Below are 56,104 nucleotides of genomic sequence, written 5' to 3'. Positions count from 1 at the left end.
GGACGGCACCGAACCGCGGCGGGGCGTAGTCGTGCAACGCGGCGTCGAGACCGGGCACCTCGATCCGCAGTGAGAGCCGTACCCCGGCGTCGTGCCCCGCGGCGACGTCGTCGGCCCAGGCCCGCTGCTCGGGCAGATGCCGCGGCTGCGCCGTCGCGTACGCCGGGCCGCCCGTGACCAGCGCAGCGGCGGGGGAGCGGGGGAGCGTGTCGGCGACCGCGTCCAGGAAGTCGCGCAGCAGCCGCTGCGGGGCGGGCAGCCGGGGCGGCACGATGTCGTCCACCGGGGTGGCGTGGGCCTCCGGCGGCATGGAGGCGGCCAGTTCGCGGACGAGTTCCGTCTCCCCGGCGGTCAGGGGGCCGACCCGCCAGGCGTCATGATCGCCAGGGGAGAGCCCGGGCAGCAGCAGGCCCCGTGCCAGGAAGTGCAGGGCCAGCACACCTGCCGAGCCCCAGAACGCGGTGGCCCGGTGGGCGAGCGGGTCGGCACGCGCGCGTGTGAGCACGGGGAGGGCGGCGCGCACCGGCAACAGCACCGCGGGCACCCGCACCCGCTCGACCCCGCGCTCGCCGGGCACCGCCACGACCAGGTCGGCGACGGCTTTGAGGCCCGAAGGGGCGGGGAGGGCGCCGTCGGGCCGCCAGAAGGCGAAGCGGCCGGCACGCGCGGGGTCGGCCGGGACGAACACGGCGGGGCAGCGGGCCAGTTCAGACGGCTCGAAGGGGGGCGCCGCGGTGATGCTGTGCACAGCTCTGCCGACTCCTCAAATTTGACTACCGAAGCGAGGTCGCCGAGGTTACCCCACCTCCGCGGTCGACCCCGAACGGTTAGGCTGTGAACTGAGTCACTTCACTTGGTGTTCGATGTGCGGCAGGGATGTCCGGCCTCGGGGTGCTTGAGGGTCGCATATCAGGGACGTCTCAGGGTCGCGGTCCGGAACCGTGGGAAGCACGGGCCCGTTTTCACAGCAGAGAGCGGCAGTGGCCGTGAAGGAGGCGACGCACATGTCGAAGAACGCGAAGATCGCCGCAGGGGGTGTGGCGGTCGGGCTCATCCTGCTGATATGGCTGCCCTGGTGGGTGGCGTTCCTGATCGTGGTGGGCGTTCCCGCCGCCGCGTATCTTGCGCTGGACCCCTCGCAGCGGCGCAGACTGCGCCGGGTGACCCGCAAGGAACTCGGCCGCTGAGGCGCTGACTGCGCGGCGCGTCGGACTTCGCACGCAAGCAGGCCACGTCGCCGCCCGTGGACCGGCCGACGGCACGGTCCGGGGCGGCGACGGCCTCGCTCCGCACGGCCGGGTGCCCGCCCCGGGCCACGGGTTCGGCTCCGCCGCGGGCCCGGCGCGGTGCTTCCCGGCCGCCGCCGCACGACAGATGCCCCCGGCTCAACTGGGGCCGCCGGTCAGGCTGCGGCAGCCGGCTCAACTGGGGCGCACGGCCAGCTTGTCGAGTGCCTCCAGGAGCCCGGGCAGTTCCGGGCCGCGGCCCACCGGCAGCACTTCGCCGGGTTCTTCGTCCAGGAGCACGAACGCGATGTCGTCGGTGCGGGCCACCATCGACCAGCCGGGCCCGTCGGCGCGCAGGGTCCGGGCGTCGCCAGGGGCGAACGACGAGCGGACCCGGCCGAGCGGTGGTGGTGTGTCCACATAGGCGTGGGCCTCGGCCAGGACCCGCCGGATGCCACGGTGGCCCTTGGCCGGCCGCCCCGTGCCCTCCGGGACGGTCTCCGCGGCCTTGTCCTGACCCGCGGTGGGCCCGGAGAAGTCGGCGTCGTCGATCTGTTCCCGCCACAGCGCCCACTGCAGGGCGATCTCGTCGGCGCCCAGCCGCCGCTGGGCCGGGCCCCAGATGCCGGTGTCCGGCGGGGCCAGCGGCGGGCCGTCCGCCACGTCGGGTGCGGGATCGTGCGGCGCCGGCACGCCCGGTGCGGCGACGGCGACCGCGAGCGGCCAGCCCGGCAGGGCCGCGACCACCGTGCGCTCGTCCGGCGACAGGTCGTGCTCCATGCCGCAGTCCCAGGACGCGATCGCGACGGCGACCAGCGAGACGTCGTCGACGGCGACCGTCCAGCGGGCGCCCTCGCCGTCCTGACCGAGCACCAGGCCGTACCCGCCGGCCAGCGGCGCGAGTCCGAGCGCCGCGCAGGCCTCCGGGTAGTCGTCGCCCAGCACGCTCGGAAACTGCGCCGGCGTCAGCAGTACTGCCGTGAGCACGTACAGCGCATCGTCCGCGGCGGCGACGACCTCCTCGTCCGTCCCGGCCATTCCAGCCTCCCCAGTGGTTCGTCCGACGGCGCGCACCCTAGTGCCGGCGGAAGCCGCTTGTCACGACTCCTCTTCCCACCCGGAGCTGCAGTTTTCCGCCTGGACATGGGCGAAACGGCCGTGCGGCCACGGCCGGACGCTCAGGCCGCAGGCAGCCCCAGGAGATCACGGGCCACCGCGCGCGGCGACGCGCCCCGCTCCTGGGCGAGCGCGACGACGGCCCGGCACGCGAGCTCGCTCACGCCGAACGACAGCGCCTCCGGGGACACCCAGGCCGCCGCCTCGTCGATCCCGTCCTGGTCGTCCTCCGCGCGGGCCGACACATAGGCGGCCGCGGCATCGAACAAGTTGTGAGCACGGCGTTCACGAGGTCCGGCGCTCTGCGCGCGTGCGGAACCGCGGAATCCGGCGACGTACGTGCGGATCCTGTCGAACATGCGGACCACCTTCCCTTGTGCTCTCGTCGTGGGGTCGTTCACCTGTTCCCGTCAACGTAGGGTCGCGAGCGCGGCGGCAGAAGGGGGCGGCCCGGTGGCGCAGGAGCACCGCCACCGCGATCCGGCCCGCTCGGGGCGTGCGCGGCGCCGCGCTCACCCCTCCCGGACGGCCAGGGCGAGGAAGCGGGCGTCCTCGTCGACGTACGACGTCATACGCCACCCCGAACCGGACAGCAGCGGCCGGAGGTTGGCTTCGGCGCGCAGGTCGCCCGGGGTGATCCGGCGTCCCTGGCGGGCCGCCAGCGCCGCGCGGCCGATCGGATGGAAGAGGGCCAGCGTGCCGCCCGGCCGCACCACCCGCGCCAGCTCCCGCAGATTCTCGGCGGGGTCGGGGAGATGCGCGATCAGCCCCGCCGCGAACGCGGCGTCGAAGACCCCCGACCGCAGCGGCAGCGCGGCCACGTCAGCGAGCAGCAGCCACCCGTCCGCGTTCCGGCCCGCGCGTACCGCCTCGTCCAGCATCGCCGGGGTCAGGTCGACGCCCACGACCAGCCCCGAGGGACCCACGGCCGCGCGCAACGGCGGCAGGGCGCGGCCGGTGCCGCAGCCCGCGTCGAGCACGCGGTCACCCGGCCGCAGCCCGAGATCGGCGACGGCGTCCGCGTAGGCGGGGCCGTCGTCCGGGAACCTCTTGTCCCAGCCGGCCGCGCGGGCTGTGAAGAACTCCTGCACACGCGTGTGGTCTTCGCTCATGCCCGGCATGATCCCGCAGGGCGCGAAGGATGTCTCAGTGCGCATGTTCGAGCCTGACGCGATCGTTCCATTCCATCTCTGTGTCATATTCCAACACCTTTCGAAACGCGCCCCCATGGTGCGCCCCTGCCCCGGCTAGCGTCCCGGGGCCATGGGACACCTGGACCACGCCGCCTTGGGTTGGCTGACCCCCGTGCTGTCGTACACGATGGCCTGCATCGGATCCGCGCTCGGGCTGCGCTGCACCGTACGCGCGCTCGCCGCCACCGGCCCCTCGCGCCGCAACTGGCTGGTCACCGCGGCCACCGCGATCGGCACCGGCATCTGGACCATGCACTTCGTGGCCATGCTCGGTTTCCGCGTCAGCGGCACCGACATCCGCTACGACGTGCCGCTGACCGTCCTCAGCCTCCTCGTCGCCATGCTCGTCGTCTGCGCCGGGGTGTTCGCCGTCGGCTACGGCCGTGACCGCACCCGGGCCCTCGCCCTCGGCGGGCTCACCACCGGAGTCGGCGTCGCCAGCATGCACTACCTGGGCATGGCGGCGATGCGCCTGCACGGCGGCGTCGACTTCGATCCGGTCCTCGTCGCGCTCTCCGTACTGATCGCCGTGATCGCGGCCACCGTGGCCCTGTGGGCGGGGCTGAACATCAAGTCGCCCGTCGCGGTCACCGTCGCCTCGCTCGTCATGGGGGCGGCCGTCAGCAGCATGCACTACACGGGCATGTTCGCGGTGAGCGTCCACGTCACCCCGTCCGACGCGGTGCTGCCCGGGGCCACGGCGATGCAGTTCATCTTCCCCCTCGCCGTCGGCCTCGGGTCCTATCTGTTCCTCACCTCGGCTTTCGTCGCGCTCTCGCCCACGGCAGGGGAGCGCGAGGCCTCCGCCTCGGCCCAGCGGCCCGTCGAGGGCGCCGCCGCCCGCTAGCCGGACCCGGCACCAGCGCGCCCCGAACCACCACCGAACGAGGAGCCCATGCGCACACCCCGGAGGACCCCAGAGGGCGGTACCCCGGCGCCGTCCCCACCGCCCGTCCGCGGTCGCCGAGCGCACGCCGGACCACCCGCCGACGAAGGCGCGGACGGGTCGGTGGGCACCGTGCCGGAGCCCGCGGCCAGGCGCGCGGGGCGCTGGCGGACACGGCCGCGGACCGTGCGGGCCAAGGTCGTCTGCCTCCTGATGGTCCCCGTCGTCTCCCTGCTCGCGCTGTGGGCCTACGCCACCGTCAGCACCGCGCAGGACGTCTCCCGGCTGCGCCAGTCCCAGCACGTCGACGCCCAGTTGCGGGCCCCGGTCGCGGCGGCCGTGGCCGCCCTGCAGGCCGAACGCGCGGCGGCGGTCCGGTACACGAGCGCCCCGCCGGCCGGGCAGGGCGGCGGCCTCAAGGCACTCGGCGCGCGAACGGACCGGGCCGTGGCCGCACTCCGGCTCGGCGACGACCACACCGTCGCCGACAGCGGAGAACTGCCCACCGACGTCGCACGGCGCCTCGCGGACTTCGTCACCGGAGCCGAACGCCTGCGCACGCTGCGGACGGCGGTGCTCGACGGCCGCGTCGACTGGGACGAGGCGTACGGGCAGTACACCACCACCATCGCCACGGCCTTCGGCGTGGGCGGAGCCCTCGCCGGCATTCAGAGCGACGAGGTCGGCGCCGACGCGCGCGTGCTGCTCGAATTCGCCCACGCGGGCGAGGGACTGGCACAGGAGGACGCGCTGCTCACCGGCGCGCGTCAGGCCGACGGGCTCGACGGCGAGCGGCTGCGGCTGTTCGCCGCGGCGGTCGGCACCCGGCGCGCCTTCACCGAGACGGCCGTCGCGGACCTGCCGGGGGCACAGCACGCCGCCTGGCTCCGCCTCGCCGACAGCGGCGCCTACCGGGCCGTCACGGCCGTCGAGGACAAGGCCCTGGCGAGCCGCCCGGGCGCCCGGACGGCAGACGCGGCCCCCGACACCTGGGAAGCCGCGCACGCGCGCGTGCAAGGCGGCATGCGGTCGATCGAGACGGACACGGGCCGGGCCGTCGCGGGCCGCGCCGACCCGTTCGCGCGCGGTGTGCTCACCCCGGCCGGCGCTGCGGTCCTCTTCGGCCTGCTGGCGGTCGCCGCCTCGCTCGTCATCTCCGTACGCATCGGACGGGGAATCGTCGTGGAACTGGTGAGCCTGCGCAACGACGCCCTGGAGATCGCCCGCCGCAAACTCCCCGCGGCCATGCGCAGGCTGCGCGCCGGGGAAGAGATCGACATCCTGGCCGAAGCGCCACCCGGTCCACCCGCGCAGGACGAGACCGGACAGGTCGCCGAGGCCCTGACCACCGTGCACCGGGCCGCCCTGAGCGCCGCCGTGGAGCGCGCCGAACTCGCCAGCGGCATCTCCGGTGTGTTCGTCAACCTCGCCCGCCGCAGCCAGATCCTGGTGCACCGCCAGCTGAGCCTGCTGGACAGCATGGAGCGCAGGTCCGAGGACCCGAACGAACTGAGCGACCTCTTCCAGCTCGACCACCTCACCACCCGTATGCGGCGCCACGCGGAGAGCCTGATCATCCTCTCCGGAGCCGCTCCCGGACGTGCCTGGCGGATGCCGGTGTCCCTCACGGACGTGGTGCGGGCGGCCGTCTCCGAGATCGAGGACTACGCGCGCGTGGAGGTGCGCAGGCTCCCCGAGACGTCGGTCGTCGGCGCGGCCGTCGCCGACCTGACCCATCTGCTCGCCGAACTGGTCGAGAACGCCGCCCAGTTCTCCCCGCCGCACACGCGCGTGCGCATCACCGGCGAGCCCGTCGGCAACGGCTACGCCGTCGAGATCGAGGACCGCGGCCTGGGCATGGGCAAGGACACCCTCGACGAGGCGAACCGGCGCATCGAGCAGTCCGAGGCGCTCGATCTGTTCGACAGCGACCGGCTCGGCCTGTTCGTCGTCAGCAGGCTCGCGGCGCGCCAGGGCGTCAAAGTCCATCTGCGTCCCTCCCCCTACGGTGGCACCACCGCGGTGGTGCTGCTCCCGACGGGCCTCCTGCACAGCGGTCCCGCAGACGGTGCCGCAGGCTTCACCGCGCAGCCGCGGCAACCGGCGGAACACGCGTACGCTCGCGTGCCCGGTGCCACTCCGCCCCAGGAAGCCGTCGCCACCGCGGTGGACCGGCCCGCTCTCGTCGCCACCGGCCGCGCGGCGCCCGGACCGGTGCCCGAAAACCCGCCTCCCGGAGTCAGGCCGGTGTCCGAAATCCCGCCTCCTGGAGTCAGGCCGGTGCCCGAAAACCCGCCTTCCGGAATCAGACCGGTGCCCGAAGACCCGCCCTCCGGAGCCGGTCCGTCACACGAAGACGCGCCTCCCGGAGCCGGGCCGGCAACCGATCTCACGCGCCCCGGAGTCACGGCCTTGCGACTGCACCGCACGACGGAAACCTCCGAGCCCGCCGAAGACCTCCCGCGCCGGGTGCGGCAGGCGAACCTCGTCCCGCAACTGCGCGGGCAGCGGCCCGAGGAACCGGCTGGGACCTCCGGATCCGACGACGACCGGCGCACCCCCGAACTCGTACGGGACCGCATGACCGCCTACCGCGCCGGATGGACGCGCGGCGGCGGCCGGCCACCCGGCCGTGACGCCGGGCGGGGCCGAGGCACGGGCCGAAACAGCAGCGAAGGAGATCCCGCATGATCCAGGACCCCAACACCGGGGCCGTCCGGCACTCCGGCGAACTCGACTGGCTGCTGGACGACCTGGTGGCACGCGTGGGCGAGGTACGGCACGCCGTGGTGCTCTCGAACGACGGCCTCGCCATCGGCGCCTCCACCGGCCTGGCCCGGGAGGACGCGGAGCACCTGGCCGCCGTGGCGTCGGGCTTCAACAGCCTCGCCAAGGGCGCCGGCCGGCACTTCGGCGCGGGCGGCGTGCGCCAGACCATGGTGGAGATGGACGACGCGTTCCTGTTCGTCGCCGCGGCCGGAGACGGCTCGTGCCTCACCGTCCTCACCGCCGTGACCGCGGACATCGGACTGATCGCCTATGAGATGGCACGGCTCGTCAGACGGGTCGGCGAACACCTCTACACGCCGCCGCGCGCCACCGCCCGGCCGTCGGCCGCCGGATAAGCAGGAAAGACGAGCCGGAAAGGCGAACGGCACAGATGAGTGACGACACGACGGGCGCCGCGCCCGAGCCGGGCGGTCAGTGGTACGACGGCGAGGCCGGTCCCCTGGTCCGCCCGTACGCCATGACCGGTGGCCGCACCACGCCCGGCCCCACCGGAGTGCGGTTCGACATGATCGCCCTGGTCACGCTCGACCCCGGCGCGTCCGCGGCCGACGACGACACACTCGGCCCCGAACACCGGGCACTCATCGACCTGTGCCGCACGGAGACGCAGTCGGTCGCCGAACTCGCCGCGGACACCGACCTTCCCGTGGCGGTGGTGCGAGTGCTGCTCGGCGACCTCCTGGAGCTGGGCCGGGTGTCGGTCAGCCGCCCGGTGCCGCCCGCCCAACTGCCCGACGAACGGATTCTGCGCGAGGTCATCGCCGGATTGCGCGCACTGTAGAGGAAGCGGGACGGCGAGCACCGCAGTGAAGACGCGGAACGGGCCGGGCGCGAGCCGGCCACGACGCTCGCCATCATGTCAAAGCCCTCGGAACGGAGTTGTGGTCGTCATGATGCGCACCAGGCACACGGACGTCGATCGCGGTCGGCGCTCCGGAAGGAAGTGATCATGGTCTCCGAGCACTCCACCACGGTCGACGACCAGGCCGCGCTGGCGCTGAAGATACTCGTCGCCGGCGGATTCGGCGTCGGCAAGACGACGCTGGTCGGCGCGGTCAGCGAGATCCGGCCGCTGCGCACCGAGGAACTGCTGAGCGAAGCCGGCCAGTGGGTGGACGACACCGACGGTGTGGACCGCAAGGTCACCACGACCGTCGCCATGGACTTCGGACGCATCACCATCCGCTCCGGCCTCTCCCTCTACCTGTTCGGCACACCGGGCCAGGACCGCTTCTGGTTCCTGTGGGACGAACTCGCGCAGGGCGCCCTCGGCGCCGTGGTCCTCGCGGACACCCGGCGGTTGACCGACTGCTTCCCGGCGGTCGACTACTTCGAACACCGGCGCATCCCGTTCGTCGTGGCCGTCAACTGCTTCGCGGGGGCCCACGGCCACTCCGCCGAGGACGTGTCCCGCGCCCTCGACCTCGACTCGGGCACGCCCGTGGTCCTGTGCGACGCACGAGAGCGCGACTCCGGCAAGGAGGTGCTGATCCGTCTGGTCGAGTACGCCGGGCGGATGCACACCGCCCGGCTTCTCGACTCCACGGGCTGACGGTACGCCGGGCTGAAAGGGCGTCAGTCCGCGATGTCCCGGACCGCCACCACCTTGTCCACGGCCACGCGGACCAGCAGTTCGCCGGGGACTCCGTTGCGGGCACCGTACTCCTCCGCCCGCTCCTCACCCATGTATCTGGCTCCGATCCTGGTCGCCCACCGCCGGGTCTCGTCGAGATCCTCCGACAGCCGGGCCCGTCCGCCCAGCACGACGAAGTGGAACGGCGGCCGGTCGTCGTCCACGCACAGGGCGACCCGCCCGTCACGGGCCAGGTTGCGCCCCTTCACGGTCTCCTTCCCGGTGTTGAAGACCACCTCGTCCCCGTCCAGCACGAACCAGACCGGGGCCACGTGCGGGCTCCCGTCCGCGCTCACGGTCGACAGCTTGCCGGTGCGGGTGCCGTACGAGACGAACGCCCGCCATTCCTCATCGGTCATCTTCTGTGCCATGCCCCCATCCTCCTTGCCCACGCGACGGTCGTGGGGAAGGCTGGCTGAGGGACCCTCCGGCCAGGGGGAGACATCACACGGGGAGACCGGACATGGCGCAGAACCAGGGGCTCGGCTGGTTACTCGACGACCTGACCGAGCGCGTGGAGCACGTACGACATGCACTGGTCCTGTCGAACGACGGGCTGGTGACGGGGGCGAGCACGGGACTGCGGCGCGAGGACGCGGAACACCTCGCGGCGGTAGCCTCCGGGCTGCACAGCCTCGCCAAGGGGTCGGGACGCCATTTCAGCGCCGGCAACGTACGCCAGACCATGATCGAATATGACGACGCGGTGCTCTTCGTCACCGCCGCCGGCTCCGGCAGCTGCCTGTGTGTGCTCAGCGGTGCCGAGGCGGACATCGGCCAGATCGGCTACGAGATGACCCTGCTCGTCAACCGGGTCGGCGAGCACCTTGGCGTGGACGCCCGACAGCCCGAGCGCGCTCCGACCTCAGAGCACTGACCTGCGCGTTTGTTCTGCCCCGTGGAGTTATCCACAGGCCCGCCACGGCATCCGCCCGAACGGCTAACGTCGTGGGTCACGGCGCACGCACCCAGCGTGAGCACCGACTCCACGGGGGAGTACCACCATGCCGGTCGGCACTGTCGCACCAACTCACCACCCCACCCTTGCCCCGAGCCGCGCCGCACGCGAACTGGGCCTCAAACGCGGCGAGTTCGAACTCGCCGCGCATCTCGGGCGTATCCGGACCGTGCCGGACCCGGACGGCGCGGGCCGACGCGTCCCACGAGCGGAGATCGACCGGCTGCGCGCCACGGAGGGCTTCCCCGAGGCCCTTCGCCAGAGCGTCGCGACCGTGGGTACGACGGCGGGCGCGGCCATTGTCGATGTGCCGGCCGGCCGGTTCACCCGTCTCGCCCGCCTGGGCCTGATGACGCCCGTGAAGTTCTACGTCAACCGCTATCGCGCGGTGGTCTGGCTCTATCTGGCCGAAGAACTACGGGAGTTCGCGGCCGACGGCAAGAGCGCCGCGCTGCTGACCGGCCGGATGCCCGAGGGGCTGCGCGACCAGCTCGCGGCGGGCCTGGATCTGCGTGCCCGCAACTGGCGCGGACGCCATCTGGGCTTCCTGCTGCGGCAGGCCGACGATCCATGGGAGCGCGCCGGGGCCGTGGCCGCCTTCCTCGACCCCACCCACCTCGCGGACCTCGTCCCGGACCCCCACGAGCGCTCCCATCTGCACCGCTTCCGCCCGGGGCCGCCCGCCCACGGCACCCCGGAATCGCCCGCCGCACACCTCGCGGAGAAGATCATGACGGCGGAACACCCCGACGAGATCGGTTGGCTGAGGAACGACCTGGCCCGCGCGGTGGACGAGGCACGCGCCCACCGGCCCGCACCCCGACCCGCGGCCCCGCCCGTCCGACACCCGCCGCGCCTCATCTCGTCGACGGCCCGCAACAGGCCCTCCACGCCCCGCTGCGACCCACCCGCGGCCAGGACAGCCGAGCGGCCCCGCGGACTGCTGGGCCGACTGCGCGGCAGAGGACCACGGCCCGCGCGGGCGTGAGGGATTCGGCCGCCGCGACTACAAGGCCCTGAACAGACCCTCCTGGACGACCGACACGAGCAGCCGCCCCTCCAGGTCGTAGATGCGTCCGCGGGCGAGCCCCCTGCCGCCGGTCGCGATCGGCGACTCCTGGTCGTACAGGAACCACTCGTCCGCGCGGAAGGGACGGTGGAACCACATGGCGTGGTCCAGAGAGGCCAGATCGAAGGCGCGCGGACCCCACAACGGTTCGACGGGAATGCGGACCGCGTCCAGCAGGGTCATGTCGCTGGCGTAGGTGAGCGCGCAGGTGTGCACCAGCGGATCGTCGCCCAGCGGGCCCACCGCGCGCATCCACACCGCGCTGCGCGGCTCCGCGTCCCTGATCTCCTCGGCGCTCCAGCGCAGCCGGTCCACATAACGGATGTCGAAGGGCTGATGGCGCGCCATCCGCTCCAACTGATCCGGCAGGGCGCCGAGATGCTCGCGGATCTCCTCGGCGACCGTCGGCAGCTCCTTCGGATCCGGCACCTTACGGGCCGGCGGCAGCTGATGCTCGAACGGTCCTTCCTCAGGCTTGTGAAAGGAAGCGGTCAGATTGAAGATGGTGCGCCCCTCTTGCACCGCGGTGACCCGCCGGGTGGTGAACGACCGGCCGTCCCGGACGCGCTCCACTTGGTACACGATCGGCACGCCCGGCCTGCCGGGGCGCAGGAAGTACGCGTGCAGCGAGTGCACCGGTCGGTCACCGTCCGTGGTACGCCCGGCGGCGACCAGTGCCTGGCCGGCGACCTGGCCGCCGAAGACCCGCTGCAAGGACTCCTGCGGGCTGCGGCCACGGAAGATGTTGACCTCGATCTGCTCCAGGTCGAGCAGGTCGACGAGCCTTTCGGCCGGGTTCGTCATGGGTGGGACTCTCCGGAGTTCACAGCTGGCCGACGGCGGTGACGCGGACGACCGCGCGGCCCTCGGCGTCGGAAGCGGTGAGATCGACCTCCGCGCTGATGCCCCAGTCGTGATCGCCGTTCGGGTCGTCGAAGATCTGACGGACGCGCCACAGGCCGTTGCTCGGCTCCTCCTGGATGACGAGCAGCTTGGGGCCGCGCGCGTCGGGGCCGGTGCCCAGGTCCTCGTACTCGTCCCAGTACTTGTCCATCGCCTCGCCCCAGGCCTCCGCGTCCCAGCCGGCCTCCGCGTCCATCTCGCCCAGCTCGTCCACCTGGTCGAGGGCGGCGAGTTCCACGCGGCGGAACATCGCGTTGCGGACCAGGACCCGGAAGGCGCGCGCGTTGGCGGTGACCGGCTTCACCTCGTCGGCCTTCTCCTGGGCCTCCTCCGCGGTCATCACCGCCGGGTTGGCCAACTGCTCCCACTCGTCCAGCAGGCTGGAGTCGACCTGGCGGACCATCTCGCCGAGCCAGGCGATCAAATCCTCCAGGTCCTCCGACTTCAGATCGTCCGGGACGGTGTGGTCCAGGGCCTTGTAGGCGCCCGCCAGGTAGCGCAGCACGATGCCCTCGGTGCGCGCCAGCTCGTAGAAGGACACCAACTCCGTGAAGGACAGCGCCCGTTCGTACATGTCACGGACGACCGACTTCGGCGACAGCGGATGGTCGCCGACCCACGGATGGCTCTTGCGGTAGGTGTTGTACGCGTGGAAGAGCAGCTCTTCCAGGGGCTTGGGGTATGTGACGTCCTGGAGGCGCTCCATGCGCTCCTCGTACTCGACGCCGTCCGCCTTCATCGCGGCGACCGCCTCGCCGCGCGCCTTGTTCTGCTGCGCGGCCAGGATCTGCCGCGGATCGTCCAGCGTGGACTCCACGACGGACACCATGTCCAGCGCGTACGACGGCGACTCGGGGTCCAGCAGCTCGAACGCGGCGAGCGCGAACGTGGACAGCGGCTGGTTGAGCGCGAAGTCCTGCTGGAGATCGACGGTGAGCCGGACGATGCGGCCCTCGGCGTCCGGTTTGTCGAGCTTCTCGACGATTCCGCCGTCCAGCAGCGAGCGGTAGATGGCGATCGCCCGCCGGATGTGCCGCAGCTGCTGCTTGCGCGGCTCGTGGTTGTCCTCCAGCAGATGCCGCATCGCATCGAACGCGTTGCCGGGCCGGGCGATCACCGACAGCAGCATCGTGTGCGTCACCCGGAAGCGGGAGGTCAGCGGTTCCGGCTCGGAGGCGATGAGCTTCTCGAAGGTGGTCTCCGTCCAGCCGACGAAACCCTCCGGCGCCTTCTTGCGGACCACCTTGCGGCGCTTCTTCGGATCGTCGCCCGCCTTGGCGAGGGCCTTCTCGTTCTCGATGACGTGCTCCGGCGCCTGCGCCACGACCAGACCGGCGGTGTCAAAGCCGGCCCGCCCGGCCCGGCCCGCGATCTGGTGGAACTCACGGGCCCGCAGGGTGCGGACGCGACTGCCGTCGTACTTCGTCAGCGCCGTGAACAGCACCGTCCGGATGGGCACGTTGACGCCCACGCCGAGCGTGTCCGTGCCGCAGATGACCTTCAGCAGACCGGCCTGGGCGAGCTTCTCCACCAGCCGCCGGTACTTGGGCAGCATGCCGGCGTGGTGCACGCCGATGCCGTGGCGGACGTAACGGGAGAGGTTGCGGCCGAACTTGGTGGTGAAGCGGAAGTTGCCGATCAGCTCCGCGATCCGGTCCTTCTCCTCGCGGGAGGACATGTTGATGCTCATCAGCGCCTGCGCCCGCTCCACGGCCTGCGCCTGCGTGAAGTGGACGATGTAGACCGGTGCCTGCCGTGTCTCCAGAAGGTCGGTGAGGGTCTCCGTCAGCGGGGTCAGCCGGTATTCGTAGGACAGGGGCACGGGGCGGGTCGCCGAGCGGACCACGGAGGTGGGTCGGCCGGTGCGCCGGGTCAGGTCCTTCTCGAAGAAGGACACGTCACCGAGCGTGGCCGACATCAGGACGAACTGCGCCTGGGGCAGTTCGAGCAGCGGGATCTGCCAGGCCCAGCCGCGGTCGCCCTCCGCGTAGAAGTGGAACTCGTCCATGACGACCTGGCCGACGTCCGCGTTCCTGCCGTCACGCAGCGCGATGGACGCCAGCACCTCGGCGGTGCAGCAGATCACGGGGGCGTCGGCGTTGACGGAGGCGTCGCCGGTCAGCATCCCGACGTTCTCGGTGCCGAAGAGCTTGCACAGCTCGAAGAACTTCTCCGACACAAGGGCCTTGATCGGGGCCGTGTAGAAGGTGACCTCGTCCCGGGCGAGCGCGGCGAAGTGCGCGCCCGCTGCGATCATGCTCTTTCCGGATCCGGTGGGCGTCGACACGATCACGTTCGCGCCGGAGACCACCTCGATCAGCGCCTCCTCCTGATGGGGGTAGAGCGTGAGACCACGATCCTGCGCCCACGACTCGAAGGCTTCGTAGAGGGCATCGGGGTCGGCGGTCGGCGGCAGCTGATCGATGAGGGTCACGCACCCATCTTGCCTGGCCTCCCGGCCGATGCGGGAATCGGCTGCGAGCAGGAAGATCGCTACCGCTACGCTGTGTCGCCGACGGAGCGTCAAAGCACCCGGTCAACTGGACAGCGGCGCAAGAGGAATGGGGCGGGCAACGGCCATGATGGGACCAGCACACTCACTGTCGGGGGCCGCGGCCTGGCTCGGCGTCGGGGCGGCCGCCGCCGCAGCCGGGCACGCGATGCCCTGGCCGGTCCTCCTCGTGGGCGCCCTGATCTGTGCCGGTGCCGCGCTCGCTCCGGACCTCGATCACAAGGCGGCCACCATCTCACGCGCCTTCGGACCGCTGTCGCGCTGGCTGTGCGAGATCGTGGACAAGCTCTCCTCCGCCGTCTACAAGGCCACCAGGATGAAGGGCGACCCGCGCCGCTCCGGCGGGCACCGGACACTGACGCACACCTGGCTGTGGGCCGTGCTGATCGGCGCGGGCACCTCCTTCCTGGCGATCACCGGCGGCCGTTGGGCGGTGCTGGCGATCCTGTTCGTGCACATGGTGCTGGCGATCGAGGGACTGCTGTGGCGGGCGGCCCGCGGGTCCAGCAGCGACATCCTCGTGTGGCTGCTGGCCGCGACCAGTGCGTGGATCCTCGCGGGCGTCCTGGACGAACCGGGCAACGGCGCCGACTGGCTGTTCACCGAGCCCGGCCGGCAGTATCTGTGGCTGGGGCTGCCCATCGTGCTGGGGGCGCTGGTGCACGACATCGGGGACGCGCTGACCGTCTCCGGATGCCCGATACTGTGGCCGATCCCGGTGGGCCGCAAGCGCTGGTACCCGCTGGGCACGCCGAAGCCCCTGCGGTTCCGGGCGGGCAGCTGGGTGGAGCTGAAGGTGCTGATGCCGGTGTTCATGCTGCTCGGCGGGGTGGGCTGCGCGGCGGCGCTCAATGTGATCTGAGCGACGGCCGCGATCTGAGCGAGGGACGTGGGCCGGGGCGTGGTCCCGGCGGGCCTGCCGGCGCCCTGACACAGTGGCCGGCGCGTCCACCGAAGCCGTGGGCAGGCCGGTCCCGCGGCCGGGGATCAGGTCGCCGGGCCGCCGGCGGTGTCCCGGTCGGCTCCGCCGTACCGGCGCTCGAAGCGGGCCACCCGGCCCTCCGAGTCGACCGTGCGCGCCTTGCCCGTGTAGAAGGGGTGACTCTCCGAGGAGATCTCCACATCCACCACCGGGTAGGTCTGCCCGTCGTCCCAGTCGATGGTCTGGTCGCTGGTGGCGGTGGACCGGGTCAGGAAGGCGTAGCCGGCGGCGCGGTCGCGGAAGACCACAGGGTGGTAGTCGGGGTGCTTGTCCTGCTGCATGGCGGCTCCTCGCACGGGGCGGTCGGCGGATGGGGGAGGTCGGATTCAGGTGGGCAGGGAGTCCTCGTCCACGATGTGCACCGCGGCCTCCTCGGCCGAGGCGCCGGCGCCGTCGATACCCACATCGGTGGCGACGAGGGCGCTCTCCTCGTCCTCGTGGGCTCCCTCGTCGGGCGCGACGAGACGACCGGAACGAAGATCGCCGACCTCGTTGTCGAGCGGTTCGCCGTCGGTGCCCTGGCAGTCGCCGATGCCGTCACCGTCGGGCACGTCGAGATCGGGCAGCTCCTCCGCGAGGCGCTGGTCCAGGGACTCGCCCCGGTGGCCCTCCGACGCCGTCACACCGGTGTGCTCCACCGCCCAGGGCCGCTCCGGAGGCGACCAACCACGGTCGAGCGGATCTTCGACACCGTCGTTGACCAGTGTGTCCTCCGCGTCGAGCAGCCCCGAGTCCTCCTGGATCTCGGATCCGTCCGGCTGGTAGACGTCGTCCCCCCATCCGTCGGAGCTGTTCACGGGTACCTCCAGATGGTGGGCGTGGCCCCGTCCCACCGCGGTCGGCGGCGGTCCGCCGGCCCGCGGGGCACAGGTCTCACCCAGCTCGAACCCGATGGTTCCCGGGCATCCCCCGAACCGGTGCCGTTCTCCAGACTTCCACTCCGCTTCGGGACCGCGCAACGCCACGGCCCCAGCCCCGCGGTCCCGTGCGGCGACCGGCCTGCCGCCGTCCGGGTCGCCGCCGGGACGCCGAGGCCGGCCGCCGAACCGGACGGCCACGCCCCGGTGCCGCTCGCTCCGCCGCCCGAGCACAAGCGCCGCTCGGCCGGGCCGTCGGTCGCGCTGCTCGGCTCGGCCGGGCCGTCGGTCGCGGCGCCCCGCGCAACCGTTCCGCCGGTGTCACCTGTGCCGTCCCTGTCACCCGTGCCGCCCGCGTCGCTCCTGCCGCCTGTGCCGTCCCTGTCACCCGTGCCGCCCGCGTCGCTCCTGCCGCCCGTGCCGTCCGTGTCACCCGTGCCAGGATCGCCACAGCGCCGCGTACGCCCCGTCGGCGGCGACCAGTTCGTCGTGGCCGCCCAGCTCGCTGATGCGGCCGTTCTCCACGACGGCGATGACGTCGGCGTCGTGGGCGGTGTGCAGACGGTGGGCGATGGCGACCACGGTGCGGCCGTCCAGGACGCGGGCCAGGGAACGTTCGAGGTGGCGGGCCGCACGTGGGTCGAGGAGCGAGGTCGCCTCGTCGAGGACCAGGGTGTGCGGATCGGCCAGCACCAGCCGGGCCAGGGCGATCTGCTGGGCCTGGGCGGGGGTCAGCGTCAGCCCACCCGAGCCGACCTCGGCGTCCAGCCCGTCGTCCAGGGCCCGTGCCCAGCCGTCCGCGTCGACCGCGCCCAGCGCCGCCCACAGCTGCGCGTCCTCGGCGTCGGCGCGGGCGAGCAGCAGGTTGTCGCGCAGCGTTCCCACGAAGACGTGGTGCTCCTGGTTGACGAGGGCGACGTGCGAGCGGACCCGCTCGGCGGTCATCCGGGACAGCTCCGCGCCGCCCAGGGTGATCCGTCCGTCGCGGGGCGCGTAGATGCCGGCGAGCAATCTGCCCAGCGTGGACTTGCCCGCGCCCGACGGGCCGACCAGGGCAAGCCGGGTGCCCGGCGCGACCGAGAGGGACACCTCGCGCAGGACGTCGACGCCCTCGCGGTAGCCGAAGTGCACGCGGTCCGCGTGCACGTTCCGCCCGTCGGGGGCGAGCGCGGCATCCCCGGCGTCCGGCTCGATGTCCCGCACCCCGACCAGCCGCGCCAGGGACACCTGGGCGACCTGCACCTCGTCGTACCAGCGCAGGATCAGATTGACCGGGTCGACGAGCATCTGCGCGACGAGCGCGCCCGTCGTCAGCTGGCCCACGCCGATCCAGCCCTGCAGCACGAAGACACCGCCCGCCATCAGGACCGAACCGAGGACCACCACATGGGTGAGGCTGACGACCGGGAAGAGCACCGAGCGCAGCCAGAGGGTGTAGCGCTCCCAGGCCGTCCACTCCTTGATCCGGCGTTCCGACAGGGCGATGCGCCGGTCGCCGAGGCGATGGGCCTCGACGGTGCGGCCGGCGTCCACGGTCTCGGCGAGCGCGGCGGCCACGGCGGCGTAACCGGCGGCCTCCGAACGGTAGCCGGACGGGGCACGCTTGAAGTACCAGCGGCAGCCGATCACCAGCAGCGGCACGGCGAGCAGCACGGCCGCGGCCAGCGGCGGCGCCGTGACGACCAGGCCGCCGAGCAGCAGCACCACCCAGACGACACCGATCGTCAGCTGTGGCACGGCCTCGCGCATGGCGTTGGACAGCCGGTCGATGTCCGTGGTGATACGGGACAGCAGGTCGCCCGTGCCGGCGCGTTCCAGGACGCCCGGCGGCAGCCCGACCGACCGGACGAGGAAGTCCTCGCGCAGGTCGGCCAGCATCCGCTCGCCGAGCATCGCGCCGCGCAGCCGCACCTCGCGCACGAACACGGCCTGCACAGCGAGCGCGAGCACGAACAGCCCAGCGGTCAGGCCCAGATGAAGCTCCCGGGCCCCGTCGGAGACCCGTTCCACGAGTCCGCCGAGCAGGTAGGGGCCCGCCATGGAGGAGACCACGGCCATCGTGTTGACGGTCATGAGGACGAGGAAGGCACGGCGGTGCCGCCGGAACAGCTCCGCCACGTAGGCGCGCACGGTCGCGGTGGCACCGACGGGCAGGGTGGTGGCCGTCGTCGGGGCCGCCGGGTCGTACGCCGGTGGCGCAACGCCGATCATGCGCTCTCCTCGATCTGTTCCAGCGGGCCGTGCGGGTCGGTCTCGTCGTCCAGTGGGCCGCGCAGGGCGGCCCGCTCGTGCCGGGAACCGTGTACGGCCGTCCCGTCCTCGGGCTCCCGGGTCACGACGGCCCGGTACCGGGGCTCGGTGCGTACCAGTTCGCGGTGCACGCCGACCGCTACCACCTCCTCGGCCTGCACCAGCGCGACCCGGTCCGCGCGGTCCAGGAGGAGAGGTGACGAGGTGAACACCACCGTCGTGCGCCCCGTCCGCAGCTCACGCACGCCCTGTGCGATCCGTGCCTCGGTGTGCGAATCGACGGCGGAGGTCGGCTCGTCCAGCACGAGTACCTCGGGGTCGGTGACCAGGGAACGGGCCAGGGCGAGCCGTTGGCGCTGGCCGCCCGACAGCGACCGTCCCCGTTCCGTGATCCGGGCGTCCATGGGATCCGCGGCGTCCAGGGACCCCTCGACGAGCGCTTCCAGTACGTCACCGCACTGCGCCGCCGTGAGCGCCGCCTCGGCGTGGACACCGGCGGAGGCCGGCACGTCGAGAAGGTCGCGGAGCGTGCCGGACAGCAGGACCGGGTCCTTGTCCTGGACGAGGACGGCGGTGCGGGCGGTGTCGAGGGGGAGTTCGTCGAGCGGTACGCCGCCGAGCAGCACCGACGGGCCCGGCTCGGCCGGATGTCCGCCCAGCCGTTCGGCGAGCCGCCCCGCAGCGTCCGGGTCCCCGCACACCACGGCGGTGAGCCGGCCCGCGGGTGCGAGCAGACCGGTGGCCGGGTCGTACAGATCACCGCTCGGCACGTCGGCCGCGCGTGAGCCGCCGGCGTCCGTGGTCCGCTCCAGGGACAGTACGCGGGCCGCGCGCTGGGCCGAGGGGCGCGAGAAGGAGTACGCCATCGCGATCTCCTCGAAGTGCCGCAGCGGATAGGTGAGGACCATCACCGCGCTGTAGACGGTGACCAGTTCGCCGACCTCGATCCGGCCCTGCCGGGCGAGGTGGATGCCGTGCCAGACGACCGCGATCAGCAGCAGGCCCGGCAGCAGCACCTGGATCGCCGAGATCAGGGCCCACATCCGGGCGCTGCGCACGGCGGCGTGCCGTACTTCCTGGGAGGCGCGGCGGTAGCGGTCGAGGAACAGTTCCTCGCCGCCGATGCCGCGCAGCACGCGCAGTCCGGCGACGGTGTCGGAGGCCAGCTCCGTGGCCCGGCCCGCCTTCGTGCGCTGGACGTCGGCGCGCCGGGTCGCCCGGGGCAGCAGCGGCAGCGCGGCGAGGGCCAGCACGGGCAGGCCGACCGCCACGACGACGCCGAGAGCCGGCTGGTAGACGAGCAGGCCCACGCAGACCACGACGACGGTCAGGGCGGCGGCGGTGAAGCGGGAGACGGCCTCGACGAACCAGCCGATCTTCTCGACGTCGCCGGTCGAGACGGCCACCACCTCACCGGCCGCGACCCGCCGGGTAAGCCCCGAACCGAGTTGCGCGGCCTTGCGGGCCAGCAGTTGCTGGACGCGGGCGGCGGCGGTGATCCAGTTGGTGACGGCAGCGCGGTGCAGGAAGGCGTCGCCGACCGCGATGCCGATGCCGCAGATCACCATCAGGACGCCGGTCAGGGCGAGCCGGCTGCCCGAGCGGTCCACGACGGCCTGGACGGCGAGCCCGACACAGAACGGAAGCGAGGAGACGGACACGAAATGCAGCAGGCCCCAGGCCAGCGACGTGAGTTGGCCGCCCAGTTGATTGCGCCCCAGCCACCACAGGAATCGGGGTCCCGAACGTGCGTCCGGCACACCCGGGTCGGGATACGGAAGGTCTTGAATCTGCATGACGTCCCAGTGGCTTGTGTCAGGGAGGAAGCGGACAGAGGTGATGGCGAAGAGGCGGTAGCAAACCGTGCAAGGTTCGCGTCGGAGGGTGGTGAAAATCAATGGGTTTTCCACGGCGGTGCCCGGAATCGCCGGGGCCCGAGGTGCCGGGCGGAATCGCCGGGACGGCCGACTCCCCGTAGAACATCGGTCGGTCGGGCTCGGGGTGCCGCTGGACCGACGGCGAGACGATGGACGGCCGCCTCGGCGCCACCTGGACGGTCGAGGAGTCCGTCACGGTCCATGGGGCGGCACGAACCGGACCGCGCGCACGGACCGGACCTAGACGGTGAACGGCGTGACGACGACCGGCGTGGACGACCGGCTGCGCACGGTCATGGCGTTCGGCGTTCGGCGTTCGGCGACCGGGTGTCGGTGGTACAGACCGGGGACGGCCGGCGCACCGCGTGGCCGCGGCTCGACGACACCTACACCCGGCGACGCGACCTACACGCTGAACGTGCCCCGTGACCAGCGGCACGCGGTCGACAGGGCGGGCGGGCACTACCGGTTGTACGGCTCGCAGAGCTGCTACGACCGGTCACTGACGACCGACCGGCCGTCCAGGGAGTGCTCACCGAGGACGTCGACCGCTGCTGGGCGGGGCCAGGTGCCCCCGAGCCGCGGCAGCCGCGCCGGCCCCGGTGCAGCGGCACCCGCTCCGGCGTTCCGTGCCCCGGGGCTCGCGCAGGTACCGGGTCGCTCAGCAGCGTTCGTTGAGCGCCCCGTCGATCAGGGTGTCCAGGAGCCCGCCGAGCAGTTCGCGCTGCTCGGCGGAGAGCGGCGCGAGGATCTCCGCGGCCGCCGCCCGGCGCGCGTCGCGCAGTTCCGCGAGCGTCACGCGCCCGTCGTCGGTCAGCTCGATCCGGGTCACCCGGCGGTTCGTCGGGTCCGGCACCCGGCGCACCTTGCCGCTCGCCTCCAGCCCGTCGACCAGTGTGGTCACCGCGCGCGGCACCACTTCCAGGCGCGCAGCGAGGTCGGCCATGCGCGGCGGCGAGCCGTAGTGCGCCAGGGTGCGCAGCAGCCGGGACTGCGCCGGGGTGACGCCGAGATCCCGGCGCTCCAGATGGCGCTTCTGGATGCGGTGGACCCGGCGGGTGAGGCGCAGCAGCTGCTCGGCGAGGAGGCCCTCGGGGTCGGGGGTGGTCATGGCGGGAACAATATCAGGACGGCGTTCATTGTGAGTGAGGGTAACAATGAGCTATGATCCTCCAGTCGTCGTCGGCCGGTCTGCGTGCCGACGTCACCTCACCTCCGTAGGAGCCCATGCATCCCGAACACAACCCCACCTGGACGCCGACCGCCGGTGCGCAGGGACAGCCCCGGCAGGTGCGCCGCATCCTGGCCCTCTTCCGCCCCTACCGCGGGCGACTCGCGATCGTCGGCGTGCTGGTCGGCGCCTCGTCGCTGGTGTCCGTCGCCACGCCGTTCCTGCTGAGGGAGACCCTGGACGTCGCCATTCCGCAGGGCCGCACCGGCCTGCTGAGCCTGCTCGCGCTCGGCATGATCCTCAGCGCCGTCCTCAACAGCGTCTTCGGCGTGCTGCAGACCCTGATCTCGACGACCGTCGGCCAGCGCGTCATGCACGACCTGCGTACCGCCGTCTACGGCCGCCTCCAGCGCATGTCGCTCGCCTTCTTCACCCGGACCCGCACCGGCGAGGTGCAGTCCCGCATCGCCAACGACATCGGTGGCATGCAGGCCACCGTCACCTCCACCGCGACCTCCCTGGTCTCCAACCTGACCGGCGTGGTCGCCACGATCGTCGCGATGATCGCCCTCGACTGGCGGCTGACCGTCGTCTCACTGGTCCTGCTGCCGGTGTTCGTGTGGATCGGCCGCCGCGTCGGCAACGAACGCAAGCGGATCACCACCCAGCGCCAAAAGCAGATGGCCGCCATGGCCGCCACCGTCACCGAGTCCCTGTCCGTCAGCGGCATTCTGCTGGGCCGCACGATGGGCCGCGCCGACTCGCTCACCCGGTCCTTCGCCGAGGAGTCCGAGCAACTGGTCGACCTGGAGGTGCGGTCCAACATGGCCGGCCGCTGGCGCATGGCCGTGATCACCATCGTCATGGCCGCGATGCCGGCCGTCATCTACTGGGCCGCGGGGATGACGCTCCAACTGGGCGGTCCCCAGGCGTCCATCGGCACCATCGTCGCCTTCGTCTCGCTCCAGCAGGGCCTGTTCCGCCCGGCCGTGAGCCTGCTGGCGACCGGTGTGCAGATCCAGACCTCGCTCGCCCTCTTCCAGCGCATCTTCGAATACCTCGACCTGCCGATCGACATCACCGAGCGCGACGAGCCCGTCCATCTGGACCGGGTCAAGGGCGAGGTCCGGTTCGAGGACGTGGAGTTCCGGTACGACGCCGAGAGTGCCCCCGTGCTGGCCGACATCGACATCACCGTCCCCGCGGGCGGCAGCCTGGCGATCGTCGGCCCGACCGGCGCGGGCAAGTCCACGCTCGGCTACCTGGTGCCCCGGCTGTACGACGTCACCGGGGGCCGGGTCACCCTGGACGGCGTCGACGTGCGTGACCTCGACTTCGACACCCTCGCCCGCACGGTCGGCGTCGTCTCGCAGGAGACGTACCTCTTCCACGCCTCGGTCGCCGACAACCTCCGCTTCGCCAAGCCGGACGCCACCGACGAGGAACTGCACACCGCGGCGAAGGCGGCCCAGATCCACGACCACATCGCGGCGCTGCCCGACGGCTACGACACGATCGTCGGCGAGCGCGGCCACCGCTTCTCCGGCGGGGAGAAGCAGCGGCTTGCCATCGCCCGCACCATCCTGCGCGATCCACCGGTCCTGATCCTCGACGAGGCGACCAGCGCCCTGGACACCCGTACCGAGCACGCGGTTCAGGAGGCCATCGACGCCCTGTCCGCCAACCGGACGACGCTCACCATCGCGCACCGCCTCTCCACCGTCCGCGGGGCCGACCAGATCGTGGTCCTCGACTCCGGGCGGGTGGCCGAACGGGGCACGCACGAGGACCTGTTGGGGCTGGGCGGGCGGTATGCGGCCCTGGTCCGCCGGGACGCGCAACTGGAACCGACAAGCTGAAGATATGCCAGGTTTGCGGAGGTATGCGGGTTAACGTGCCCGCATGCAGATGAACACTCCGCCACGGAGCACGATTCGACTCACGCGCCGGGGCAAGCTCGTCCTCCTTGTGACCGGCGTCGTCGTGGCCGGCACCGCCGTGGCGGTGCCGCTGCTGACCCTGGGCGAGGAGCGGCGGTCCGGCAGCCTGGTCATCCCGGAGGGCTGGCGCGCGAGTCAGGTCTACGAAGCCGTCGACAAGGCGCTCGCCCTGCCCGCGGGCAGCACCGCGAAGTCCATCGACAAGGCCGGACTCAAGCTGCCCCATGACGCCGACGGCAACCCGGAGGGCTACCTCTTCCCGGCGACGTACCGCGTCGACAAGGACAGCACGCCCCAGACGCTGCTGCAACGAATGATCGACACCGCGAACGACAAGTTCGACGTCGCCCCCGTGGCGGCCGGTGCCCAGCGCAACGCGATGAACGTCTACCAGGCGGTCACCATCGCGAGCATCGTGCAGGCCGAGGCCGCCTCCAGGACCGACATGGGGAAGGTCGCCCGGGTCGTCCTCAACCGGCTGGAGCGCGGTATGCCGTTGCAGATGGACTCCACCCTCAACTACGCGCTGCGCCGGCACGCCGTCCGCACCAGCATGGACGACACCCGGATCGACAGCCCCTACAACTCCTACCAGCGCATGGGCCTGCCGCCGACACCGATCGACAACCCGGGCGAGGACGCGATGCGCGCCACGCTCAACCCGACACCGGGCAGCTGGCTGTACTTCGTCACCGTCAAGCCGGGCGACACCCGTTTCACCGACGACTACGCGGAGCACCAGCGCAACGTCGCGGAGTTCAACGCGCTCCAGCAGAAGAAGAGCGAGACGCCACACAGTCCGAGCGCGACGGCATCGCGGTCTGGGGCCTAGCTAGGCCCTGTCGTCGATCTCCCGCCCGCCCTTCGGGCGAACGACGCGGGTTCGACGACAGGACCCAGCAGTCCCCGGGGTGAGCCGACGCGACGTCACGCGGCGAGCGGCTGTGCGGCCAGCAACTCCCTGATGTCCCGTACGGCGGCGCGCCCCGCCCGGTTGGCGCCGATGGTGCTCGCCGACGGGCCGTAGCCGACCAGGTGGATCCGCGGATCGGCGACCACACGGGTCCCCTCGGCCCGGATCCCGCCGCCCGGCGCGCGCAGCCGCAGCGGCGCCAGATGGTCGAGGGCGGCCCGGAACCCGGTCGCCCACAGGATCACGTCGGCCTCCATGTGCCGCTCCCCGCCGAGCCCGGGGGACTCCAGCCACTGGACCCCGTCCGGGGTGATCCGGTCGAACATCGGCCGCCGGTCCAGGACACCGTCCCGCAGCCCCCGCCGGATGGCGTCGTTGAGCGGCAGACCGGTGACCGAGACCACACTCCGGGGCGGCAGCCCCTGCCGCACCCGCTCCTCGACCAGGGCCACCGCGGCCCGGCCCGCACCCTCGTCGAACAGACCCTCCCGGAAGACCGGTGGCCGGCGGGTGACCCAGGTGGTGGCCGCCGCGTACGGGGCGATCTCCAAGAGGTGCTGAGTGCCGGACGCGCCGCCGCCCACCACGACCACCCGCTGCCCGGCGAACTCCTCGGGCCCCGCGTACTGCGCGGTGTGCAACTGCCGTCCGCGGAAGGTCTCCTGCCCCGGGTAGCGCGGCCAGAACGGCCGGTCCCAGGTGCCGGTGGCGTTGATCAGGGCGCGCGTGGACCAGGTGCCGTCCGAGGTCTCCACGAGCAGCCGCCCGTCCGTACCCTCACGCACCGCGCGGACGTCCACCGGCCGCCGCACCCGCAGGTCGAACGCCCGCTCGTAGGCGTCGAAGTAGGCGCCGATGACCTCCGCCGACGGTCGTGCCGGATCGGCGTCGGTCAGCTCCATGCCCGGCAGCGAGTGCATCCCGTGCACCTTGCCGTACGTCAGCGACGGCCAGCGGAACTGCCAGGCGCCGCCCGGCGCGGGGGAGCGGTCGAGGACCACGAAGTCACGGTCCGGCTCGAAGCCGGTGCGCCGCAGGTGATAGGCGCTGGACAGACCGGCCTGGCCAGCGCCCGTGACGACAACCTCGACCTCGCGCTCGTTGTTCACGTCCCTGCCAACAGCACCGTGGCCGCGGATCTTCCCGCGCGCCGGCGCGCGGGAGGGCGCCTGCGCTGCGGACCGCGGACCGCGGACCGCGCGCCGCGAGCCGTGCCGGCGGGTTCAAGACTCGTGCGCGAGATGAGCTTCAATCCGGTGGAGGCGTGCGCGATCCGCTGTTCCGAGGTGACGAGTTGCGGATCGACGGCGACCGGGACCCGGGTGGAGTCGGTGCGCCGCACCGAGGCCGGCGCCACCTCGTAGGGCAGCCCGGTGTCTTCGCCCACTCTTCCTCGTGAGGCGCCGCCACAGGCGGTGAGCAGCAGGGCGAGGGGCAGGAACAGCGCGGCGGGGGACGGGGCGACATCGCGTGGCGGGTCCGATCGTGTCCGAACGGAGCGCGGCGGCCTCGGAAGGAATCCGGGCCGCGGCGGCGGGGGCGCGGTCGGCTTCTGGGCGGGGCCGGGCTGTCGCGCGGAGGTCAGGCGGCTTCGGGGCCGGTGCCGAAGCCGAGCCGCTCCAGCAGGCCGGCGCGCAGTTCCGCGAACCGGGGGTCGGCGATGCCTCGCGGCCGACCGAGATCGATCCGCTGCTCGTGCGCGATGACGCCGCCGTCCATGACGAGCACGCGGTCGGCGAGCAGCACGGCCTCCTCGACGTCAGGGGTGACCAGCAGTACGGCGCAGCCACGGCGCTGCCACACTTCCCCGACCAGCCGCTGGGCCTTGATACGGCTGAGCGCGTCCAGCGCGCCGAACGGCTCGTCGAGCAGCAGCAGATCCGGTTCGCGTATCAGGGCGCGGGCCAGCGAGGTGCGCTGGGCCCCGCCGCCGGACAGTGCCTTCGGCCAGGCGGCGGCCCGGTGGCCCAGCCCGATCTCGTCCAACGCCCGTTCCGTGACCGACCGCCCGGCCTTGCCCGGCAGCGCGAGCAGCACATTGCGCCACACCCGCTTCCACGGCATCGGCCGGGGCGCCGCGAAGACGACCGCCCGGCGCCTCGGCACCAGGACGGTGCCCTCGATGTCGCGGTCGAGTCCGGCGAGGATGCGCAGCAGCGTGGACTTGCCGCAGCCGCCGTGCCCGAGCAGCGCGACGAACTCGCCCGGCCGGACGTCGAGATACAGATCGTCGAGCACGGCACGGCCGTCGAAGCGTCGGGTGAGTCCGGCGACATGGACCGCCTGGGCGGTCACCGGCCGGTGAACGTCGGTCGCCATTGCAGCAGCAGCCTTTCGGTTTTCGAGGGAGCGGACGACGAAGCCGGCCGGCAGGCCGATGGACGGCATGGACGATCAGACAGACCACGATCACATCGGTGCGCAGGACGTCCCGTGCCCGCACCCTCAGGAAGCCGAAGCCGAAGCCGAAGCCGAAGCCGAAGCCGAAGCCGAAGCCGAAGCCGAAGCCGAAGCCGAAGCCGGAGTCCGCGTCGACCTGCCCGGCGACGACCAGCGCCGACCGGCGACGCCGAGGCGGTAGCGCAGCCCGGTGCCGAGGGCAGCGAACCGTCGGCGACGAGATCGCCGCCGCCCTGCGCGATCCGGCCCGGCGATGCCAGCGCGCGGGACGTCAACCCGCCGTCGGCGATGAGGAGTTGCCACAGCGCGAGCAGCAGTACGGGGCCGGTGGTGCGGCGCAGCCAGCGGGTCATGGGTGCTCCACGGGCAGAAGATGCGGTGAGGGGTGCGCCTCAGCGCCGCCGCGTCAGGACCGGGCCGACCGCGCGGGCGGGAGTGCGGAGCGCGGATGAACGCGCGGGAGCGAGTGGCGTCAGCGGCCGCGGCGACACGCGGCGGAGGCCACCCGCAGCAGGTCGATGTGACCGCGCGTGGTGAGCAGGGCTGAACGCTGCATGCGGGCGACCGTAGCCAGCCGGGGGCGCGGCGGTCAACGGCGTCTCGGGGAGCGGACCCCGCATACCGGCGGCAGGCGACGTTCGGAAACCGGCCCCATGCGCGAGGATGGTGACATGTCAGATGCCTTCACCACGCGCGTGCTGAACGTCGCCACCGGCTCCCGGGAGCGGGTCATCGACCTCACCGGTGACTGCGAGGCCTTCCTGCGGGAGACGGCGGCCGGCCGCGACGGTCTGCTCAACATCTTCGTCCCGCACGCCACCGCGGGGATCGCCGTCATCGAGACCGGCGCCGGCAGCGACGACGACCTGCTGGCGGCCCTGCACACCCTGCTGCCCGCGGACGACCGCTGGCAGCACCGCCACGGCAGCCCCGGCCACGGCCGCGACCACGTACTCCCCGCGATCGTCCCCCCGCACACGACCCTGCCGGTGCTGCGCGGCCGCCTGGAACTCGGCACATGGCAGTCCGTGTGCCTGGTGGACACCAACCGCGACAACCCGAACCGGCAGGTCCGGCTGAGTTTTCTGGGTGGATGATCCGGGGCGGACGGTGGCGTTGTCGGGCTCCGGGGCAGTACAGCTAGCGGCTCGGGTTCGTCAGTGATGCCCGGTCCCGGGCCGTGCGTACCGCCAGGGACAGTGAGGCGGCATCGTACGCGCCGTGGTGGCGCCGGCCGTTGACGAAGAACGTCGGCGTGCCCGAGACCCCGCTCAGATCGGCAGACTCCACGTCCTCGGCGACCCGTTCCGCGCCGGCCCGCGCCCTCAGGTCGCGGCGGAACGCCGTCATGTCGAGCCCGGTCCGCTCGGCGTGCTCCAGGAGGTCCGTCACCCGCAGGCTCCCCTGGTGGCTGATCAGGACGTCGTGCAGCTCCCAGTAGCGGCCCTGCGACGCGGCGGCCTCCACGGCCTCCGCGGCGAGCTGCGCGTCGGGGTGGACATCCGTCAGCGGCAGATGCCGCCAGACGTAGCGCAGGTCGTCGCCGAACTCGGCCAGCAACGCGCGCACCACCGGCTCCGCCCGTCCGCAGTACGGGCATGCGTAGTCGCCGTACTCGACCAGGGTCACCGGAGCGTCGAACGGGCCGCGCACATGATCGCGCGCCGCGTCGACGGGATCGCTCAGATCGACGAGCGGTTGCCCCTCGCCCAGCAGGGCCCGGGTCCGCCGACGCGCGGGCAGCAGGGCGACGGCCCGCGTCAGCACCCAGGAGATCAGGCAGGACAGCACGACGGCCGCCAGAATGCCGGCCTTCGCCTGTTCCAGCCGCTGCCCGTGGAAGGCGAGCGTGGCGATCAGCAGCGCCACCGTGAAGCCCACCCCGGCGAGGCTGCCGCCCACGGCGACCGCGCCCCAGCCCACCGCCGGGCGCAGCCGGCCCCGGCTCACCCGGGCCGCCACCCAGGTGGCGCCGAGGACGCCCGCCGGCTTGCCCAGGACGTAGCCGCACACGATGCCCAGCGTGACGGGCGAGGCGAACGCCGCCGCGATCCGGTCCGCGCTGATCGTCAGGCCCGCGTTGGCCAGCGCGAACAGCGGCACGATGACATGGCTCGTCCACGGGTGGACCATCCGCTGCAACCGCTCGTTGGGCGAGAGCGCGGAGGCCAGACCGCGGCGCAGGGTACGTTCCAGTTCCGGCGTCGGCTGCTCCCGAAAGCCCCGGAACAACCGGGTGACCCGCTCCAGGGCGTGCCGCTCGGCCGGACGGGCGTACGTCAGCAGCCCCATGGCCAGGCCGCTCACCACCGGGTCCACGCCCGACCGCAGCAGCGCGCCCCACAGGGCCACCCCCAAGGCCGCGTCCACCCCGGTGAGCCGGACCCCGGCCGCGCGCAGCACGAGAAGCAGGGCGAGGATGCCGAGCGCGAGACCCAGCGCCAGGAGGCGGACCGTGCCGCTGTAGGCGAGGGCGATGACGACCAGCGCCACCAGGTCGTCGGTGACCGCGACGGTGAGCAGGAAGACACGCAGGCCGCCCGGCAGCCGGGAACCGAGCACGGCTAGCATGCCGAGGGCGAAGGCCGTGTCGGTGGACATGGCGGCGCCCCAGCCGTGCGCCGAGTCCAGTCCGGCGTTGAAGCCGAGGTAGATCGCGACCGGTACGAGCATGCCGCTGACCCCGGCGACCACCGAGAGCACCAGGCGGCGCCGCTCGCGCAGTTCCCCGACATCGACCTCGCGGCGGGCTTCCAGACCCACGACGAAGAAGAACAGCGTCATCAGACCGCTGTTCACCCACTCGCGCAGCTCCAGCGACACACCGGCCGAACCGATCGTCAGCGACATGTCCGTCCGCCACCACGACGCATAGCCGCCCGGGGAGACATTGGCCCAGACGAGGGCCGCGATCACCGCGCCGAGCAGCACGGCGGCGCTGCCGGTCTCGGTCCGCAGGAAGGCGCGCAGCGGGCTGCGCGGACCCGCGCCGCACGCGGTCTGTCCGGTCATGGGCGCGGCCCCGGACGGTGCGGGACCGGTCGGCTCTGGCGGCACCTCGTGCACCCGCATCCGATCAGTCGACGAAGACCCCGGCCGGGCCGATGGGCGAGGATCCGGCCGGGCGGGGGCGGCCGTCCTCCAGGACGGGCACGCGGCGCCGGCGGGCCGGGACGGAGCCGGATGCCCTCGGACGCGTGCCAGTTTGTCGCGTGCGTGCCAGTTTAGTGAGGGGGCGCCGCGTGGCCGGAAATCGACGGCGGCCTTCTCCTTGCGGGTGGGCAGAAGTTGCGTCGCTGTGCAACTCTGGAGGTGCCGGAAGCCCGGAGGGCCGGGTGCCCGTCGACCGAGGAGGAGGTGAGCGACATGGATCGCAGCAGCAGTAGTCCGGGCCGCGCAAGGCCCCGCAGCCCCATGTCCCCCCGCTCCTCGGGCACCCGGTAGCCTCCCGCCCCGCACGGCGGCTGCCATGCCCTCGACCTGCCCCGCCGCGACGGGGAAGGGGAGGTACCCATGGCGAACCCGACCACCTCCGACTTCGCCCTCCGCCTCGCCGTCGGCGTCGTCTCCTGCGCGGTGTCCGGTATCGGCTTCCTCGGCGCCGGGAGCGTTTGTGGTCTCGACACGGCCGCCACACGGCGGTGTTCGGCCGCCGCCGGTCGGCCGGGGCCGTACCTCTGCGTGAGGCCGAGCCAGCGCGGGCTACCGGTGCGGCGCGACGGCGAGGACACCAGCGCTGTGCACGCCCGCGCCCGCCGCAGCGGGCGCCCCCGCCTCCGCTTCGCTGTGCGCGCCCGCCTCCGCCGCACTGCGCACGCCCGCGTCGGCCGCGGCGGTGACCTCGCCCGCCGCCTGGAACGGCTCATCGTCCGGCTCTTCCCGGAGTCCGGAGTGCGGGACCTGTACCGGCACCCGGACCATGGCTCGCTCGGCACGGAAGGGAAGGCGACGGCGGCATGAACGACCTCGACACCCAGAGCGCACGACGCACCGTCCGCCGCGCCGCCCGGCGCCTCGCGGAGGACGCCCCCAAGCTCGTCGTCGGCTCCGCGGACGCGTACCGGACCGGCCTCGCCACCCGCGCCGCCGACCTGCGCCGGGCCGTGCTCGCGGCCTGGCTCACCGGCGTGCCCGAGCACGTCATAGCCGCCGACGGCGGCCTGTCCTCGGCCGTCGTGCACGAGTGGATCTGCGCCGGGAGCCCGCCCGCGGAACCCGCCGACGGACCGGGGTGAGGCGCGACGTCCCACCCGGGCCGAAGTGCCGGTGTCAGGAGGCGGCCCGGCACGCCGATGCCGGCATGGCCGGGGTGGCCGAGGCGGCTGAGGTGGCTGAGGTGGCCGACGCGGGCGCCCGGCCCGGGGATGGTCCCGGCCCGGGGACGGGGTCCGGTCCGGGAGACGGGGCCGGGTCCGGGCCGGCGGGCGATCTTGGTAGCCTGACCGGGCCAGTCGTGCCACATCCGAGGCCAGGGAATCCGGTGCGAATCCGGAACTGACGCGCAGCGGTGAGGGGGACGGGCAGGGCACACCAAGCCACTGGGAGGGGTTCGGACCGGCCGCGAGGCCGGTGCGGGGCCGTACCGGGAAGGCGCCCCGTCCGGACGAACTCGAGTCCGAAGACCTGCTGGCACCTCCGCGCCCGCGCGCGGAGGACGTCCGTAGGCCAGGCTCCGCGTACGAGCCCCGACACCCGAGGCATGCCCGTGCTCCGTTCCACGTTCCGTCCCACCCTGCTCCTGCTCACCCCCGCGCTGCTGCTGACCGCGTGCGGCGGCGCCGGCCGCTCCGCCCCGGACTCCGGCCGCTCCGCCGCCGGTTACCCCCGCACGATCGACAACTGCGGCCATCCGGTCACCCTGACGTCGGCCCCCGAACACGCCGTCTCCCTCAACCAGGGCAGCACCGAGATCCTGCTCTCCCTCGGCCTCGGGAACCGTCTCGCCGGCACCGCCACCTGGACCGACCCGGTGATGAAGGGCCTGGAGAAGGCCAACGCGTCCGTGCCCCGGCTCGCCGAGAACAACCCCTCCTTCGAGAAGGTGCTCGACGCCGAACCCGACTTCGTCACCGCCTCGTTCGTCTCGACCCTCGGCCAGGGCGGCGTCGCCACCCGCGAACAGTTCGAGAAGCTGGGCGTGCCCACGTACGTCTCCCCGTCCGACTGCGCCGCCGGCAAGGACAACGCCAGCGGCGGCGACGGCTCCCGCAGCGCCCCGCTCACCCTCGACACCGTGTACGGCGAGATACGCGACCTGGCCCGCGCGTTCGGCGTCGACGAACGCGGAGACCGGCTGATCGCACGCCTCAAGGAGCGGGTGCGGGCGGCCACCGACGGCCTCGACGCCTCCGGCGTCTCCCTCATGTACTGGTTCGCCAACTCCCAGTCGCCCTATCTGGCCGGCTGCTGCGGCGCCCCCGGCGTCATCACCCGGGCCGTCGGCGCCCGGAACGTGTTCGCCGACACCCACGACGAGTGGCCCCAGATCAACTGGGAGACCGTCGCCGACCGCGACCCGGACGTCATCGTGCTCGGCGACCTGACCCGCAGGTCCCAGACGGCCGAGACCGCCAAGGCCAAGATCCGTTTCCTGGAGACCGACCCCGCCACCCGCAATCTCACCGCCGTCAGGAAGAAGCGGTACATCCTGCTCAGCGGGCAGGCCATGAACCCCTCCATCCGCACGGTCGAGGGGATCGAACGGGTCGCCGCCGGACTGCGTCACCTCGGGCTCGCCAAGTGAACCTCCGCGCCTCGCTGTTGACCGCCGGCGGGCTGCTGGCGGTGACCGCTTCGGTGGCGTTCGCCGTGACCATCGGCCCCGCCGACATCTCCACGGCCGACGTCTGGGCCTGCGTCGCCGCCCATCTCGGCTTCGGCGACAGCACGTTGGCGCCGCTGCGGGACGGCATCGTATGGAACCTGCGCATGCCCCGCACCCTGCTGGCCGGCCTCTGCGGCGCGGGCCTCGCGGTGTGCGGAGCGGTCATGCAGTCCCTGCTGCGCAATCCGCTCGCCGACCCGTTCGTGCTCGGGGTGTCCTCCGGGGCGTCCACCGGCGCGGTCGCCGTGGTCGTGCTCGGGGTCGGCGGGGGAGCGGTGTCCCTGTCGGCGGGCGCGTTCGCCGGCGCCCTGCTGTCCTTCGGGCTCGTCCTCGTACTCGGCCACACCCTGGGCGGCGGCCCCGACCGGGTGGTGCTCTCCGGCGTGGCGGCCATGCAACTGTTCTCCGCGCTCACCTCGTTCACCGTCCTGACGTCGGCGGACGCGGAGACCACCCGAGGTGTGCTGTTCTGGCTGCTCGGCTCGCTGACCGGCGCCGGCTGGGGCGAGGTGCTGCTGTGCGCCGTCGTGCTCGCCGGCGTTCTCCTGGTCTGCCTCGGACACGCCCGCACCCTGGACGCGTTCGCGTTCGGTGAGGACGCCGCGGCGGCGCTCGGTGTGCGCGTCGCCCGCACCCGGCTGGTCCTGCTGTGCGCGACCGCGCTGCTGACCGCGACACTCGTCAGCTGCACCGGGGCGATCGGCTTCGTCGGCCTGGTGCTGCCGCACGCGGCCCGCGCGCTCACCGGTTCCGGCCACGCCCGGCTGCTGCCGGTCACGGCACTGGCCGGAGCCGTCTTCCTGGTGTGGGCGGACACGGTCGCCCGTACCGTCATCGATCCCCAGGAGGTGCCGGTGGGCGTGGTGACGTCGCTGATCGGCGTACCGGCGTTCGTGGCGGTCCTGTACCGCGGACGGAGGCGGACATGACCGGGCAGGACCGCACGGCCGACCGGGACGGCCCGCCCGGTCTGCGCGCGGAGCGCGTCGCGCGCCGTGTCGACGGCCGGATCATTGTCGACGGCGTCACCCTCGCCCCCCGCCTTGGGGAGACGATCGGCCTGCTCGGCCCCAACGGCAGCGGTAAGTCGACTCTGTTGAGACTGCTCGCCGGAGTGCTCGCGCCCACCTCGGGAGTCATCACCCTGGACGGCCGCCCGCTGGCCCGGGTCGGCCGTCGGGCCACCGCGCGGCGCGTCGCCACCGTCGAACAGCACGCGCACACCCAGACCGAGCTGACCGTCCGGGACGTCGTCGCCCTGGGCCGCATCCCGCACCGGCGGGCCTGGGCCGCGGCCGGTGCCGAGGACGCGCGCGCGGTCGCTGACGCACTGGCCCGCACCGGGCTGACCGAGCGGGCCGACCAGTTCTGGCACACCCTGTCCGGCGGCGAGCGCCAGCGCGCGCACATCGCCCGCGCCCTCGCCCAGCAACCCCGCGAACTGCTGCTGGACGAACCCACCAACCACCTCGACATCCAGCACCAGTTGGACCTGCTGGACCTTGTCGCCGGCCTGCCGGTCACCACCGTGATCGCGCTGCACGACCTGAATCTCGCCGCGATGTACTGCGACCGGCTGCTCGTCCTGCAAGACGGCCGGGCGGTCGCGGAAGGCATCCCGTCCACCGTTCTCACGCCCGCCCTCATCGAGCGGGTCTACGGTGTCCGGGCCGAGGTCACCCAGCACCCCGGCCACCCGGTGATCCGCTTTCTGCGCCGGACGGCCCGCGCTGCGGACGGGCCCGCCTGACCGGATCCGGCACCGATGGCGGTGTGCCCTGATCACATGGGGTGGATCGAGTGGGTGACGGGGACAGGATTCGTACCCAGGGGCGACGACCGGCCGGCGTACGCGGAGACGGCCGAGGTGAGCGGCTGTCCCGTGGGGCACGGTCCGCTCGCGGTGGCCCGGCCCACGCTCGGAGACCTGCTGGCCGATGACGACGCTTCCTAGGGTCCGGGCCGCTCGTCCGCTCCCGCGGCCGGGTCGTCGGGCGCCTTGAGGGACAGTACGACGGCGCTGAGCCGGCCGTCCGGAGTGCTGTAGTCGACGGTGTCCCCGGCGCGATGCCCCAGCAGGGCCCGGCCGAGCGGGCTGTCGGCGGTGACCAGCCGCTGGTCGGAGGGCGCGGCCACCTCGCCGATCCGCAGGGTCTGCGCCGTGCCGTCCGCGAACCGCACCGTGACGGTACTGCCCACGCCCACCACACCGGGCGGGGGCGGGCCGGCGACGGCCGCGGTGCGCAACCGCTCGGCGATCCGGGAGATCCGGTCGTCGAGCCGGGCGAGTTCGGTGGCCCGCTGCAACTCGTCGGCCTGGTCCGCGGTGTCCCCCGTCCCGCCGTCGCTGTGCAGCGACGACGCGACCGCCTCCCGCTCGGAGCGCAGGTCGGCCAGCTCCCGCTCCAGCGTCCGACGGGATTCGGTGCCGATCGGCTCGGGTCCACCGGTCATAACGGCATGATGCGCTCCGCGGTACCCGTCCGCCACCGGCGGGCCCCGACCCGCTCGGCGCATTGCGCTCTCCCCGGGCTCGGCGACTCACCGTGACACGGCACGCGGGCAGCCGGGTGCCGCGGCGTCGTGGCTCAGCGCGCGGTTCCCCACGCCTCTTTGGGCGCCGGCACAGCCATGTGCCATTCCGCCCGGGCCGGGCGCTCGCCGTGACACGGCACGACGGCAGCCGAGGACGGCCGGTAAGTCCGGGGAACTCGCAGGTCACGAGCGCCTGCCAGGGGCCGGAGTCGGAGCCGGGGCGGGAACGGGGACCCCGCACGGCCGGGGCTTTCCCGGGCGCCCTAGAACGGGGTGAGGGTCACCCGGATTCCCGTCGGCGCCGGGTCCTCGATGTACGAGGCGAAGCCGGCCACGTCGTCGAAGGCGAAGCCGTACGCCCTGCCGTCCCGGGTCGCCGCGTGCAGCGCCTTGGCGTAGTGGTTGGTGACACCGGCCCGGTAGAACGCCGACGCGTCGGTGGTCGGCTGTGCCGCCGCCGCGACGAGCGTCGACCGGTTGAAACCGGCGCCGAGGACGGCGGCCACCGGACCGGTCGTGCCGTCGTTGGGCGCGGCGAGGGCACCGTCGCAGAACAGCACGTCCCGGGTGGACGGCCGGTCGAAGGCGACCGGCGCGGGCCCGTCGAAGGTCAGTTTCCCGCCGCGCACCCGGCCGGTGGTCGCGGAGGTTTCTCGGCCGGTCGTGCAGGGACGTGGCGTGCGGCTGCTTGGCCGCCGGGCCGCTCGTGCGGGGTGAGGTCCGCTGTGCCGTGCCGTCGGGCCGTCAGGCTGTGGCGGTCTGCCGTGCCCGCGGCTCCCGTGGTTCCCGCCGCCCCGGCGGACGGGGCGGACGGGCCGTGGGGCCGGGGGGCGTCCGCAGGTCTCGGTTTTCGTGTTCGTCGGTCCGGGCCGGTGGTGGTCGGGCGACTGTGGTGCGGCTCGGGTGCAGGGGCGAGGTCGGCGACGGTGGTGGCGCGGCCGGTGTCCTGGGTGCCCTGTGGGCTACGAGGACCTGCTCGTGGGCGGCCCGGCGGAACGGCCGGGGCGGTGTGGACCGTGGTGACGCGATCAGGCGCGGGCGTCGGGCCGGTGGTCGGCGGGGGATGAGGGGGGGGTTCCTGGCCGGGGTGCGCGGTGCGTCGTCGTGTGAGGGGGGTACGGGGACCGGCCCGGGGGCGGTGGCCGAAAACGAGTGGGTGAGGCGGGGTGCGTGGGAAGGTCCGTGCAGCTCCTGGTGGACTTCGACGCCCGCTGCACATCCGGCCTTCTTGGTCAAACCACCACCCCGATCCCGGCCGTTCATCAGAGCTTTGCAGACTCCGCACGTCCCAAGTGTGTACATCCCTGTTCCAGCGGGAGTTGAAAATGGGCCACGGCCACAGACATGACCAGGGTCATCACCACCATCACCACCACGGCAGCGACGAGCCCACGTCCCTGCCGCCCGCCCTCGACATGTCGGTTCCCGACGCCGAATTGACGCCCAGTCAGTTGTCGCGGCGCTCCATGCTCCGCCGCACCGGCCTGCTGGGCGCGGGCCTGGCGGCCGGCAGCGTACTCACCGGCGCGGGCCAGGCGGCCGCGTCACCGGCCGCGGCGCCCTCGTCGCACGGCTCGCGTTCGAAGGGCTACCTGTGGCTCGCCGGTGACCACCACATCCACACCCAGCACAGCTCCGACGCCAAGTACCGCGTCATCGACCACGTCCGCCAGGCCAACGCGCACGGCCTCGACTGGATGGTGATCACCGACCACGGCAGCGAGACGCACGCCAAGATCGGTGTGGAGAAGGTCAACCCGGACATCGTCGACGCCCGTGACAAGATCGACGACACCCTGGTCTTCCAGGGCCTGGAGTGGAACATCCCGGCCGCCGAGCACGGCACCGTCTTCGTCCACCCGGGCAAGAACGAGGTCGCCGTGCTGAAGGAGTTCGAGAACTCCTTCGACGGCGAAGTGAAGGCGGCCACCGGTAACACCCCGGCCAACGAGGCGCTGGCCATCGCCGGCCTCAACTTCCTCGCCGACCAGGTGCGCCGCCGCAAGGTCAAGGACGTCCTCTTCCTGGCCAACCACCCGGCCCGCAAGGGCCTCGACTCCCCGCACGAGATCCGCGGCTGGCGCGACGCTCAGCCCAGGATCGCCGTCGGCATGGAGGGCGCCCCCGGCCACCAGGCCGCCGGCATACCCGCCCCGAACGGACCGGGAGAAGGCCGGGGCTACTACGACAACAGCCCCGGCGCCAACTCGTTCCCCGGCTACCCGCTGGAGAGCTACCGCACCTGGGGCGGCTTCGACTGGATGACCGCCACCGTCGGCGGCCTGTGGGACAGCCTGCTCGCCGAGGGCAAGCCCTGGTGGATCACCGCCAACTCCGACTCCCACGAGGTCTACGCCGACACCTCCGTACGCGGCCCGAACAGCGACTTCGACGCCAACGGCCGCCACGCGGACCCCGTCTACGGCGGCGGGCTGAACCTGGCCGACGGCGACTTCTGGCCCGGCCAGTACTCCCGTACTCACGTCGGCGCCTCGTCGTTCTCGTACCAGGCGGTCATGGACGGCATCCGGGCCGGCCGGGTCTGGGTCGACCACGGCGGACTGATCAGCGGCCTGAACGCCCAGGTGCGCTCCGGGTCCAGGGCGGTCACGCTCGGCGGCTCGCTGGTCGTGCGCCGCGGCAGCCAGGTCGACCTGGTCATCGAGATCAGCCTGGCCAACGGCCCCAACTGGTCCCAGTTCGTGCCGAAGCTGGCCCGCGTGGACGTCATCCAGGGCGCCGTCACAGGCCGGGTCGCGGACAAGGACGTCTTCGCCACCCCGGACACCAAGGTCGTGAAGTCCTTCGAGGTGAACAAGTCGACCGGCTCCGTCCGGCTGACCTACTCCCTCGGCCGGGTGGACAAGCCGCTGTACGTGCGGCTGCGCGGCACCGACGGCAACCGCTCCGCCGTCGGCCTGAACGGCACCGCCGTGGACCCGGCGGGCCCCGCCCTGGACGTCGTCGGCGACGCCGACCCGTGGAAGGACCTGTGGTTCTACTCCAACCCGATGTGGGTCCTGCCCGCATGACGGCACCCCACCATGTGTCCGGCGTCCACTCCGTCATCGGGGTGGACGCCGGCACGGCGAGCCTGCGCGAGGCCGACCACCTCGTGCACCGCCTCACGGACGACCTCCGGCTCCCGGAAGGCACCGTCGCCTGCACCCATCTGATCCGCAGCGCCGAGCGCCGCGGGACGACGGTCTCGTTCGCGCTGCCGGACGCCGCGGCGGCCCGGGCGGCATGGCAGCGCCTGACGGAACGCGCCGACCCGGACCCGGGCCTGGGCGCCGTGCTCGGCGACCTGACGCACGGCTCGGCCGCATCGGCCCGTACGGCGGCCCCGGGCGCCGCGGAACACGCCCGTCGCAGTGGCGGGCGGGCCGTGCTCTACCCCGGCGCGGACCGGCTCACCGGCACCGTCGTCCTGGCGGAACTGCTGGCCACGACCGCCGTCGAACGGGTCGTCGTGGTCGGCGCGCCCTTTGCCGACGGGCCCGACCCCGGGACCTCGGTGCTCACCCGGGACCATGTGCGACCCGAGTGGCGCGACGGCCTGCTGACCCTCGCCCTCGTCCCGGCGGTCGGCGGGACACTCGCACCCTTCGAGGTGCCCAACCCCACGCCCTGCTGCGCCGACCACGGCTGACGCTCCCGAGTGACGCCTGACGCCCGTGACCCCTGGCCCGTGAGCCCTCGCCCCTTGCCCCTTGCCCCTTGCCCCTCGCCCCTGGCCGGGGGGCCGTGACCTGCGGGCCGTGGCGTGTGACCCGTGAACCGTGACGCGTGACCCATGGGCCGTGGCCCGTGACTCGCGGCCCGTGGGCCGGGTCGGCCGCCTGGCCACCGGCCGGCGGCTGCGCCGCCGTCACGCGGGGCGGCGCCTCCCCGCAGGCGTGCCGCCCCCGCTGGCCCCGGTCCGCGGGAGCAGACCCAACTGCTGGGCGCGGAGCACGGTGCCGACCCGGTCGCGGGTGCCGAGCTTCCGGTAGATCTTCTCGATGTGCTTGTGCACCGTACGGTCGGAGATACCGAGGCGACGGCCGATCGCCGCGGCCGTCAGGGCGTCGGCGAGAAGCAGCAGCACGGTCGTCTCGCGCGGCGTCAGCGCACTGTCCGCCGCCCGCTCGTCGGGGGACACGGCTCCGGGCAGCAGCCGCCGCCACTGCTCAAGCAGCTGCCGCTGCCGGTCCACGGCGGCCAACAGCGGCTGTGCGCGCCGGGCGAGCAGGATGTCGTCGTCGGTGAAGTCCGTACCGGAACGGTAGACGATGCACCCGGTGATCGGGGTGGTCGCCTGTGGCAGCGGCACCGCAAGCGCATGGTCCGCGTCCAGGGTCCGGCCGAGCAGCCGGGCCGTCGCGCCGGCCGGCCAGGCCGGGCCCGCCAACCGCCGTGCGGTGACCGGCTCCCGGCCGGTTCCGGTCAGATAGTGGGAGGCGAACGGCCGTCCCCTCCTGAGCAGCCCCAGATCCGCGGCCCCGAGCCGGGCGAACTGCGCCGCGGTGTCGCCGGCCAGGCCGACCGTTCCGCTGCCCGCGCTCCAGTCGTCCAGCTTGAAGATCACCGCGTCGCCGCCGCACAGGCCCGGCAGGGCGTCGGCCAGCAGCGGCCACAGCCGCCCGGGGTCGCGTTCGTGGAGGGCCGCCACGGCCACGGACGCGATGCGCTCATAGGCCGCCTCCGGTGATCGTGCCACGTGTTCCTCTCACTCGGTCGTATACGCAGTTGTACCCATATCCGTGCGCCACCTGCCTGACCGAGACTTCAACCGAGCAGCATCACATGTCTGGATGTGCTCAGTGCGTGCGGGCCGCCGAGACGGGGGAGCGGCGGCCCGCACCCCAGGCCGCGGCGCACAACGCCCGGTCCACCTCCTCGGTGTACCGGGCGGCGGCCAGCCAGCGGCGGGCGAACCGGTCCCGGTCGGCCGGCAACAGGCGGCCGAAGGGATCGCGGGCGCGGTCCGCCGCGGCCGAGTGCAGGGCGTCGACGAGGTCGGCGGCCGTCGCGAGGCCATGCCGGCGCAGCCGGCTGCGGTCCGCCGTGTCACCGCCGGAAAAGGCCAGCACGCGCCGCCCGCCGGACGCCGCCTGCTGGATCCGGCGGCGCAGCAGATACAGCGGGGCCTCGTCGGGTGCGGGCCGGGGTGCGCCGGCCGCTGGCGGCGGGCCGGTGGGCAGATCCGAGCGCAGCAGACGGTCCAGGCCCACGTCCACCCGTGTGTCCGGATCCGTCGGACGGCTCGCGGCGAGCAGCAGGGCACGGGGGTGCGCGGCCGGGGTGAGCCGGGCGACGATCCGCAGCCTGCTGCCGCACGCGGCGGCCAGCAGACGGAGGTTGTCGCGGTCGGGGAGCGCCGGGTGGTCGTGGGCGGCGGCCAGCCGCAGCGTCAGCCCGCCGCACTCCGCCAACAGGGCCTCGCCCGTCGTCTCGCGCACCGTGCCGACGAGCGTGACGTCCAGGAACAGCAGGTCATGGCCGTCGTCCAGCGCCCGGTCCACCTGGTCCGCGACGGGCACGGCCCACAGCCCGGCGAGGGGCGGCTCGCTCCAGGCGGCACCGGAAGCACGCACCGCCCGTACCGCCGAGCCCGCACCGAGCCGGCCGGTCGGGGAGACGGTCGCACCGGACACCGCGAGCCCGGCCCGGGCCAGCGCGCGGTGCGTCAGAGCGGTGTCCCCGATGCGTACGGTCCGGTCGGCGGCGCCCATCGCCCGGCCGGCGCCGCCGGGCGCCACGTCGGACACCGAGTAGAGGCGCCCCTGGGCGTCCGCGGTCCAGGTGACGGCGCCCGCGTACCCGGTCGCCGTGAGCACCGGTTCGGAGAAGACGCCGTACAGGCGCAGCGAGCCGTCCGGCGTGTACGGCTGGCGTACGGTGCCGCGCAGGGCGGCCAGCTCCGCGCCCGTGGCGTGCGGGACGAGATGCGCGACGGTCAGCACCTCGTGCAGCGCGGCGACCAGGTCGGCGAGGCGGTACGCCGGGTCGGCGGAGCGGGCCGCGCGTACCGCGGTGACCACGGACAGTGCCGCGGTGGCGGCCCTGGGCAGTCCCGCGAGCCGTGCGGTGTGCGCCGCGCGCAGCAACTCCGCCTGGAGCACGGCTCCGGCGCCGTCCGCGCCCGCCTCCAGCACGGCGGCGGTGGCGTGCCGCAGATCCTGGGCGGCGGCCCGCTGACCGGGCGTGGCCGTCTCGGGCCCGGCCGTCTCGGACCCGGCCGGCCCGGCCGGCCCGGCCGTCACCGCGCCGTCTTCGCAGGACGGCGCCGGACCGGCGCCGACGGTGGCGTCCCCGGCGGGGGTCGATTCCGCAGCGGCCCTCGCCCCCGGTGCCCCGGGCGTCCCCGTTCCCGGCTGCCCGCAAGCCCCCGGTTCCTCGGCGGTTTCTTCCTCCCCGGTGGCCTCGGGTGCGGCGACCGGGGCCGCGCAGGCCGCGGCGGCGCGATGCAGGCAGTCGGGGGCCAGCAGACAGCCGCAGCGGACGGCGTCCGCGCTCGTCACCGTGCCGCCCGGGGCGTGGAGTTCGAGGTCGGTCGTGTCGTCGACGGCGATGCGTACCGTGTCCCCGTCGCGGACGACGGGCCGGCCCGCCAGCTTGGTGACGCCCGCGTCCAGCCGCTTGCGCAGCCGCGGGGTCAGCGCCCCGACGAGTTCGGCGGTCACGGACGGCGCGACCGGGGGAAGCCCCTGGTTCATGCGATCTTCTCCCCTACCCAGCGGGCGAGTTCGAGCGGACTGAGGGCGGCGACCGGCATCCCCGCGGCGACCAGCTGTCCCGCCACACCGGTGGAGTAACGCGGACGGCCCGAGTCGTCGAGGCTCGCGCAGCCCAGGACCTGGCACCCGGCACCGACCAGGGCGCGGACCTCGGCGAGCAGCCCGCCGAGCGGGTAGCCCTCCTCGAAGTCGCTGACCACCACGACCAGGGTGCGGGACGGCACGGTGACCAGCTCGCGCGCGTGCCGCAGCCCGGCGGCGATGTGGGTGCCGCCGCCCACGCTGACCTCCAGCAGCAGGGACAGCGGGTCGGCCACGTGATCGGTGAGGTCGATGACCTCCGTGGAGAACGCCAGGAAGTGCGTGGACAGCGTCGGGACCCCGGCAAGCACCGACGCGGTCAGGGCGGCCCACACGGTGGACGCCTCCATGGACCCCGACACGTCGGTGACGAGGATCAGACGCCAGTCGGCGGCGCGCCGGGCCCGGCTGCGGAAGACGGGGTGCTCCGGCACGATCCGCACCGTGCCGTCCGGACCGCGCCGCGCGGTCGCCAGATTGGCCCGGAGCGTGCGGGGCAGGTCGAGCCCGCCGCCGGGCCGCCGCCCGGGACGCGGCAGCGCCGTGCCGTGCAGTGCGGGCCGCAGCCGCGTGGCCAGCTCCCGGGTCAGCGCCTCGACCAGGCGCCGTACGAGCGGACGCAGCGCGGCCAGCCGGGACTCGGGCAGCCCGCCCGCGTGCCGGAGCACGGAGCGCAGCAGATCCACGGAGGGCCGCACGCTGTCCGCGTCCAGCTCGCCGACCACATCCTGCCGGCCCGCCGCGGCGGCGGCCGCCAGCACCTCCTCACGGATGCCCGGACCGAACAGGGCCGCCAGTTCCTCGGACCACTCCCGCACCCCGGGATACGGCGCCTCCCGGCCGCCCCGGCCCGTGCCGGCCGGGCCGCCCCGGCTGCCCTCGCCGCGTCCGGCGCCGTACAACTCGTCCAGCGCGGTCGCCAGCGGTGCCGCAGACGCGGGCAGCCGGTCGCTGCGGCGGCCCAGCACCAGCCGCCAGCGGTCCACGGGGGTGAGGTGTCTGCCGTCCTCGGGGGCGCCGCCGCCGGCCCGTACGGGCGCGGACTCCTCGTCCGGAAAGTCCGCGGGCGGCGGCAGCAGCCCCAGCGCGCCCAGCGCCGCACGGGCCGCGAGGTCCGCCGTCGTCCATGTGGCCAGCGCGACCGGGTCGACGCCGGCGGTGTCCCCCAGACGGCTGGTGCCGAGCCGCTCCTCCACGGTGCCGAGGAGCCGGTCGCGGGCTGCCGGGCTGAGCGTGTCGAAGCCGCCGCGAAGCGCCGGGAGCCGGTCGGTGAAGTCCCGGTCGGACAGCTCCGACACCCCATCGAGCAGGGGCTCCAGGGCGGGGGCCGCGGACTCCAGGAGCGGGCCCGCCGCGGTGAGCAGCCCGGCGAGCCGGGCGGTGAGGGCCGACCGGGAGTCGGGGTCGCGGGCCCCGTCGACCCAGGAGGCGACGCGGGCACCGAGGGCACGGGGGTCCTCGTGCCCGAGCAGCACCCGTACGGCCCCGGCGGCACCGCGCATCAGCGGGGAGCCGCCGGCCGCCAGCCGGGCCAGTGCGTCGGTCAGCCGTATGCCGCCCAGCACGTCTGCGCGATGGGCGAGTTCGAGCAGGGCGCGAGCGTCAGCGGGATCCTCGGAGCCGGTGAGTCCGTCCACCTGACGTACCGCGGCGGCCGTGAGCAGTTCGGCCGCGGCCCGCGCCCGCCCGGTCCGTTCCGCAGTGGCGTCGAGACCGGGTACATGGCCGGCCCGCAGCCGGTCCGACAGGGCCAGTCCGGCGAGGAGTTCGGGCAGCGTCCCGGACTGCGGCAGCACGGCGGCGGTGTCGGCGAGCCGCTCGTCGGTGAGCCCGGACAGACCGCACTCCGCCGCTTGCGTCAGCCCGGTGAGGGTCTGCGCGGCCGTGGGCCCGCCCTCGTCCCGCTCCGCCCGCCGCCGCTCGCGCAGCACGCCCTCGGCGGCCTGGGCGGGCGTGACCCCGCGGGCCCCGGCCGCCGTCAGCATCGCCGCGGTGGCGGGGGTCCAGCGCACCTCCCAGCGGGAGGTCAGCGCCTCGGCCCCGCCCGTGCCGACGACCTCCTTGGCCTCCGCGTACGGCACGCCGCACACCGTCAGCCGGCGCAGCAGGAGTTCCCGCCTGCGGTCGAGTTCGGAACGGAGCGGATCGAGCCGGAGGTCCCGGGCGCCGCCCGGCCCGTCGGCACCGGGGCCGGGCAGTCCCAGGTCCGCCAGCTCCGCCTCCACCGCCGGGCCGAGGCCGCTGCGCGGTGCGCCGGGCGCGGGCCGGCCGGTGCGGGCGCCGACGAGCACCTTCTCCATCGCCCGGGCCACGGCCCGTCCCCGCCCGTACGGCTCGCCCTGCGCGAGCACCGTCTGCACCGCCTCGACCAGCTCGCCCCGGCCGGCCGCGGGCAGCCCGCGCAGCCGCGCGAGGTCACCGGCGAGCCGGCTGATCTCGCGCGCGTCGGCGGGACCCGACGGATGTCCGAGGGCCCGCAGCTGCGCGCAGATCCGTACGGCCGCCCGGGTCAGGGCGTCCGTCAGCGCGGCCGGGTCGCCCGCCGCGCCGAGGACCAGGTGCTGCCACTCCGGGTCACGGATCCCCGCGGGATAGCCGGAACGCTCGTCGAGGAGCGCGTAGGTGTAGGGGATGAGCGAAGTCGTCCAGACGGGGCGCGCCGGGTCCGCGGACCCCGGCCCGCGGCCGTCCGCCGGGCTTCCCCCGTCCGCCGGCGGCTGTTCCGGCGCGGTGACCGGGGCGGGCAGTGCCGGAGCGTGGAAGGCGCCCACGACCACGGCGGCCCGCTCACCCCCGGCGGTGGCGGCGGCCAGACACGCGCGCATCCACCGCTCGCGCCGCAGATCCAGCTCCGGGACACCACCCGAGGCCGTCGCGTCCGCGCGCAGCGCCCACCCCGCGAGCAGCGCCGCCCGTCGCAGCGCCTCCGGCGGCGAACCCGGTGCGGCGGCCTCCACGAGCCGGTCCCAGAGATCGTCACCGGGACGGCCGGTGAGCCGCGAGCGCAGCGCCCCGGAGAGACCGGGCGCCCCCGGCTCCGGCGCGGGCCCGCATCCGTCGGCCCTGTCGGCCCTGTCGGCCTCCGCGCCTCCGTCGGCGTCCGGACCGATGGTGGCGTCCGCCCGCGGGTGCCGCAGCGTCCGGTTCACGCTCCACGCCCGGTCCGCGAGCGGCAGATCGCAGGCTACGACCGGTACGGCGTGCCGCGTCGCCCAGCGGATCGCCGCGAGCTCGGGCGAGAAGTCGGCGAACGGATAGAACGCCGGACCACCGCCCCCGGCGGCCGGTGCGGCAGCGAGGGCGACCGGGGCCCGTGTCTCCTCGTGGGCGAGCCAGGGCAGCCAGTCCTGCAGTTCCGCGGGCAGCTCGACGAGCAGCACGTCCGGCCGCGCCGCGGCCAGCAGCGCGGGCACGGCCGCGGCCAGCGACGGCGCATGATGCCGTACGCCGATGAGGTAGGGCGCCGCCGGATCGGTGAGGGCGGCGACGGCTTCTTCGGGGGAGGCGGTGGCGAGGGGCACGGCGGGGGAGGCGCTGGCGAAGGGCACGGCCGTCAGCCCTCCAGCACGGTGCGCAGGTCCCACAGGGTGCGCCAGGTCGCCGACCCCTGCTCGGCCCGGCGCCGGACCGGACCGTCCCAGTACCCGCGCAGCCGGGCCGCGTCCGCCGGGTCGTCCTTGCGCACGACCCCCAGGAGGTGCCCCGGCAGCAGCCCGAGCACATCGCGGTCCCCGGGGAAGTACGCGGCGGCGAGCCCCAGCGCACCGGCCACGGCCACCGCCTCCGCGGTGCTCATCACGGTGGACGGCCGCTCGACCTCCCAGCCCTCCGCCGACCGCCCCTCCCGCAGGTCCCGGAACGCGGTGACCAGGGCCTCCAGCACGGCGTCGTCGACCTGGAAGGGCGCACCCGCACGTTCCACCGACGCCCGGGCCTGGCCGCGCACCAGCGCGGTCTCCGTGTCGAGGTCCTCGATGGGGCCCACGGTCTCGAAGTTGAAGCGGCGCTTGAGCGCGGCGGACATCTCGGAGACGCCCTTGTCGCGCAGGTTGGCGGTGGCGATCAGATTGAACCCGGGCGCGGCGTGCGCCAGGGCGTCGTCGCTGCCCGCCAGTTCGGGCACCGCGATACGCCGCTCCGACAGCAGCGACACCAGGGAGTCCTGCACCTCGGGCAGGCAGCGGGTGACCTCCTCGACGCGGGCGATACCGCCGCGGCTCATCGCGGTCAGCACGGGGGAGGGCACCAGCGCCGCCCGGCTGGGCCCCTGTGCCAGCAACAGGGCGTAGTTCCAGCCGTACTTGAGCTGGTCCTCGGTGGTACCCGCGGTGCCCTGCACCACCAGCCCACTGGTCCCGCACACGGCGGCCGACAGCAGTTCGGAGAGCATCGACTTGGCGGTGCCGGGCTCGCCGACCAGCAGCAGGCCGCGCTCCCCGGCGAGGGTGACGACGCACCGTTCCACCAGGGCCCGGTCGCCGACGAACTTGCCCTCCACCACCAGCCGGCGCGGCGTCCCGTCCGGCACGTCGGCGTCGTCGGGCAGCCGCAGCGCCCGGCCGTCGCTGCCCATGACGAAGGTGACGGCGGCACGCGGGGTGAGCCGCCACGCGGGCGGTCGCGGCCCGCTGTCGTACGCGGCGAGGAAGGCCAGTTCGGCGGCGTGACGCTCCTCGGGCGGGACGATCTGCCGTGTGGGGTCGGGGGCGAGGGCGGTGGTCATCGGCACAGTCCTTCGGGGTGGTGCGGACGTCGGTCGTTCTCGGCCCGGGGCACCGGGCGCCGCACGGCGGCGCCCGGTCCCTCGGGGCGTTCGTCGGCGGGGCCGGCCGACGAGGGCGGGGTCATCGGCGGCGCCCCCTGCGGGTGGCCCGCGTGGTGAGCTCCTCGTACGCCGGCGCGTCGCCCGCCCGCACCCGCTGCCAGGCGCGGGCGAACAGCTCGGGCACCGGCAGCAGCGGAACGGCGCGCAGATGGCCGGGTATCGGGTAGAGCCCTTCCTTCCAGGTCTCCACCGGCAGCGCCGGGGACTTGAGGTCGTGCCAGCCGCAGGGCAGGAACAGGGTGCGCCCGGCGCGCGGCCGTTTGGCCGTCACGACCAGGTCGGTCGCGGCCAGTTCGGCGCGGGCCTTCTTCGTCCGGGCAGGCTTCCAGCCGGTCCAGCGGGCGCAGTTGCGGTCCGTCGGATCGGGCAGGGCCAGCAACTGGAGGTAGAGCGCCGCCGCGTCCTCGCTCAGGCCGTGCGCGGCGGCGACCTCGGCGACCAGCGCGGGCGCGCCCACGGCCGGGTCCTGGGCGTATCCCGCGGGGCCCGTGGCACCGGCGGCGAGCGCCCGGCCAAGCTCCTCGCCCAGGACGGCCCGCAGCGCCCGCAGTCCGCCGCCGCGGCCCTGGCCCACCAGCCCCGCGACGAGACCGAAGACGGCGTCGTCCGGTCCGGTGAGCCCGGCCGGGCGGACCAGCACGGTCTCGGCGCTCTGGTACCAGGGGCGCAGCACGAGCGCGTCGCCGATCCGGGTGAAGCCCTGCGCGTCGGCGCCCGCCCGTTCGGGAAGGCCGTACGCCTTGCGCAGTTCGGCCGAGGTCGATCCGCCCTTCTCGGTCCACTGCACGTCGAGGTCGAGGAGGAGTTCCGGGTCGGCGACGCGCCGGCGCAGGGCGGCCAGGCCGTCCGGCAGGGCGGCGCGCAACGGATGCCCGTACGGCAGGCCGTAGGCGAGCGCGGCGAGCGCGTCGACGGCCCGGGTGAGGTCGTAGCGGCCGGGGAGGGCCGCGGGGTCGTCCGCGGTCAGGTTGCCGTCCTTGTCGGGCCGCTGGACCGTGGTGCGGCTCAGCCACGGCGTCCGGCCGGGGTTCAGGACGGCCTCGGCGGCGCCGACGGACATGCCGGGGAGGTCGCCGGCCACCTCCTCGGGCAGGCGGACGAGTGAGCCGTGACGCTCGGCCCACACCCGGGCCGCGGCCTGTGTGTCGGGTCCGACCGTCCACAGGTCGGCGGGGTCCGCGGGCAGCAGGGCCCCGACCAGCGCCGCCGCCTCCGGCTGCCCGAGGGCGCCCAGCATGCTGTCGGCCAGGTCCTTCTGCCGCGACTTGAGCCCGAGGGCGGCCAGCGCCTCGGCGCCGGGCCGCTGCGGCCGGCCGGCCAGCAGCACGGCGGCCTGGAGCGGGCCGAGACCCTCGCCTGTCGCGGCGGTGAGCGCGGTCGGCGCGTCGGGCTGCCACGGTGCGGCGCCCTTGTCCCGGATCAGGGCGGTGACGGCGGCGAGCCGTTCGGCGGACAGGTCCGAGGCGTGCCGCCTCTCCTTGTCCAGCAGGAAGTGGGCGACCGCGCCGAACCCGCCGGACGGGTCGTGGTCCAGGGCCAGCCAGTTGACGCGCTCGTGCTGGGAGTCGACGCTCTGGCAGCCCAGCACCACCACGGTGCGGGCGCCGCGGCGCAGCACCTGGCCGACGCGCTGCTGCTTGTCGTGCGGCTCGCTCAGCACGACCTCGCGGAGCACACCGGCAGGGTCCGCGAGCGGTCCTTCGGTGATCGCCTCCAGGAGCAGGAGCAGCGCCTCCCGTTCCGCGTCCGGCAGGGCGGGCGAGGCGGCACGGTAGGCGAGCGGGCGCAGCGCGGCCAGCACGGACGGCCACACCATGCCGTTGCCGGGCACGGTGTACGCCTCGCTGTGCCAGCCGTCGGTCAGGGCGGCGAGCCGTTCCCGGTCGGGCAGCGGCCTGCCGTCGGCGGGCCGCCCGGACAGCACGTGGTTCACCGCCCGGATCTGGCGCAGCACGCTCCACTGCGACCCGCCCCACCAGCCGTTCAGCGGCGCGAGCCCGTCGGTGGCCTCGTGCAGAGTGCGGTCCTCGCCGTGCCGGGGGCGGTAGTCGGCGAACATGCCCTCGGTCCGGTTGCGGGGCTCACGCGGCCCTTCCTGCGGGGGCGTTGCGAAGACGGCGGCGGACTCGGTGAGGCGCAGCGCCGTGCGGACCAGGGCGGCCACGCCGGTCAGCAGCCGCGGGTCGGTGAGCTGCGGCAGGGCAGGAGCCAGGGCCCCGAGGACGACCTCGTCCGCGGCCGGCACGGCGGCCCTGGCGGCCTGGTCCCCGGCCTGGTCCAGTGCCTTCTGCCGCCCGGCCAGCGCGGTCGCCGCGCGGTCGAGCAGCTCGGCCGCCAGGCCGTCGGTCAGGGCGCGCAGCACCGCCGAGCCCCGCTCGTCGCGGGGACGCAGCGCGTGCCAGAAGGCGACGGGCGGCACGAACGGGGTGCCGGCGGCGAACTCCCCGCCCTGTTCGTGCTGGGTGACCCGGCCGAGTTCACCGCCCGGGGAGGTGTCGTCGGCCGCGAACAGGCCGATCTTGAGCTGCGACTGCACGGCGACCGGCTCGGCCCCGCCGGGCAGCCGCAGCGCGCCCAGCGGGATGCCCGCGGTGCGGCCGTCGCGGTCCGCCCGCAGGGCGACCGTCCGCCCGTCCGGTGTCCCGGCGGTCGTCAGGGCCTCGGCGCCCTGTCCCTCGGTACGGACCCAGCGGCCGAGCACGGTGCCGTCCGTGCCGAACGGGCTGTGTTCCAGGCCGGGTTGCAGCGGCAGCACCTCGCAGGAGGCGGGCCGCAGGGCCGCCTCCTCCCGGATGCCCGAGCGCAGCAGGGCGGGCAGGGACGACCGCCCGTGGGTGCCCGTGGCCGGGTCGTATTCGAGCCAGACGGTCTGCCGCTCCTGCCGGCCCTGCCGCCAGTAGGAGGTGCCGTCCCCGAGGACGGGGCGGCCGGGCGGCAGGACGGTGTCCCCGGCGTGCAGGGTGCGCCCGCCGGTGGCGCGGCCGCCTCCGGGCAGCGGAAGGGAAGGGCCGGCGATGTCGTGGCCGGACCACCAGGTGGGGATCTGTTCACCGCCGAGGGTGAACACCTCGGCGGGGCGGGCGGACCAGTAGCCGTACTGCTTGCTGCTCTTGCGCCACATCACGAGCAACTCGCCGTCCACGTACCGGAACCGGGGGCGCTGCCAGCGGTCCAGCTCGGCGGGCAGCCGCAGGTCGTGCTCCAGCAGGATCTCCTCGGGACCGACCACGACCGCCTTGTGCCGGCGGGCCAGGATCAGCGCCGGCCAGGCCTCGTGCACGGTCAGCGTGTTGTCCTCGCCCTTTTTGGTCTCGGTGTCCAGCAGCCGCAGGGCGTCCTCCAGGGCGGGCCAGCCCAGTTCGTCCAGGATGCCGGCGCGCAGCGTCCTTGCGAGCAGGGGCGCGACCTGGTGCCCGGCGACCCGCGCGACGGCGGCGGAGCCCACCTCGGCGGCCACCGTGCGGAAGGGGCGCATCCGGTCGAGTTCGGCGCGGGCAGCGGGCAGGCCCACCGCGCGCGTGTACCGCTCGGCGGCCTCGTCCAGCCACTCGCGCAGCACCTCGCCCAGCACCGGGTGGGCGGCGGTGTGGCGCAGCACCTCGTCCGCCGTCCGGCCGTTGCCCAGGGCGCCGACGGCCTGGTGCAGCAGGCGGCGCAACCGCGGATCCGCGGCAACGGCCACCAGGTCGCGCCGGCCCGGCGCGTCGTCGGAGAACCAGCCGTCCAGCGCCAGGTTCACGGCCACCTCGGGGCCGGGCAGAGCCAGCGGCACGCCCTCGGCCACGCACAGGTCCAGCAGATCGAGGTCGGCGCCGGCGTGCCAGCGGCCGGTGAACAGATCGACCGGACGGCCGGCCGCGCGCAGCCGAGGCGCCATCCGCCGCACGAGCGCGAGCGTGGCGGGGGAGCGGCGGGAGATGCTGCCACCGTGTTTACGGAAGGCCGCCCAACGGCTCAGCCAGTCCGCCGGGTCGACCTCGTCGGCCGTGTCTGCGGCGGCGGGGTCTGCGGTGTCGCCGGTGTCTGTCGTGTCGCCGGTGTCTGTCGTGCCGGCCGTGTCGTCCTCACCGGTCAGGAGCCGGTCCGCGCCGCTCTCGGTGAGCAGGGAAAGCCAGAACTCGTCGTCCTCGACGGAGCGGCCCAGCCCCGACGGCATGATCTCCAGCAGCCGGGCCCGGACGGCCGGCTGCTGTGCGGCGAGGACCGCGAGCGTGGCGCGACAGGCGGTCCAGAAGGACGCCGGGGCCCGGACGGCGGCGGGAGAGGCGATCAGGTCGGCGACCAGGGCGCACTCCTCGGTGACCCGGGGCAGTCCGGCCGCCGCGATGAGCCCGCGGGCGTCCTGCGGCAGCGAGGCGTACGGCGGCATGCCGGCCGCGCACCGCTCCACCGTCAGCTGCCGGAACTGCGCCCACGCCGCGGCGGGTTCGAGCCGGCGGGCGAGGTCCTTCACATGCTCCTTGAGGGCCTTGACGGTGAGCGCGCCGGCGAACGCGAACTCCAGGAAGACGGCGCGCTGCCGCTCCTCGTCCACGGTGAGCGCGTGCACCCGCTCGGCCTCGCGGGCCTTGCCGAAGAAGGCCGCGGCGTACGTCGTGTTCTCCTGCTCCAGGAAGACCCGGGCCGCCTGCTCGTGGAAGGTGGGCAGGAAGTGCGGCACGGTCCGGCCGAGCCGGTCGGCGAGCGCCTCGAAGCCCTCCTTCGCGGCGCCCGGCCGGGACTTGGCCTGGCGGGCGAGCCGCTCCACGTCCTTGACCAGGGCCAGCGCGTGGTGTCCGTTGGCCGGGTCGTTGACCAGCGCCCAGGCGGGGAAGCCGAGCGTCTCCCGGCGCACCTGCCCGACCTCGGGCGTCTCGGGCTCGCGGACCAGGCCGAGGAACTCCAGCGCGAGATCCTCGGCCTCACCGAGGGTGCCCGGCACCAGCCGGACGACGCGCCGCTCGCCCAGGGCCGGGTGGCCGTAGGCGCGCACGGTCAGGACGTCGGCGTCCTCGCGCCCGGTGCTGCCCGGCGGCAGGACGGCGCCCGCCTCCAGCAGCGCGGCCGTGGTGGTGTCGTCGTACGTCGTGGCCGTCATGCCGCCCGCTCCTCGTCCTCGATGTCCCGCCCGGCGTACAGCGCGGCTGCCATCCGCATGCCCTCGGACCAGGCGACCGGACCCACCTGACGTAGCTTCAGCGCCCGCCCCGCGGGGTCGGCCCACTGGAGCGGACCGGTCTCCGTCTCCTCGTAGCCGTCGTAGTCGCCGACCCAGACCCGGGCCTCGCTGCCGCGGCCCTCCTCCAGCACGGGGCAGACCGCGTGTCCCGCGCGCACCCGGTAGCCGAGCTGGGTGGCCCGGCCGTGCAGGAAGCGCAGCTCCTTGTAGGCGCCGCCCGCGTAGTCCGCGACCTCCGTGCCCTCGGCGTCGAGCGCCACCGGGCGGTGCCACACCTCGCGGAAGAGCTGCTGGACGCGCTGCTCGACGCCGAGTTCGACGGCGAACTCCCGCAGCTCCTCCAGGTCGGCGAGCAGGACGGGGTGCGGGATGCGGACGAGTTCGGGCGTGGTGCGCACGGTGTCGCCGTCGAGGTCGACGAGACCGAGCCCGCGCTCGGGGTCGGCGTCCCGCAGGAAGCCGGCCACCTGCCCGTCGGCTCCCATGACGACGACGTCGCGCAGCGCGGACTGCCAGGCCGGGTCGGGCCACACCCGGCCGAGGACGGCGAGCGGCACCGGCAGCGAGCGCACCATCCACCGCTCCACGTCGGCCAGGCACCGCTGTTCGTGCCGCTCCAGCCAATCGGCGAGCTGCCGCAGTCCGACGACCGCGGGATCGTCCGCGAGCTTGGCCGGGACCGACTTCAGCTGCCGTCCGGCAGCGTTGCGGCACACCACCTTCCCGCCGTCGAGGGCGACCTCGTAGTCGCCCGCCGTCACCCACCCCATGTGTGCCTCCCCGCACCGCAGTGATCAAGTGATGGGAACTGTAGGACGAGCCACTGACAACGCCCCCCACGCCTGTGGGATGCGGCCGGGAGAAGGGCCACGTCCACCTCGTCGGCAACGGCCGCGCCAACGCCGGCCTCGGCGACAGTGACATGCTGCGGGCCGTCGTGGGCGAGCCGAAGCCGCCGCCCGGCAACGAGGCCGACACCGACGGCAACCGGCACTTCTACGGCTTCGAGTGCGTCAACCTCGGCGACGGCAAGGACCCGTGGCCCAAGGCGCAGAACGACGCCATCGCACGGGTCGCCGCCGCCCTCTGCCGGCACTACGGCTGGAGCGAGCGCTCGGTGATCGGCCACAAGGAGTGGCAGCCGGGCAAGCAGGATCCGCGCGGCTTCACCATGGACGGGATGCGCGGGCGCATCGCCGCCCGCCCGGCCGGACAGGGCGGCGGGGGCGGCACGGGCTGCGGGGAGCCGCACCAGCCGAAGCCGGCGCCCAAACCGTCGTAGGCACCCTTCCCGGGCAGCGCCTTCTTCCACACGGAGCGGAAGGCGGCGGTGATCACCTCGATGGGCCGCCGGCTCGTCGCCGAGGGGCGCGGCCACTACGAGCGGGGGCCGGGCCCGCAGTGGACCGAGGCGGACCGCACGTCCTACGCGGCCTGGCAGCGCAAGCTGGGCTTCAAGGGCAAGGACGCGGACGGCATCCCCGGCAGGTCAGCTGGGACGAGCTGAAGGTGCCGTCGGACGGCTGAACCGGCCCGCGCCGGGCGGGGCGCTCAGCCCTGCCCGGCCTGCTCCTTGCGCAGTTCCTTCAGCCGTGCCGCCTCCTTGCGGACCCCGGCCTGGGTGGCGCGCTCCCGCTCCAGCCACTCGGGCCGCTCCTGCTTCAGCGACTCGATCTGCTCGGTGGTGAGCGCCTCGGTCACCCCGCCGCGGGCGAGACCCGCGATGGACACGCCCAGCTTCGCCGCGACCACCGGACGCGGATGCGGGCCGTCGCGTCGCAGCTCGCGCAGCCACTCGGGCGGTTCGGCCTGGAGCCGGTCGAGTTCGGCACGCGTGACGACACCCTCCTGGAACGGTGCGGGGGTGGCGGGGAGGTACACACCCAGCTTCTTCGCCGCGGTCGCGGGCTTCATCGTCTGGGGGTTCTGCTGCGACTTCATGAGGCCAGGGTATCGCCGGGTACGGGGGCGCCGGCCGCGGCCGGTAGGCTTGGCCCGGTGACAGGCCCGCAGGAGACACCGCCGTTCCGGCTCGCGTACGTCCCCGGAGCGACGCCCGCCAAGTGGGCGCGGATCTGGCACGAGCGCCTGCCCGGCATCCCGCTCGCCCTCGTCCAGGTACCGGCCGCCGAGGCGGCCGATGTGCTGCGGACCGGCGCGGCCGACGCGGGGCTCGTCCGGCTACCGGTCGACCGGACGTTCTTCAGCGCGATCCCCCTGTACACCGAGACGACGGTCGTGGTGGTCCCCAAGGACCACCTGATCACCGCCGCGGACGAGGTGACCCTCGCGGACCTCGCCGACGAGGTGGTCTGCCACCCCCTCGACGACGTCCTCGGCTGGGACGCGCCGCCCGGCGAGCCGGCCTTCGAGCGGCCCGCCGGCACCGCCGAAGCCGTCGAACTCGTCGCGGCCGGTGTGGGTCTGCTCGTCGTCCCCCAGTCACTGGCCCGTCTGCACCACCGCAGGGACCTGACCTACCGCACGGTCGTCGACGCCCCGCAGTCGGCCGTCGCCCTGTGCTGGCCCGAGGACGCCACCACCGACCTGGTCGAGGACCTCATCGGGATCGTGCGCGGACGCACCGTCAACAGCACCCGCGGCCGGGGCACCCTCCAGCCCGGACAGCCCGTGCCGAAGGGGAAGCGCCCCGAGGCCGCCGGCCGGCAGCAGCCCACGGCGGGCGGCTCCACCGGCCGCACCCGCCAGGGCCGCTCCACCACGCCCAAGGGAACCAAGCGGGGCCGCCCCCGACGCCGCTCGTAGCGCCGGCCGACCCGGAGGCCGCTCGTAGCGATTCGAGGGGGCGGGCACCGTCGGGTGGCGGTCGGTGGGCCGTCGGGTGGAGGCAGGTGCGGCAAGTCCGTCGTCGGGTGGCGGCGGGTCGGCCGGCGGGCGTCGGCCGGTGTGTCGGTGGGTGGCGGTCGGTCGTCGGCCGACCTGGAGGCCGTTCGTAGCGACCCGAGCGGGCGGGCGTCGGCGGGTGGCGGCCGGTCGGTCGTCGGGTGCCGGCGGGTGCGGCAAGTCCGTCGTCGGGTGTCAGCAGGTGGCGGTGGGTCGGTCGTCGGGTGTCGGCGGGTGGTGGCGGGTCAGCCGGCGGGCGTCGGTGGGTGGCGGCCGTTCGGTCGTCTGGTGGCCGGTGGCGGTCGCTCAGCTGTCCGGGCCGAGTTCCCGCAGGTCCGCGACGGCCAGCACCAGCGCCGCCAGCACGAACACCAGCGAGGCCGCGAAGCCCAGCCGGAGCGCGTCCACGGCCCGCCCGTGGTTGGCGAGGTGCGCGAAGTACACCGCACCCACGGCGGCGATCCCGGCCGCCGCCCCGATCCGCTGCCCGGTCTGCAGCACCCCGCCGGCCGCCCCGGCCCGCCGCACCGGTACCTGGGCGAGCGTCAGCGTGGTGTTGGGGGAGACGGTCAGACCGGAGCCGACCCCGGCGACCAGCAGCGGCAGCGCCGCCGCCCACCCGACGCCCGGGCCCGGCACCCGCTGCACGGCCGCGATGGCGCCCACCAGCCCCACCGCCACCCCGGCCAGCCCGAACACCACCAGCCTGCGGTCATGGCGGACCACCAGTCGGCCGCCGGCCAGCGCCGCCACCGCGGAGCCGACCGCGAACGGCATCGCGGCCATCCCGGCGGCCAGCGCGCTGTAGCCCAGGCTGTTCTGCAGGAACAGGTTGTAGACGAAGAACACCGAGGTGAACCCGGCGAAGTAGACGAGGCTCAGCAGCGCGCCCAGCGAGAACGACCGCAGCGTGAACAACCGCAGGTCCAGGAGCGGGCCCCGGCCGAGCCCGCCCTGCCGCCGCTCCCACGCCCAGAACGCCATGAGCAGCAGCACCGCCACGGGTACCAGGGCCCACTTGCCCCGGCCGGGCCAGGCCTGTTCCTGTACCAGCGGCAGCATCAGCGCGAGCGCGCCGGTACCGAGCAGCAGCACGCCCGGTACGTCGAAACCCTCACCGGCGTTGCCGCGCGGCACGGTCCTCGGCAGCAGCCGCAGCGCCGCCGCGAACACCGCGAAACCGATCGGCAGGTTGACGTAGAACACCCAGCGCCAACTGCCGGACACCTCGATCAGCAGCCCGCCCGCGAGCGGTCCGACGGCCGTCGAGACGGCGACGACACTGCCGAACGCGGCGAAGGCGCGGGCCCGTTCGGTGCCCTGGAACATCTGCTGGATCAGCCCCGACGCCTGCGGTGCGATCAGTCCGCCCGCCACACCCTGCAGCAACCGGAACACCACAAGCCAGGTGCCCGTCGGGGCCAGCCCGCAGGCCGCCG

At 74.0% G+C, this 56,104-nt stretch carries 48 protein-coding genes, 3 pseudogenes and 1 riboswitch (2 of these 52 cut by a window edge); of the genes and pseudogenes, 24 read left to right on the top strand and 27 right to left on the bottom strand.

Annotation, left to right across the window (positions count from 1 at the left end):
• Nucleotides 1-748: the start of an SCO1167/SCO6262 family helicase gene (locus ABT245_RS18060; protein ID WP_351734606.1), read on the bottom strand. It extends 2,117 nt beyond the left edge of the window; only the first 748 of its 2,865 coding nucleotides appear in the window; the start codon lies at nt 746-748; its stop codon lies off the left edge, out of view.
• A 256-nt stretch (nt 749-1,004) separates the two neighbouring features.
• On the opposite strand from ABT245_RS18060, the gene ABT245_RS18055 reads away from it, so the two are divergent.
• Complete coding sequence (locus ABT245_RS18055; RefSeq protein WP_067052638.1) at nt 1,005-1,187, top strand: tail-anchor membrane protein; 183 nt, start codon at nt 1,005-1,007, stop codon at nt 1,185-1,187.
• Nucleotides 1,188-1,421: 234 nt separating this feature from the next.
• Here the strand turns inward: ABT245_RS18055 and ABT245_RS18050 are convergent, their stop codons facing one another.
• From ABT245_RS18050 to ABT245_RS18040, 3 genes are all read right to left on the bottom strand, one after another.
• Entirely contained in the window at nt 1,422-2,264 is an 843-nt protein-coding gene (locus tag ABT245_RS18050; RefSeq protein WP_351734601.1) for a hypothetical protein, read from the bottom strand.
• A 140-nt stretch (nt 2,265-2,404) separates the two neighbouring features.
• Nucleotides 2,405-2,701 carry a hypothetical protein gene (locus ABT245_RS18045; protein ID WP_351734599.1) on the bottom strand — a complete coding sequence of 99 codons (297 nt, stop codon included), beginning with the start codon at nt 2,699-2,701 and terminating at the stop codon, nt 2,405-2,407.
• A gap of 153 nt (nt 2,702-2,854) precedes the next feature.
• Nucleotides 2,855-3,454: a class I SAM-dependent methyltransferase gene (locus tag ABT245_RS18040; RefSeq protein WP_351734597.1), complete on the bottom strand. Its 600-nt coding sequence runs from the start codon at nt 3,452-3,454 to the stop codon at nt 2,855-2,857.
• 151 nt (nt 3,455-3,605) lie between these two features.
• Here ABT245_RS18040 and ABT245_RS18035 point away from each other — a divergent pair, with 151 nt between their 5' ends.
• The 5 genes from ABT245_RS18035 (at nt 3,606) to ABT245_RS18015 (ending at nt 8,763) form a co-directional block, all read left to right on the top strand.
• Nucleotides 3,606-4,382: an MHYT domain-containing protein gene (locus ABT245_RS18035; RefSeq protein WP_351734595.1), complete on the top strand. Its 777-nt coding sequence runs from the start codon at nt 3,606-3,608 to the stop codon at nt 4,380-4,382.
• Between the two features lie 48 nt (nt 4,383-4,430).
• Complete coding sequence (locus ABT245_RS18030) at nt 4,431-7,112, top strand: sensor histidine kinase (RefSeq protein WP_351734593.1); 2,682 nt, start codon at nt 4,431-4,433, stop codon at nt 7,110-7,112.
• The gene (locus ABT245_RS18025) at nt 7,109-7,546 is read left to right on the top strand and encodes a roadblock/LC7 domain-containing protein (protein WP_351734591.1); all 438 of its coding nucleotides are present in this window, start codon (nt 7,109-7,111) and stop codon (nt 7,544-7,546) included. Before ABT245_RS18030 ends, ABT245_RS18025 begins: the two co-directional genes overlap by 4 nt.
• Nucleotides 7,547-7,581: 35 nt before the next feature.
• Complete coding sequence (locus ABT245_RS18020; protein WP_351734589.1) at nt 7,582-7,992, top strand: DUF742 domain-containing protein; 411 nt, start codon at nt 7,582-7,584, stop codon at nt 7,990-7,992.
• Between the two features lie 168 nt (nt 7,993-8,160).
• The gene (locus ABT245_RS18015) at nt 8,161-8,763 is read left to right on the top strand and encodes a GTP-binding protein (protein ID WP_351734587.1); all 603 of its coding nucleotides are present in this window, start codon (nt 8,161-8,163) and stop codon (nt 8,761-8,763) included.
• Nucleotides 8,764-8,786: 23 nt separating this feature from the next.
• Here the strand turns inward: ABT245_RS18015 and ABT245_RS18010 are convergent, their stop codons facing one another.
• On the bottom strand, nt 8,787-9,215 hold the full coding sequence (locus ABT245_RS18010) for a PPOX class F420-dependent oxidoreductase (RefSeq protein ID WP_351734585.1): 429 nt from the start codon (nt 9,213-9,215) through the stop codon (nt 8,787-8,789).
• Between the two features lie 92 nt (nt 9,216-9,307).
• On the opposite strand from ABT245_RS18010, the gene ABT245_RS18005 reads away from it, so the two are divergent.
• The gene (locus ABT245_RS18005) at nt 9,308-9,721 is read left to right on the top strand and encodes a roadblock/LC7 domain-containing protein (protein ID WP_351734583.1); all 414 of its coding nucleotides are present in this window, start codon (nt 9,308-9,310) and stop codon (nt 9,719-9,721) included.
• A gap of 127 nt (nt 9,722-9,848) precedes the next feature.
• The gene (locus tag ABT245_RS18000; RefSeq protein ID WP_351734581.1) at nt 9,849-10,790 is read left to right on the top strand and encodes a DUF6397 family protein; all 942 of its coding nucleotides are present in this window, start codon (nt 9,849-9,851) and stop codon (nt 10,788-10,790) included.
• A gap of 18 nt (nt 10,791-10,808) precedes the next feature.
• Here the strand turns inward: ABT245_RS18000 and ABT245_RS17995 are convergent, their stop codons facing one another.
• Nucleotides 10,809-11,675, bottom strand: coding sequence for an acyl-CoA thioesterase (locus ABT245_RS17995; RefSeq protein WP_351734579.1), 867 nt, complete (start codon nt 11,673-11,675; stop codon nt 10,809-10,811).
• A 19-nt stretch (nt 11,676-11,694) separates the two neighbouring features.
• Entirely contained in the window at nt 11,695-14,208 is a 2,514-nt protein-coding gene (locus ABT245_RS17990; RefSeq protein ID WP_351734577.1) for a DEAD/DEAH box helicase, read from the bottom strand.
• A 145-nt stretch (nt 14,209-14,353) separates the two neighbouring features.
• Here ABT245_RS17990 and ABT245_RS17985 point away from each other — a divergent pair, with 145 nt between their 5' ends.
• Entirely contained in the window at nt 14,354-15,148 is a 795-nt protein-coding gene (locus ABT245_RS17985) for a metal-dependent hydrolase (protein ID WP_351734575.1), read from the top strand.
• A 125-nt stretch (nt 15,149-15,273) separates the two neighbouring features.
• On the opposite strand, the gene ABT245_RS17980 is transcribed toward ABT245_RS17985, so the two are convergent.
• From ABT245_RS17980 to ABT245_RS17965, 4 genes are all read right to left on the bottom strand, one after another.
• Complete coding sequence (locus ABT245_RS17980) at nt 15,274-15,549, bottom strand: type B 50S ribosomal protein L31 (RefSeq protein ID WP_351734573.1); 276 nt, start codon at nt 15,547-15,549, stop codon at nt 15,274-15,276.
• A 45-nt stretch (nt 15,550-15,594) separates the two neighbouring features.
• A complete protein-coding gene (locus ABT245_RS17975; protein ID WP_351734571.1) occupies nt 15,595-16,065 on the bottom strand; it encodes a DUF5709 domain-containing protein in 471 nt (156 codons plus the stop codon).
• A 489-nt stretch (nt 16,066-16,554) separates the two neighbouring features.
• Nucleotides 16,555-18,336, bottom strand: a complete 1,782-nt coding sequence (locus ABT245_RS17970; RefSeq protein ID WP_351734569.1) for an ABC transporter ATP-binding protein — start codon at nt 18,334-18,336, stop codon at nt 16,555-16,557.
• Nucleotides 18,333-20,171 carry an ABC transporter transmembrane domain-containing protein gene (locus ABT245_RS17965; RefSeq protein ID WP_351734567.1) on the bottom strand — a complete coding sequence of 613 codons (1,839 nt, stop codon included), beginning with the start codon at nt 20,169-20,171 and terminating at the stop codon, nt 18,333-18,335. The genes ABT245_RS17970 and ABT245_RS17965 overlap by 4 nt, the downstream gene beginning before the upstream one ends.
• A 209-nt stretch (nt 20,172-20,380) precedes the next feature.
• Here ABT245_RS17965 and ABT245_RS17960 point away from each other — a divergent pair.
• A pseudogene (locus ABT245_RS17960) lies at nt 20,381-20,807 on the top strand (peptide-N4-asparagine amidase); the annotation flags it as partial.
• Between the two features lie 106 nt (nt 20,808-20,913).
• Here the strand turns inward: ABT245_RS17960 and ABT245_RS17955 are convergent.
• The gene (locus ABT245_RS17955; protein ID WP_351734565.1) at nt 20,914-21,363 is read right to left on the bottom strand and encodes a MarR family winged helix-turn-helix transcriptional regulator; all 450 of its coding nucleotides are present in this window, start codon (nt 21,361-21,363) and stop codon (nt 20,914-20,916) included.
• 116 nt (nt 21,364-21,479) lie between these two features.
• Between ABT245_RS17955 and ABT245_RS17950 the strand changes: the two genes are divergently transcribed.
• Entirely contained in the window at nt 21,480-23,282 is a 1,803-nt protein-coding gene (locus ABT245_RS17950; protein WP_351734563.1) for an ABC transporter ATP-binding protein, read from the top strand.
• A 43-nt stretch (nt 23,283-23,325) separates the two neighbouring features.
• A complete protein-coding gene (gene mltG, locus ABT245_RS17945; protein WP_351734561.1) occupies nt 23,326-24,195 on the top strand; it encodes an endolytic transglycosylase MltG in 870 nt (289 codons plus the stop codon).
• 95 nt (nt 24,196-24,290) lie between these two features.
• On the opposite strand, the gene ABT245_RS17940 is transcribed toward mltG, so the two are convergent.
• The 3 genes from ABT245_RS17940 to ABT245_RS17930 all read right to left on the bottom strand — a co-directional run bounded on the left by ABT245_RS17940 (nt 24,291) and on the right by ABT245_RS17930 (nt 26,595).
• Nucleotides 24,291-25,385 (bottom strand): NAD(P)-binding domain-containing protein, encoded by a 1,095-nt coding sequence (locus ABT245_RS17940; RefSeq protein ID WP_351734559.1) that lies wholly within the window; start codon nt 25,383-25,385, stop codon nt 24,291-24,293.
• Nucleotides 25,382-25,663: a hypothetical protein gene (locus ABT245_RS46115; RefSeq protein WP_502982143.1), complete on the bottom strand. Its 282-nt coding sequence runs from the start codon at nt 25,661-25,663 to the stop codon at nt 25,382-25,384. Before ABT245_RS46115 ends, ABT245_RS17940 begins: the two co-directional genes overlap by 4 nt.
• Before the next feature lie 194 nt (nt 25,664-25,857).
• The gene (locus ABT245_RS17930) at nt 25,858-26,595 is read right to left on the bottom strand and encodes an ABC transporter ATP-binding protein (RefSeq protein ID WP_351734640.1); all 738 of its coding nucleotides are present in this window, start codon (nt 26,593-26,595) and stop codon (nt 25,858-25,860) included.
• A 67-nt stretch (nt 26,596-26,662) separates the two neighbouring features.
• Between ABT245_RS17930 and ABT245_RS17920 the strand changes: the two genes are divergently transcribed.
• Nucleotides 26,663-26,857 carry a hypothetical protein gene (locus ABT245_RS17920; protein WP_351734644.1) on the top strand — a complete coding sequence of 65 codons (195 nt, stop codon included), beginning with the start codon at nt 26,663-26,665 and terminating at the stop codon, nt 26,855-26,857.
• A 291-nt stretch (nt 26,858-27,148) separates the two neighbouring features.
• Here ABT245_RS17920 and ABT245_RS17910 read toward each other — a convergent pair whose 3' ends face one another.
• Nucleotides 27,149-27,232: a putative leader peptide gene (locus ABT245_RS17910; protein ID WP_351734638.1), complete on the bottom strand. Its 84-nt coding sequence runs from the start codon at nt 27,230-27,232 to the stop codon at nt 27,149-27,151.
• 115 nt (nt 27,233-27,347) lie between these two features.
• Between ABT245_RS17910 and ABT245_RS17905 the strand changes: the two genes are divergently transcribed.
• A complete protein-coding gene (locus tag ABT245_RS17905; RefSeq protein WP_351734557.1) occupies nt 27,348-27,773 on the top strand; it encodes a secondary thiamine-phosphate synthase enzyme YjbQ in 426 nt (141 codons plus the stop codon).
• Nucleotides 27,774-27,816: 43 nt separating this feature from the next.
• Here ABT245_RS17905 and nhaA read toward each other — a convergent pair whose 3' ends face one another.
• Complete coding sequence (gene nhaA / locus ABT245_RS17900; RefSeq protein ID WP_351734555.1) at nt 27,817-29,688, bottom strand: Na+/H+ antiporter NhaA; 1,872 nt, start codon at nt 29,686-29,688, stop codon at nt 27,817-27,819.
• A gap of 501 nt (nt 29,689-30,189) precedes the next feature.
• Here nhaA and ABT245_RS17895 point away from each other — a divergent pair.
• From ABT245_RS17895 to ABT245_RS17870, 6 genes are all read left to right on the top strand, one after another.
• Nucleotides 30,190-30,636 (top strand): hypothetical protein, encoded by a 447-nt coding sequence (locus ABT245_RS17895; protein ID WP_351734553.1) that lies wholly within the window; start codon nt 30,190-30,192, stop codon nt 30,634-30,636.
• A complete protein-coding gene (locus ABT245_RS17890; RefSeq protein ID WP_351734551.1) occupies nt 30,633-30,911 on the top strand; it encodes a hypothetical protein in 279 nt (92 codons plus the stop codon). The genes ABT245_RS17895 and ABT245_RS17890 overlap by 4 nt, the downstream gene beginning before the upstream one ends.
• 196 nt (nt 30,912-31,107) lie before the next feature.
• A riboswitch (cobalamin riboswitch) is annotated at nt 31,108-31,321 on the top strand.
• Between the two features lie 54 nt (nt 31,322-31,375).
• Complete coding sequence (locus ABT245_RS17885; RefSeq protein ID WP_351734549.1) at nt 31,376-32,419, top strand: ABC transporter substrate-binding protein; 1,044 nt, start codon at nt 31,376-31,378, stop codon at nt 32,417-32,419.
• The gene (locus tag ABT245_RS17880; protein WP_351734547.1) at nt 32,416-33,429 is read left to right on the top strand and encodes a FecCD family ABC transporter permease; all 1,014 of its coding nucleotides are present in this window, start codon (nt 32,416-32,418) and stop codon (nt 33,427-33,429) included. Before ABT245_RS17885 ends, ABT245_RS17880 begins: the two co-directional genes overlap by 4 nt.
• Entirely contained in the window at nt 33,426-34,250 is an 825-nt protein-coding gene (locus tag ABT245_RS17875) for an ABC transporter ATP-binding protein (RefSeq protein WP_351734545.1), read from the top strand. The genes ABT245_RS17880 and ABT245_RS17875 overlap by 4 nt, the downstream gene beginning before the upstream one ends.
• A 36-nt stretch (nt 34,251-34,286) precedes the next feature.
• Nucleotides 34,287-34,454, top strand: a complete 168-nt coding sequence (locus ABT245_RS17870; RefSeq protein WP_351734543.1) for a hypothetical protein — start codon at nt 34,287-34,289, stop codon at nt 34,452-34,454.
• Here the strand turns inward: ABT245_RS17870 and ABT245_RS17865 are convergent.
• Nucleotides 34,451-34,954, bottom strand: coding sequence for a GreA/GreB family elongation factor (locus ABT245_RS17865; RefSeq protein WP_351734541.1), 504 nt, complete (start codon nt 34,952-34,954; stop codon nt 34,451-34,453). The genes ABT245_RS17870 and ABT245_RS17865 overlap by 4 nt on opposite strands.
• A gap of 344 nt (nt 34,955-35,298) precedes the next feature.
• A pseudogene (locus tag ABT245_RS17860) lies at nt 35,299-35,685 on the bottom strand (beta-1,3-glucanase family protein); the annotation flags it as partial.
• 675 nt (nt 35,686-36,360) lie between these two features.
• On the opposite strand from ABT245_RS17860, the gene ABT245_RS17855 reads away from it, so the two are divergent.
• Together ABT245_RS17855 and ABT245_RS17850 are read left to right on the top strand one after the other, a co-directional pair.
• A complete protein-coding gene (locus tag ABT245_RS17855; protein WP_351734539.1) occupies nt 36,361-38,067 on the top strand; it encodes a PHP domain-containing protein in 1,707 nt (568 codons plus the stop codon).
• The gene (locus ABT245_RS17850) at nt 38,064-38,687 is read left to right on the top strand and encodes a hypothetical protein (protein WP_351734537.1); all 624 of its coding nucleotides are present in this window, start codon (nt 38,064-38,066) and stop codon (nt 38,685-38,687) included. The genes ABT245_RS17855 and ABT245_RS17850 overlap by 4 nt, the downstream gene beginning before the upstream one ends.
• Before the next feature lie 219 nt (nt 38,688-38,906).
• Here ABT245_RS17850 and ABT245_RS17845 read toward each other — a convergent pair whose 3' ends face one another.
• The 6 genes from ABT245_RS17845 to ABT245_RS17820 all read right to left on the bottom strand — a co-directional run bounded on the left by ABT245_RS17845 (nt 38,907) and on the right by ABT245_RS17820 (nt 52,591).
• On the bottom strand, nt 38,907-39,737 hold the full coding sequence (locus ABT245_RS17845) for a helix-turn-helix transcriptional regulator (protein ID WP_351734535.1): 831 nt from the start codon (nt 39,735-39,737) through the stop codon (nt 38,907-38,909).
• Between the two features lie 100 nt (nt 39,738-39,837).
• Complete coding sequence (locus ABT245_RS17840) at nt 39,838-41,736, bottom strand: hypothetical protein (RefSeq protein ID WP_351734533.1); 1,899 nt, start codon at nt 41,734-41,736, stop codon at nt 39,838-39,840.
• The gene (locus ABT245_RS17835) at nt 41,733-45,386 is read right to left on the bottom strand and encodes a vWA domain-containing protein (protein ID WP_351734531.1); all 3,654 of its coding nucleotides are present in this window, start codon (nt 45,384-45,386) and stop codon (nt 41,733-41,735) included. Before ABT245_RS17835 ends, ABT245_RS17840 begins: the two co-directional genes overlap by 4 nt.
• Nucleotides 45,387-45,391: 5 nt before the next feature.
• Nucleotides 45,392-46,561: an ATP-binding protein gene (locus ABT245_RS17830; protein ID WP_351734529.1), complete on the bottom strand. Its 1,170-nt coding sequence runs from the start codon at nt 46,559-46,561 to the stop codon at nt 45,392-45,394.
• 121 nt (nt 46,562-46,682) lie between these two features.
• Nucleotides 46,683-51,740 (bottom strand): hypothetical protein, encoded by a 5,058-nt coding sequence (locus tag ABT245_RS17825; RefSeq protein ID WP_351734527.1) that lies wholly within the window; start codon nt 51,738-51,740, stop codon nt 46,683-46,685.
• Nucleotides 51,737-52,591 (bottom strand): DUF4132 domain-containing protein, encoded by an 855-nt coding sequence (locus tag ABT245_RS17820; protein WP_351734525.1) that lies wholly within the window; start codon nt 52,589-52,591, stop codon nt 51,737-51,739. The genes ABT245_RS17825 and ABT245_RS17820 overlap by 4 nt, the downstream gene beginning before the upstream one ends.
• Nucleotides 52,592-52,686: 95 nt before the next feature.
• Here ABT245_RS17820 and ABT245_RS17815 point away from each other — a divergent pair.
• Nucleotides 52,687-53,348: pseudogene (locus ABT245_RS17815) on the top strand (peptidoglycan-binding protein); the annotation flags it as partial.
• A gap of 24 nt (nt 53,349-53,372) precedes the next feature.
• Here the strand turns inward: ABT245_RS17815 and ABT245_RS17810 are convergent.
• The gene (locus ABT245_RS17810) at nt 53,373-53,762 is read right to left on the bottom strand and encodes a DUF5997 family protein (protein WP_351734523.1); all 390 of its coding nucleotides are present in this window, start codon (nt 53,760-53,762) and stop codon (nt 53,373-53,375) included.
• Nucleotides 53,763-53,819: 57 nt separating this feature from the next.
• On the opposite strand from ABT245_RS17810, the gene ABT245_RS17805 reads away from it, so the two are divergent.
• On the top strand, nt 53,820-54,587 hold the full coding sequence (locus ABT245_RS17805; RefSeq protein WP_351734521.1) for a LysR family substrate-binding domain-containing protein: 768 nt from the start codon (nt 53,820-53,822) through the stop codon (nt 54,585-54,587).
• Between the two features lie 384 nt (nt 54,588-54,971).
• On the opposite strand, the gene ABT245_RS17800 is transcribed toward ABT245_RS17805, so the two are convergent.
• Nucleotides 54,972-56,104, bottom strand: the 3' portion of a protein-coding gene (locus tag ABT245_RS17800; RefSeq protein WP_351734519.1) for an MFS transporter. It continues 292 nt past the right edge of the window; the window shows 1,133 of its 1,425 coding nt (coding positions 293-1,425); its start codon lies beyond the right edge, outside the window; the stop codon is at nt 54,972-54,974.

It is taken from the genome of Streptomyces sp. NPDC001508 (assembly GCF_040298665.1).
GTDB lineage: Bacteria > Actinomycetota > Actinomycetes > Streptomycetales > Streptomycetaceae > Streptomyces.
This window is presented reverse-complemented; position numbering and strand designations above follow the sequence as displayed.

Coding starts and splice junctions, on each gene's coding strand:
- ABT245_RS17965 (WP_351734567.1), bottom strand. CDS start 20,171: ATGCAGATTCAAGACCTTCCGTATCCCGACCCGGGTGTGCCGGACGCA.
- ABT245_RS17825 (WP_351734527.1), bottom strand. CDS start 51,740: ATGACGGCCACGACGTACGACGACACCACCACGGCCGCGCTGCTGGAG.
- ABT245_RS17980 (WP_351734573.1), bottom strand. CDS start 15,549: ATGCAGCAGGACAAGCACCCCGACTACCACCCTGTGGTCTTCCGCGAC.
- ABT245_RS17910 (WP_351734638.1), bottom strand. CDS start 27,232: ATGCAGCGTTCAGCCCTGCTCACCACGCGCGGTCACATCGACCTGCTG.
- ABT245_RS18030 (WP_351734593.1), top strand. CDS start 4,431: ATGCGCACACCCCGGAGGACCCCAGAGGGCGGTACCCCGGCGCCGTCC.
- ABT245_RS18040 (WP_351734597.1), bottom strand. CDS start 3,454: ATGAGCGAAGACCACACGCGTGTGCAGGAGTTCTTCACAGCCCGCGCG.
- ABT245_RS18055 (WP_067052638.1), top strand. CDS start 1,005: ATGTCGAAGAACGCGAAGATCGCCGCAGGGGGTGTGGCGGTCGGGCTC.
- ABT245_RS17810 (WP_351734523.1), bottom strand. CDS start 53,762: ATGAAGTCGCAGCAGAACCCCCAGACGATGAAGCCCGCGACCGCGGCG.
- ABT245_RS18000 (WP_351734581.1), top strand. CDS start 9,849: ATGCCGGTCGGCACTGTCGCACCAACTCACCACCCCACCCTTGCCCCG.
- ABT245_RS17870 (WP_351734543.1), top strand. CDS start 34,287: ATGGGGTGGATCGAGTGGGTGACGGGGACAGGATTCGTACCCAGGGGC.
- ABT245_RS17830 (WP_351734529.1), bottom strand. CDS start 46,561: ATGACCACCGCCCTCGCCCCCGACCCCACACGGCAGATCGTCCCGCCC.
- ABT245_RS18045 (WP_351734599.1), bottom strand. CDS start 2,701: ATGTTCGACAGGATCCGCACGTACGTCGCCGGATTCCGCGGTTCCGCA.
- nhaA (WP_351734555.1), bottom strand. CDS start 29,688: ATGACCGGACAGACCGCGTGCGGCGCGGGTCCGCGCAGCCCGCTGCGC.
- ABT245_RS17895 (WP_351734553.1), top strand. CDS start 30,190: ATGGCGAACCCGACCACCTCCGACTTCGCCCTCCGCCTCGCCGTCGGC.
- ABT245_RS17985 (WP_351734575.1), top strand. CDS start 14,354: ATGATGGGACCAGCACACTCACTGTCGGGGGCCGCGGCCTGGCTCGGC.
- ABT245_RS17995 (WP_351734579.1), bottom strand. CDS start 11,675: ATGACGAACCCGGCCGAAAGGCTCGTCGACCTGCTCGACCTGGAGCAG.
- ABT245_RS18010 (WP_351734585.1), bottom strand. CDS start 9,215: ATGGCACAGAAGATGACCGATGAGGAATGGCGGGCGTTCGTCTCGTAC.
- ABT245_RS18015 (WP_351734587.1), top strand. CDS start 8,161: ATGGTCTCCGAGCACTCCACCACGGTCGACGACCAGGCCGCGCTGGCG.
- ABT245_RS17885 (WP_351734549.1), top strand. CDS start 31,376: ATGCCCGTGCTCCGTTCCACGTTCCGTCCCACCCTGCTCCTGCTCACC.
- ABT245_RS17950 (WP_351734563.1), top strand. CDS start 21,480: ATGCATCCCGAACACAACCCCACCTGGACGCCGACCGCCGGTGCGCAG.
- ABT245_RS18050 (WP_351734601.1), bottom strand. CDS start 2,264: ATGGCCGGGACGGACGAGGAGGTCGTCGCCGCCGCGGACGATGCGCTG.
- ABT245_RS17855 (WP_351734539.1), top strand. CDS start 36,361: ATGGGCCACGGCCACAGACATGACCAGGGTCATCACCACCATCACCAC.
- mltG (WP_351734561.1), top strand. CDS start 23,326: ATGCAGATGAACACTCCGCCACGGAGCACGATTCGACTCACGCGCCGG.
- ABT245_RS17905 (WP_351734557.1), top strand. CDS start 27,348: ATGTCAGATGCCTTCACCACGCGCGTGCTGAACGTCGCCACCGGCTCC.
- ABT245_RS17970 (WP_351734569.1), bottom strand. CDS start 18,336: ATGATCGGCGTTGCGCCACCGGCGTACGACCCGGCGGCCCCGACGACG.
- ABT245_RS17820 (WP_351734525.1), bottom strand. CDS start 52,591: ATGGGGTGGGTGACGGCGGGCGACTACGAGGTCGCCCTCGACGGCGGG.
- ABT245_RS17955 (WP_351734565.1), bottom strand. CDS start 21,363: ATGACCACCCCCGACCCCGAGGGCCTCCTCGCCGAGCAGCTGCTGCGC.
- ABT245_RS17840 (WP_351734533.1), bottom strand. CDS start 41,736: ATGAACCAGGGGCTTCCCCCGGTCGCGCCGTCCGTGACCGCCGAACTC.
- ABT245_RS18035 (WP_351734595.1), top strand. CDS start 3,606: ATGGGACACCTGGACCACGCCGCCTTGGGTTGGCTGACCCCCGTGCTG.
- ABT245_RS17890 (WP_351734551.1), top strand. CDS start 30,633: ATGAACGACCTCGACACCCAGAGCGCACGACGCACCGTCCGCCGCGCC.
- ABT245_RS17865 (WP_351734541.1), bottom strand. CDS start 34,954: ATGACCGGTGGACCCGAGCCGATCGGCACCGAATCCCGTCGGACGCTG.
- ABT245_RS18005 (WP_351734583.1), top strand. CDS start 9,308: ATGGCGCAGAACCAGGGGCTCGGCTGGTTACTCGACGACCTGACCGAG.
- ABT245_RS18025 (WP_351734591.1), top strand. CDS start 7,109: ATGATCCAGGACCCCAACACCGGGGCCGTCCGGCACTCCGGCGAACTC.
- ABT245_RS17930 (WP_351734640.1), bottom strand. CDS start 26,595: ATGGCGACCGACGTTCACCGGCCGGTGACCGCCCAGGCGGTCCATGTC.
- ABT245_RS18020 (WP_351734589.1), top strand. CDS start 7,582: ATGAGTGACGACACGACGGGCGCCGCGCCCGAGCCGGGCGGTCAGTGG.
- ABT245_RS17850 (WP_351734537.1), top strand. CDS start 38,064: ATGACGGCACCCCACCATGTGTCCGGCGTCCACTCCGTCATCGGGGTG.
- ABT245_RS17875 (WP_351734545.1), top strand. CDS start 33,426: ATGACCGGGCAGGACCGCACGGCCGACCGGGACGGCCCGCCCGGTCTG.
- ABT245_RS17920 (WP_351734644.1), top strand. CDS start 26,663: ATGGACGATCAGACAGACCACGATCACATCGGTGCGCAGGACGTCCCG.